At 61.4% G+C, this 45,354-nt stretch carries 37 protein-coding genes and 4 pseudogenes (2 of these 41 cut by a window edge); 25 read left to right on the top strand and 16 right to left on the bottom strand.

Annotated features, from left to right (window positions below):
- The 7 genes and pseudogenes from H2O14_RS22905 to H2O14_RS22935 form a co-directional block, all read left to right on the top strand.
- Window positions 1-1,641, top strand: partial view of an ABC transporter ATP-binding protein gene (locus H2O14_RS22905; RefSeq protein ID WP_182829706.1) — the 3' portion only. Its footprint begins 255 nt before the window's first position; 1,641 of the gene's 1,896 nt are visible here — the last part of the coding sequence; its start codon lies off the left edge, out of view; its stop codon occupies window positions 1,639-1,641.
- Window positions 1,638-3,537: pseudogene (locus H2O14_RS22910) on the top strand (ABC transporter substrate-binding protein). Before H2O14_RS22905 ends, H2O14_RS22910 begins: the two are co-directional and overlap by 4 nt.
- 2 nt (window positions 3,538-3,539) lie before the next feature.
- Window positions 3,540-4,538 (top strand): ABC transporter permease, encoded by a 999-nt coding sequence (locus H2O14_RS22915; protein WP_182829707.1) that lies wholly within the window; start codon window positions 3,540-3,542, stop codon window positions 4,536-4,538.
- Window positions 4,535-5,710, top strand: a complete 1,176-nt coding sequence (locus H2O14_RS22920; protein ID WP_182829708.1) for an ABC transporter permease — start codon at window positions 4,535-4,537, stop codon at window positions 5,708-5,710. Before H2O14_RS22915 ends, H2O14_RS22920 begins: the two co-directional genes overlap by 4 nt.
- A gap of 68 nt (window positions 5,711-5,778) precedes the next feature.
- Window positions 5,779-6,990, top strand: coding sequence for a glycosyltransferase family protein (locus H2O14_RS22925; RefSeq protein ID WP_182829709.1), 1,212 nt, complete (start codon window positions 5,779-5,781; stop codon window positions 6,988-6,990).
- Between the two features lie 58 nt (window positions 6,991-7,048).
- Window positions 7,049-8,293 (top strand): glycosyltransferase family 4 protein, encoded by a 1,245-nt coding sequence (locus H2O14_RS22930; RefSeq protein WP_182829710.1) that lies wholly within the window; start codon window positions 7,049-7,051, stop codon window positions 8,291-8,293.
- A complete protein-coding gene (locus H2O14_RS22935) occupies window positions 8,290-9,453 on the top strand; it encodes a glycosyltransferase family protein (protein WP_182829711.1) in 1,164 nt (387 codons plus the stop codon). The genes H2O14_RS22930 and H2O14_RS22935 overlap by 4 nt, the downstream gene beginning before the upstream one ends.
- A gap of 9 nt (window positions 9,454-9,462) precedes the next feature.
- On the opposite strand, the gene H2O14_RS22940 is transcribed toward H2O14_RS22935, so the two are convergent.
- Window positions 9,463-10,128: a class I SAM-dependent methyltransferase gene (locus tag H2O14_RS22940; RefSeq protein ID WP_182829712.1), complete on the bottom strand. Its 666-nt coding sequence runs from the start codon at window positions 10,126-10,128 to the stop codon at window positions 9,463-9,465.
- Window positions 10,129-10,430: 302 nt separating this feature from the next.
- Here H2O14_RS22940 and H2O14_RS22945 point away from each other — a divergent pair, with 302 nt between their 5' ends.
- From H2O14_RS22945 to H2O14_RS22955, 3 genes are all read left to right on the top strand, one after another.
- The gene (locus tag H2O14_RS22945) at window positions 10,431-13,145 is read left to right on the top strand and encodes an ABC transporter ATP-binding protein (RefSeq protein ID WP_182829713.1); all 2,715 of its coding nucleotides are present in this window, start codon (window positions 10,431-10,433) and stop codon (window positions 13,143-13,145) included.
- A 45-nt stretch (window positions 13,146-13,190) separates the two neighbouring features.
- Window positions 13,191-13,652, top strand: coding sequence for a cyclic nucleotide-binding domain-containing protein (locus H2O14_RS22950; RefSeq protein ID WP_182829714.1), 462 nt, complete (start codon window positions 13,191-13,193; stop codon window positions 13,650-13,652).
- 105 nt (window positions 13,653-13,757) lie between these two features.
- A complete protein-coding gene (locus H2O14_RS22955) occupies window positions 13,758-14,663 on the top strand; it encodes an MBL fold metallo-hydrolase (RefSeq protein ID WP_182829715.1) in 906 nt (301 codons plus the stop codon).
- 12 nt (window positions 14,664-14,675) lie between these two features.
- On the opposite strand, the gene H2O14_RS22960 is transcribed toward H2O14_RS22955, so the two are convergent.
- From H2O14_RS22960 to H2O14_RS22970, 3 genes are read right to left on the bottom strand one after another with little or no spacing between them, the layout of a single operon-like run.
- Entirely contained in the window at window positions 14,676-15,404 is a 729-nt protein-coding gene (locus H2O14_RS22960; RefSeq protein WP_182829716.1) for a polysaccharide deacetylase family protein, read from the bottom strand.
- A 3-nt stretch (window positions 15,405-15,407) separates the two neighbouring features.
- On the bottom strand, window positions 15,408-16,499 hold the full coding sequence (locus H2O14_RS22965; protein WP_182829717.1) for a glycosyltransferase family 4 protein: 1,092 nt from the start codon (window positions 16,497-16,499) through the stop codon (window positions 15,408-15,410).
- Window positions 16,500-16,548: 49 nt separating this feature from the next.
- Window positions 16,549-16,929, bottom strand: a complete 381-nt coding sequence (locus tag H2O14_RS22970; RefSeq protein ID WP_182829718.1) for a helix-turn-helix domain-containing protein — start codon at window positions 16,927-16,929, stop codon at window positions 16,549-16,551.
- A 102-nt stretch (window positions 16,930-17,031) separates the two neighbouring features.
- On the opposite strand from H2O14_RS22970, the gene H2O14_RS22975 reads away from it, so the two are divergent.
- Window positions 17,032-18,045, top strand: coding sequence for a zinc-binding alcohol dehydrogenase family protein (locus H2O14_RS22975; protein ID WP_182829719.1), 1,014 nt, complete (start codon window positions 17,032-17,034; stop codon window positions 18,043-18,045).
- Between the two features lie 43 nt (window positions 18,046-18,088).
- Here the strand turns inward: H2O14_RS22975 and H2O14_RS22980 are convergent, their stop codons facing one another.
- Window positions 18,089-18,637, bottom strand: a complete 549-nt coding sequence (locus tag H2O14_RS22980) for a cysteine hydrolase family protein (RefSeq protein ID WP_182829720.1) — start codon at window positions 18,635-18,637, stop codon at window positions 18,089-18,091.
- 112 nt (window positions 18,638-18,749) lie between these two features.
- Here H2O14_RS22980 and H2O14_RS22985 point away from each other — a divergent pair, with 112 nt between their 5' ends.
- Window positions 18,750-19,709, top strand: coding sequence for a GlxA family transcriptional regulator (locus tag H2O14_RS22985; RefSeq protein WP_312858701.1), 960 nt, complete (start codon window positions 18,750-18,752; stop codon window positions 19,707-19,709).
- Window positions 19,710-19,743: 34 nt separating this feature from the next.
- Here H2O14_RS22985 and H2O14_RS22990 read toward each other — a convergent pair whose 3' ends face one another.
- On the bottom strand, window positions 19,744-20,817 hold the full coding sequence (locus H2O14_RS22990) for an extracellular solute-binding protein (protein WP_182829722.1): 1,074 nt from the start codon (window positions 20,815-20,817) through the stop codon (window positions 19,744-19,746).
- Window positions 20,818-20,844: 27 nt separating this feature from the next.
- Window positions 20,845-21,498 carry a TetR family transcriptional regulator C-terminal domain-containing protein gene (locus H2O14_RS22995; RefSeq protein ID WP_182829723.1) on the bottom strand — a complete coding sequence of 218 codons (654 nt, stop codon included), beginning with the start codon at window positions 21,496-21,498 and terminating at the stop codon, window positions 20,845-20,847.
- A gap of 331 nt (window positions 21,499-21,829) precedes the next feature.
- Between H2O14_RS22995 and H2O14_RS23000 the strand changes: the two genes are divergently transcribed.
- The 5 genes from H2O14_RS23000 to H2O14_RS23015 all read left to right on the top strand — a co-directional run bounded on the left by H2O14_RS23000 (window position 21,830) and on the right by H2O14_RS23015 (window position 26,479).
- Window positions 21,830-23,449 (top strand): phytoene desaturase family protein, encoded by a 1,620-nt coding sequence (locus H2O14_RS23000; RefSeq protein WP_182829724.1) that lies wholly within the window; start codon window positions 21,830-21,832, stop codon window positions 23,447-23,449.
- Entirely contained in the window at window positions 23,436-24,560 is a 1,125-nt protein-coding gene (locus H2O14_RS23005; RefSeq protein WP_246697728.1) for a phytoene desaturase family protein, read from the top strand. Before H2O14_RS23000 ends, H2O14_RS23005 begins: the two co-directional genes overlap by 14 nt.
- Window positions 24,560-24,997: a phytoene desaturase family protein gene (locus tag H2O14_RS27975; RefSeq protein WP_246697729.1), complete on the top strand. Its 438-nt coding sequence runs from the start codon at window positions 24,560-24,562 to the stop codon at window positions 24,995-24,997. Before H2O14_RS23005 ends, H2O14_RS27975 begins: the two co-directional genes overlap by 1 nt.
- 97 nt (window positions 24,998-25,094) lie before the next feature.
- Window positions 25,095-26,219, top strand: coding sequence for an aminomethyltransferase family protein (locus H2O14_RS23010; protein ID WP_182829725.1), 1,125 nt, complete (start codon window positions 25,095-25,097; stop codon window positions 26,217-26,219).
- A gap of 8 nt (window positions 26,220-26,227) precedes the next feature.
- Window positions 26,228-26,479 carry a hypothetical protein gene (locus H2O14_RS23015; RefSeq protein WP_182829726.1) on the top strand — a complete coding sequence of 84 codons (252 nt, stop codon included), beginning with the start codon at window positions 26,228-26,230 and terminating at the stop codon, window positions 26,477-26,479.
- A 15-nt stretch (window positions 26,480-26,494) separates the two neighbouring features.
- Here the strand turns inward: H2O14_RS23015 and H2O14_RS23020 are convergent, their stop codons facing one another.
- The 3 genes from H2O14_RS23020 to H2O14_RS23030 are packed head-to-tail and all read right to left on the bottom strand — an operon-like array spanning window position 26,495 to window position 29,300.
- A complete protein-coding gene (locus H2O14_RS23020) occupies window positions 26,495-27,586 on the bottom strand; it encodes an ABC transporter ATP-binding protein (protein ID WP_182829936.1) in 1,092 nt (363 codons plus the stop codon).
- Between the two features lie 11 nt (window positions 27,587-27,597).
- Complete coding sequence (locus H2O14_RS23025) at window positions 27,598-28,404, bottom strand: ABC transporter permease (RefSeq protein WP_182829727.1); 807 nt, start codon at window positions 28,402-28,404, stop codon at window positions 27,598-27,600.
- The gene (locus H2O14_RS23030) at window positions 28,401-29,300 is read right to left on the bottom strand and encodes an ABC transporter permease (protein WP_182829728.1); all 900 of its coding nucleotides are present in this window, start codon (window positions 29,298-29,300) and stop codon (window positions 28,401-28,403) included. Before H2O14_RS23030 ends, H2O14_RS23025 begins: the two co-directional genes overlap by 4 nt.
- 200 nt (window positions 29,301-29,500) lie before the next feature.
- On the opposite strand from H2O14_RS23030, the gene H2O14_RS23035 reads away from it, so the two are divergent.
- Window positions 29,501-30,904 (top strand): aminotransferase, encoded by a 1,404-nt coding sequence (locus tag H2O14_RS23035; RefSeq protein ID WP_182829729.1) that lies wholly within the window; start codon window positions 29,501-29,503, stop codon window positions 30,902-30,904.
- Between the two features lie 64 nt (window positions 30,905-30,968).
- On the opposite strand, the gene H2O14_RS23040 is transcribed toward H2O14_RS23035, so the two are convergent.
- Window positions 30,969-32,030, bottom strand: coding sequence for a hypothetical protein (locus H2O14_RS23040; protein WP_182829730.1), 1,062 nt, complete (start codon window positions 32,028-32,030; stop codon window positions 30,969-30,971).
- A gap of 122 nt (window positions 32,031-32,152) precedes the next feature.
- Window positions 32,153-32,284, bottom strand: a pseudogene (locus tag H2O14_RS23045) (IS630 family transposase); the annotation flags it as partial.
- A 112-nt stretch (window positions 32,285-32,396) separates the two neighbouring features.
- On the opposite strand from H2O14_RS23045, the gene H2O14_RS27980 reads away from it, so the two are divergent.
- Window positions 32,397-32,789 (top strand): helix-turn-helix domain-containing protein, encoded by a 393-nt coding sequence (locus H2O14_RS27980; protein WP_246697730.1) that lies wholly within the window; start codon window positions 32,397-32,399, stop codon window positions 32,787-32,789.
- A 49-nt stretch (window positions 32,790-32,838) separates the two neighbouring features.
- Entirely contained in the window at window positions 32,839-33,348 is a 510-nt protein-coding gene (locus H2O14_RS27985; RefSeq protein ID WP_246697731.1) for an IS630 family transposase, read from the top strand.
- A 757-nt stretch (window positions 33,349-34,105) separates the two neighbouring features.
- Here H2O14_RS27985 and H2O14_RS23055 read toward each other — a convergent pair.
- Together H2O14_RS23055 and H2O14_RS23060 are read right to left on the bottom strand one after the other, a co-directional pair.
- Window positions 34,106-34,351, bottom strand: a complete 246-nt coding sequence (locus tag H2O14_RS23055; RefSeq protein WP_182829731.1) for a DUF982 domain-containing protein — start codon at window positions 34,349-34,351, stop codon at window positions 34,106-34,108.
- Window positions 34,348-35,661, bottom strand: coding sequence for an aromatic ring-hydroxylating oxygenase subunit alpha (locus tag H2O14_RS23060; protein ID WP_246697732.1), 1,314 nt, complete (start codon window positions 35,659-35,661; stop codon window positions 34,348-34,350). The genes H2O14_RS23055 and H2O14_RS23060 overlap by 4 nt, the downstream gene beginning before the upstream one ends.
- Before the next feature lie 208 nt (window positions 35,662-35,869).
- On the opposite strand from H2O14_RS23060, the pseudogene H2O14_RS23065 reads away from it, so the two are divergent.
- Window positions 35,870-38,192 (top strand): annotated as a pseudogene (locus tag H2O14_RS23065) (membrane-bound PQQ-dependent dehydrogenase, glucose/quinate/shikimate family).
- Here the strand turns inward: H2O14_RS23065 and H2O14_RS23070 are convergent.
- Window positions 38,189-39,199, bottom strand: coding sequence for a LacI family DNA-binding transcriptional regulator (locus tag H2O14_RS23070; protein WP_182829732.1), 1,011 nt, complete (start codon window positions 39,197-39,199; stop codon window positions 38,189-38,191). The pseudogene H2O14_RS23065 and the gene H2O14_RS23070 overlap by 4 nt on opposite strands.
- A gap of 272 nt (window positions 39,200-39,471) precedes the next feature.
- Between H2O14_RS23070 and H2O14_RS23075 the strand changes: the two genes are divergently transcribed.
- Entirely contained in the window at window positions 39,472-39,618 is a 147-nt protein-coding gene (locus H2O14_RS23075) for a DUF1127 domain-containing protein (RefSeq protein WP_182829733.1), read from the top strand.
- Window positions 39,619-40,177: 559 nt separating this feature from the next.
- Window positions 40,178-41,427: pseudogene (locus H2O14_RS23080) on the top strand (class I SAM-dependent methyltransferase).
- 33 nt (window positions 41,428-41,460) lie between these two features.
- On the opposite strand, the gene H2O14_RS23085 reads toward H2O14_RS23080, so the two are convergent.
- Window positions 41,461-42,432, bottom strand: coding sequence for a sugar-binding transcriptional regulator (locus tag H2O14_RS23085; protein ID WP_409526969.1), 972 nt, complete (start codon window positions 42,430-42,432; stop codon window positions 41,461-41,463).
- Window positions 42,433-42,677: 245 nt separating this feature from the next.
- Here H2O14_RS23085 and tal point away from each other — a divergent pair, with 245 nt between their 5' ends.
- Window positions 42,678-43,637, top strand: coding sequence for a transaldolase (gene tal, locus H2O14_RS23090; RefSeq protein WP_182829734.1), 960 nt, complete (start codon window positions 42,678-42,680; stop codon window positions 43,635-43,637).
- A gap of 465 nt (window positions 43,638-44,102) precedes the next feature.
- On the top strand, window positions 44,103-45,354 hold the 5' portion of the coding sequence (locus H2O14_RS23095) for a GumC family protein (RefSeq protein WP_182829735.1). It continues 776 nt past the right edge of the window; only the first 1,252 of its 2,028 coding nucleotides appear in the window; the start codon lies at window positions 44,103-44,105; its stop codon lies off the right edge, out of view.

The following is a 45,354-nucleotide window of genomic DNA, read 5'->3' on the forward strand; positions in this document are numbered from 1 at the left end:
GTCGGCCTGCCGCGCGACGGTCGCGACATCCGGGCGCTGCGCGGTAATCGCATGGCGATGATTTTTCAGGAGCCGATGACCTCGCTCTCGCCGTTGCATACGATCGGCAACCAGATATCCGAAGTGCTCGCCATCCACGAAGACATCGACGCCGAAGAGCGCCGCCGGCGCACCGAAGAGATGCTGGGTCTCGTCGGTTTTCACGATCCCGCCCGCGCCTTCGGCATGTATCCGTTTGAATTGTCGGGCGGCATGCGCCAGCGCGCGATGATCGCCATGGCGCTGATCTGCCGTCCCTCGCTGTTGATCGCCGACGAGCCGACCACCGCGCTCGACGTGACCATCCAGGCGCAGATCCTGAAATTGCTCAAGGACCTCCAGGCCAAGCTAGGAATGGCGATCCTGCTGATCACCCACGACCTCGGCGTGGTCGCCAATGTCGCCGATGAAGTGGTGGTGATCTATCACGGCGAGATCATGGAAGCAGGCCCGGTCGAGGACATCTTCCGCGCGCCGTCGCATCCCTATCTCAAGGCCTTGCTCGCGGCCGTGCCTCATTTCGACATGGCGCCCGGCGAGCGGCTGAAGTCGCTGCGGGAAGCCAAGGTGAATGTGCATTCTCTGGTCGGTCGCGGCGACGCGGTGTCCGCGAAGGCGTCCGACGTCATCCTCAGCGTGCGCAACGTCTCGAAGACCTTCAGCAAAGGCCGCTCGATCTGGTCGCGCAAGGCGGAAACCAGCAAGACGCCGGCGGTTCGCGACGTCAGCTTCGACGTGCGACGGGGCGAATGCCTCGGTCTCGTCGGCGAAAGCGGCTGTGGCAAGACCACGCTCAGCAAAATCCTGATGCGCGCGGTGACGCCGGACGCCGGTTCGGTGACCTTCAACGGGGCCGACGGGCGCGATATCGACGTGCTGGCCGCAGAGGGCGCCGGCCTCAAAAATCTGCGCACGAAGATCCAGATGGTGTTCCAGGATCCGGTGTCGTCGCTGTCGCCGCGCACGACCATCCAGAACGTGGTAGCGGAACCGCTGGAAATACATGGGCGGGGCGACGCGGCGACGCGTGCTGAAAAAGTGGCGGCGCTGATCGAAGCGGTCGGTCTCGAAAGACGCCACCTCAATCGCTATCCGCATGGCCTTTCCGGCGGCCAGCGGCAGCGCGTGGGCATCGCCCGCGCCTTGGCTTTGAGGCCGGAACTGGTGATCTGCGACGAACCGGTCTCGGCTCTCGACGTGTCGGTCCAGGCGCAGATCCTCAATCTTCTCAAGGATCTGCAGTCGGAGCTCTCGCTCACCTACATCTTCATCTCGCACAATCTCGCGGTGATCGATTACATGGCCGATCGGATCGCCGTGATGTGCCGTGGGCGTCTCGTCGAGATCGCCCCGCGGCATACATTGATGCGCGCGCCGGTGCATCCCTACACCAAGTCGCTTCTGGCCGCCGTCCCCTTTCCCGACCTGGACCGCCCGCTGGATTTCAACACGCTTCTCGCCAACGGCGCCTCCGACCAGAAGAGCTGGAGCCCGCAATTCCGGGAAGAGACGGAGGAGCAGGCGCTCGCGCCGGCGGATCTTGGCGACGGTCATTTCGTTCTGGCGAGACAGACGGTCGATGCGCGGGAGTTGCGCCCATGATGAACAGGCGGACGTTTTTGGGCGCGATGGCCGCGACCCTGCTTCCCGGCGCGGCGGGCGCAGCGGGCGAGAGCCGAAATTCTTCGAAGAGCGCCTGCTCGCAGGCTCGCTCGATCCGATCGAGATGCGGCTTCCCCGCCATCCCCGTGTGATCAATCTCGGCGCCATCGGCCGCAAGCCCGGGGTCTATGGCGGCACGGTGCGCAGCATCATCGGCAGCCAGAAAGATATCCGCCTGATGACGATCAACGGCTATTCCCGTCTGGTCGGCTATGACGAGAACCTCGCGCTGCAGCCGGACATTCTCGAAAGCTTCGAATCGATCGAAGATCGCATCTTCACCTTCCGAATTCGCGAGGGCACCGCTGGTCGGACGGGGCTTTGCTGACTTCGGAGGATTTCCGCTACACCTGGGAAGACGTCTACATGGACAAGGATCTCAAACGCGGCGGCCTGCCGCGCGAGTTGCTTGTCGATGGCGAAGGCCCGGGATTCGAAGTTCTCGACGCCTATACCGTCCGCTACACCTGGAAATCGCCCAATCCGGATTTCCTGCCGCGAATCGCCGCGCCTCAACCTTTGGTGATGGTCATGCCGGCGACCTATATGAAACAGTTCCATAAGCGCTATCAGGACGAATTCCGCCTGAGTTCGCTGATGAAGGAATACAAGGCCAAGAAGTGGGTCGATCTCCACATCAAGATGTCGCGCAGCTATCGACCCGAAAATCCCGATCTTCCGACGCTCGATCCCTGGCGCAACACCACGGCGCCGCCATCCGAACAATTCGTGTTCGAGCGCAACCCTTTCTTCCATCGCGTCGATGAGAACGGATTGCAGCTGCCCTATATCGACAGGATCTTGCTGAGCGTCAGCGCCAACGACATCATCGCCGCCAAGACCGGAGCGGGCGAGGCGGATCTGCAGTTCCGCGGCCTTGATTTCACCGATTACGCCTTCATGAAGGACGCGGAGAAACGCTATCCCGTGAAAGTGTCTTTGTGGAAGCGAACGACGGGATCGCAGGCGGCGCTGCTGCCCAATCTCAACACCGCCGATCCGGTGTGGCAGAAGCTGATGCGCGATGTCCGGTTCCGACGGGCGCTGTCGCTCGCCATCGATCGCAGCGAGATCAACAAGGTGGTGTTCTACGGGCTCGCCGCCGAAAGCGCCGATACCGTGCTGCCGGACAGCCCCTTGTTCAAGCCCGAACTCAAGACCGCTTGGGCGACGTTCGATCCCGCCGGCGCCAACCGGCTGCTCGACGAGATCGGCCTGACGGCGCGCGACGACGACGGCTTGCGCCTGTTGCCCGATGGACGTCCGCTGCAGATCATCGTCGAGACCGCGGGCGAAAGCACGCTCGAAACCGACCTTCTGGAGCTGATCACCGATCACTGGCGCGAGATCGGCGTATCGCTGTTCATCAAGACGTCGCAACGCGACGTATTCCGCAGCCGCGCCATCAGCGGCACGATCATGATGTCGATGTGGACCGGGCTCGACAACGGCGTCCCGACGCCCGACATGAACCCCGGCCAGCTTGCGCCGACCTCCGATGAGCAGTTGCAGTGGCCGCTTTGGGGCAGCCATTACCTGTCGAACGGGATGGAAGGCAAACCGCCCGAGATGCCCGAGGCGCAAAAACTCGTCGATCTCCTCGGCCAGTGGCGGCGTGCGAGCGGTACGGAGGAGCGGCGGCGGATCTGGGACGAGATGCTGTCGATCTATTCCGAGCACGTGTTTTCCATCGGCATCGTCAATTCCGCCCTGCAGCCGATGATGCGCGCCTCCCGCTTGCAGAACATGCCGGAGAAGGGTCTCTTCGGCTTCGATCCGACCTGCTATCTCGGCGTCTATATGCCCGATACATTCTGGTACGGGGAGGAAGCCTGACCATGCTGCGTTACATCGCCTGGCGCTTCCTCGTAATGATCCCGACGCTGGTGATCATCTCCGCGCTGATCTTCACCATCATCGAATTGCCTCCCGGCGACTATTTCGAAAGTTATGTGGCCGAGATCCAGGCCCAGGGCGAAGCCGTCGACATGCAGGAGATCGAGGAGCTAAGGGCTGAATACGGCTTCGACCAGCCGCCCGTGCTGCGTTACTTCCACTGGGTCGCCGGCATGTTGCAGGGTGATTTCGGCTATTCCTTCGAGTACCAGCTGCCGGTCTCCGATGTGGTCGGCGACCGCCTGTGGCTCACCGTGCTGGTGTCGTTCTGCACCATCCTCTTGACCTGGCTGATCGCCTTTCCGATCGGCATCTATTCGGCGACGCATCAATATAGCTGGTCCGACTACGGTCTGACGTTTCTCGGACTGCTCGGGCTGGCGATCCCCAATTTCATGCTGGCGTTGATCCTGATGTATTTCGCCAATATCTGGTTCGGCACGTCCGTCGGTCATCTGATGGACCAGAAATATTTCGGCGAGCCGATGAGCTGGGCCAAGTTCACCTCCGTTCTCGAGCATCTCTGGATCCCCGTCCTGATCATCGGCACGGCCGGCACGGCGAGCATGATCCGCAAACTGCGCGCCAATCTGCTCGACGAGTTGCAGAAGCAATATGTGGTGACGGCGCGCGCCAAGGGCATGCATCCGTTCCGCGCGCTGGTGAAATATCCGCTGCGTATGGCGCTCAACTTCTTCATTTCCGACATCGGCTCGATCCTGCCGGCGATCATTTCCGGCGCCGAGATCACGGCGATCGTGCTGTCTCTCGAAACCACCGGCCCGATGCTGATCAAGGCGCTGCAGAGCCAGGACATGTATCTCGCCGGCTCCTTCCTGATGTTTCTCGCTTTCCTCACGGTGGTCGGCGTGCTGATCTCGGACATCGCGCTGGCCTTCCTCGATCCCCGCATTCGTCTTCAGGGCGGGAGCACAAAATGAGTTCCTACCTGCCCGAACCCGGCGCGCCGCTTGGCCACTATGTGTCTGAAGCTCCCTTCGATCCCTATTCGATCGAACAGGATACGGCGGAACAGAGCCGTTACAACAAAGCCTCGCAACTGCAGCTGATGTGGTGGAAATTCCGCCGCCATCGCCTGGCGGTGATCTCCGGGGTATTTCTCGCCCTTCTCTATTTCATCATCATGATTGCGGAGTTTTTGGCGCCGTACAATCTCCATTCCCGCCATCCCGACTTCATTCACGCGCCGCCCCAGGCCGTGCACCTGTTCGACAACGGCAAATTCGTCGGACCTTTCGTCTACGGACGCGAGATGAGGCTTGACATGGATACGTTGAGGCGGGTCTACACCGAGCGCGCCGATCAGGTTCAGCCTCTGCGGTTCTTTTGCCGGTCCGATTCCTATCGGTTCTGGGGGCTCTTCGACAGCAATGTGCATCTCGTCTGCCCTGCCCAGGGCGGACAATTGTTCCTGCTGGGCACGGACCGGCTGGGGCGCGACGTGCTGTCGCGCATCATCTATGGCGCGAGAATTTCGCTCACCATCGGCCTCATCGGCATCGCCATCAGCTTCAGCCTCGGCGTCATCATCGGCGGCTGGGCGGGTTATCTCGGCGGTATTTTCGATCTCGTGGTGCAGCGCATCATAGAAGTGTTGCAATCCATCCCTAGCATACCCTTGTGGATGGCGCTCGCGGCCATCATGCCGGTGACTTGGAGCCCCATGTTGATCTATCTCGGCATAACCGCCATATTGGGCCTGCTGGACTGGACGGGCCTGGCCCGCGCGGTGCGCTCGAAGCTTCTGTCGCTGCGCGAGGAAGACTATGTCCTGGCCGCGCAGCTGATGGGCGCGAAGAGCAGTCGCATCATCGGTCGCCATCTGGTTCCAGGGTTCATGTCGCATCTGATCGCCACCGCCACGATGTCGGTGCCTGGCATGATTCTCGGAGAGACGGCGTTGAGTTTTCTCGGCCTGGGCTTGCGTCCTCCGATCACAAGTTGGGGAATTCTGCTCACAGAAGCGAAAAGTGTGAGTGTCATAGCCTTTTATCCGTGGCTGCTATTTCCTATTATCCCTGTCATGCTGGTGATACTGGCGTTCAACTTCCTTGGCGACGGTCTGCGAGACGCCGCCGATCCCTATAAATGAGGTGAGTTCGACATGTGGAAGAGTGACGCCCGCAGAATAGTCGCGTTTGCCGGATTGGGCGCCGCAGCATGACCCGCCGCCTCGAAGACGCTCGTATCCTGATGTACAGCCACGACACGTTCGGCCTCGGTCATCTCAGACGTTGCCGGACGATCGCCCATTCGCTGGTCGAAGACTATCGAGGCCTACAGGTGCTGATCATTTCCGGAGCCACGATCGCCGGCGCCTTCGATTATCGCGCCCGCGTCGACTTCGTCAAAATTCCGAGCGTGATCAAGCTGCGCAACGGCCAATATGAGTCCATGGATCAGCACATGGACCTGCACGACACGCTGCAGATGCGCAAGTCGATCATCCGCCACACTGCCGAAACCTTCCAGCCGGACATCTTCATCGTCGACAAGGAACCGATGGGGCTCGAAGGCGAGGTGGAGGAAACCCTCGCGCTTCTGAAGGCGCGCGGGACGACATTGGTGCTGGGTCTGCGCGAGGTCATGGATTCGCCGCGGCTCCTCCAGGCGGAGTGGGAGCGCAAGGGCGCAATCCCCAAGATCGCCCGATATTACGACGAGATCTGGGTGTACGGCCCGCCGGATTTTTACGATCCGCTCGTCGAACTGGACGTGCCCGAATCCGTTCGGAAGCGAATGAATTTCGTCGGGTTCCTGCAGCGCAACGTGCCCAGGGAGGAGCTGCCGGGTCACAAGCCCGAGGGGGACTATATCCTGGTGACCACCGGCGGCGGCGGCGACGGCGCCGAACTCGTGCACAACGTGATTCACGCCTACCAGCAGGATCCCGAGCTTACCCATCGCGCGCTGATGGTGCTCGGCCCCTATATGCCTGCCAAGAAACGCCGCAAGCTGATCCGCAAGGGCCGTTCCGTTCCCTATCTCGAAGTCATCGAGTTCGACAATCGCATGGAAGAGCTGGTGGCCGGCGCCAAGGCGGTCGTCGCCATGGGCGGCTACAACACCTATTGCGAGATCCTGTCCTTCGACAAGCCGGCGCTGATCGTGCCGCGCGTCCAGCCGCGCGAGGAACAGTTGATCCGCGCTCAAAGGGCCTCCGAGCTCGGGCTCGTAGACATGCTTTTGCCCGAGCAGGCGGAGGATCCGCTGCTGCTCGCCGCCAAGCTCAAATCGCTGCCGACCCAGCCTGCGCCCTCCAAGCGCGCTCAGGCCGGATTGCGCCTCGAAGGTCTGCCGCGTATTTCCGAGCTGGTCGGCCGGATTTACGATCGCAGGCAGCCGAACCGGCTGATGCTGGTCAAAGGGTGACGTGGAGGCCGCGATGGTTTAATCCCTCCGGCCGGGCTTGCGAAAACATCGAGGCGTCATGAACCGTCGGAGAATCGTCGTCATTCTGAAAGGCTATCCGCGCCTTTCGGAAACATTCATCGCACAGGAGCTTCTCGGCCTCGAACAGGCTGGCTTCGAGTTGGCGCTGGTGGCCATGCGCCGACCGACCGACAAGAAGCGGCATCCGGTGCATGACGAGATCCGCGCGCCGGTTTTCTATCTGCCTGAATATCTGCATGAAGAGCCCGTCCGGGTCGCCAAGGGCCTGTTGAAGAGCCTTGGCAAGCCGGGCTTTCGGACAGCGCTCGGCGCATTTCTGCGCGATCTGCCCCGCGACATCAGCCGCAACCGCTTCCGGCGCTTCGGCCAGGCCGCAGTTCTCGCCGCCGAATGGCCGGAGGGATTTACCTGGCTGCACGCGCATTTCATCCACACGCCCGCATCCGTCGCCCATTACGCCAGCCTGATCACCGGCACCCCCTGGACCTGTTCGGCCCACGCCAAGGATATCTGGACGTCTCCGGACTGGGAACTCACGGAAAAGCTGATCGCCAATCGCTGGACGGTGACCTGCACCGAGAGCGGACATGCTCATCTGAGCCGGCTCGGCGGGCCGCAAGGCGATGTGCATCTCAGCTATCACGGGCTGGATCTGGCCCGCTTCGGCCCCAATGACACGCTGCGGTCTTCGAGGAACGGCTCCGATCCCGCCGATCCCGTGCGAATCCTCAGCGTCGGCCGGGCGGTCGAGAAAAAGGGCTTCGATATCCTGATCGAGGCGTTGAGCCGCTTGCCGAAAGATCTGCAATGGCGTTTCGATCACATCGGCGACGGCGAGAAGCTCGCCGGCCTGAAAGCCCATGCGGAACGGGTTGGCGTCGCCGACCGCATCCATTGGCGCGGCGCGCTGGACCAGACCGACGTTCTCTCGGCTTACAGGACGTCCGACATTTTCGCGCTGGCCTGCCGCATCACCAGTGACGGGGATCGCGACGGGCTTCCCAATGTGCTCGTCGAGGCGTCGAGCCAGGGTCTCGTCTGCGTGTCGACCTCGATATCGGGCGTGCCGGAATTGCTGACCGACGGCGAAAACGGCTTCATGACGCCGCCGGAGGATCCTGGCGCGCTGGCGAAAGTTCTGGAGCGCGCCATTCGCGATCCCTCCCTTCGCCATAGGCTCGGCGCGGCCGCGGAGCATAAAGTGCGCAGTCGTTTCGATTTTCACACCAGCATCGCCCAGCTTTCGGCTCTGTTCGAGCGCGCCTGGAAGGCTCCGTCATGACCGAGACGCCGTTTCGTGGTGATCGCCCCCGCGTAATGTTCTATGTTCAGCACCTGCTGGGCATCGGCCATCTCGCGCGGGCGAGTCGAATCGCCAGCGCTCTGGCGGACGATGATTTCGATGTCGCCATCGTCACCGGCGGTTTGCCCGTGCCGGGTTTTCCGCCTCCGGATATCACGCATATCGCGCTGCCCGCGATCGCCACTGGCGACAAGGGCTTTTCCGGGCTGGTCGACATCGATGGACGCCCCGTCGACGATGACTTCAAGGCTGCTCGCCGCGACCTCTTGCTGGCAGCCTATCGCGATTTCGCGCCCGATGTGCTGGTGACGGAAGCTTTTCCGTTTGGGCGACGTCAGGTCCGGTTCGAGCTTCTGCCTCTGCTGGACGAGGCCGCCGCCTCGGCCAGGCGACCGCTGATCCTGGCGTCGATCCGCGATCTTCTGCAGGAGCGGGCCAAACCGGGGGCCAATGAAGACACGGTGGCGTTGATCGGGACCTATTTCGATGCTGTGATGGTCCATGGCGACCCGCGCTTCGCCAGACTCGAGGACAGTTTTCCGCTGCAGAGCGAAATTGCCGACAAGGTCGCCTACACCGGTCTCGTCGCCGCGCCGCCGCCGGCGCCCGCAACGGAGATCTACGACATCATTGTCTCCGCGGGCGGGGGCGCTGTCGGATCGGAACTCGTCAGGGCGGCCGTCGGCGCCAGCGCATTGCTGCCGAAGGATCTCCGCTGGTGCGTCATTGCCGGGCCGAACCTGCCCGAAGTCGATTTTTCCGAACTGTCTCGCAGCGCTTCGGCGAATGTCGGGATATTCCGGTTTCGCAAGGATTTTCCCAGCCTGTTGACGGGGGCGCAACTGTCGGTGTCCCAGGCCGGCTACAACACGGTCTGCGATGTGCTGCGCGCAGGGGTTCGCTCGCTGCTCATCCCCTTCACCGCAGGCGGCGAGACCGAGCAGACCGCACGGGCCCAACGCCTTTGGGAGCGAGGCCGCGCGTTGATGCTGACCGAAGCCGAGTTGAGCGTCGAGACGATGCGCGCCTCGATCGAAAAGGCCTTGGCCGCGCCGGCCGGCGACTTGCCGGATCTCGATCTGGACGGCGCGCGCGGCACAGGAGCCATCATTCGTCATCTGCTCGAGAAGCGTCGTTGACCGGAGCGTTTACACCTCGCCGATCAGCATGAAGCGCGTGTATTTCTTCTGCGGCAAAGATCCGGCATAGAATACCGTCGAAAGCCCCGCCTGCGCCTCGAACGCTTCGAGCGAGGCGACGCAACTGATATGGGTCGGTTCGCTGAAATAATCGTTGGACTGAAGCAGCACGCGCGCGCCCTTCGGCAGCAAGTCGAGCCAGGCCCTGAGATCGGCGATATGTTCGCAACTCGTATTGACCACGAGGTCCGCTCTATGATCGCTATAGGGAAGGGCGTACATATCCTCGGTCACGGCGTCGAAACGGTCGGCCCATGCCCCGTTCAGAGTGCGGGCCACAGGTCCGACGGTCTCGTCTATATCGACGCTGACGATTTTGCCGATCGTGAAGCGCGGATCATCGAACAAGATCCCCGCAAACACCCCGTACCAACCGCCGAGAACGAGAATAGAACCGATGTCGCCGCCAAGCGTGTCATAGACGGCGTCGCGGGCCCAGGTCTTGCAGGCGACCTGTTTGTGGTTGAACGCCACGTCGATCTCGGCTTCCGGATGGCGGGCTGCGACCTCGGCCAGCCCCTGCATGAGAGTGCTTCGCGTATAGGCGTTTACGCCGCGCAAGAGATCGAAAGCGGCTTCGCGCGAAAACGAAGCGGTGTGCTGCTGACTTGTCATGGGACCTGTAATTTTGGTGGTGCAAGTTGATGTTTTGCGTCTTATGAATAGATAGGCGGCGGGCATGGCTTCGCTAGAGGCCGGGCGGGATTTAATGGAGGGGCGACGTTGAGACCATGCAGCGACACCGGTCCTGCGCGTTGTGGACCAACGGCCAGAAGCGTCACATCGGGAAATGAGATGGCGCTGAAGCCTCGACTTTGCGCGGCCGTCGGCCAGATCGTGAGAACGCTCACGCGGCGATTCGTTGCGTAGGGGACTCACGCGATACGTTGTCGGCCGTGTCGCACTAAGGAGCATTCGTGGAAAAAGGTCTGCTCTCCTACATCTGGAACAACACCCGAAAACAACAGCTGTGGATTCTGCTGGTCGTCGCAGTGTCCATGGTGCCTTACTTCCTCTCCTTCGACCTGCCGAAGCAGATCGTCAACGGCCCGATTCAGGGCGACGGTTTCGAAGGCGCCGGGGCCAGGCAGATGTTCATGCACATCGCCTTCGATCTTCCCTATTTCGGAGAAGTCACGCTGTTTCCGGGAGTCGAGCTCGACCGTATGTCGATGCTGTTCGCGCTCAGCCTGGTCTTTCTGCTCCTCGTGGTGATCAACGGTCTCTTCAAGCTTTACATCAATACCTATAAAGGCCGGCTCGGCGAACGATTGCTGCGCCGCATTCGCTTCGACCTCATCGACAAGGTGCTCAGATTTCCGCCCGGCCAGTTCAAGCGTGTCAAAGGCGCGGAAGTCGCCAGCATGATCAAGGACGAAGTGGAGCCGCTGGGCGGTTTCACCGGGGACGCCTTCGTATCTCCCGCCATGCTCGGCGGCCAGGCGCTGACCGCGCTGATCTTCATTCTGGTGCAGAATCTCTGGCTCGGCATCGTTGCGGCGCTGATGGTCGGCATTCAGGGCTTCATCATTCCGCGCATGCGCCGCCGGCTTCTCGTTCTCGGCCGGGAGCGGCAATTGACGGCGCGCGAACTGTCCGGCCGCGTCAGTGAAATCTTCGACGGCATCCATACGATCCGGACATACGACACGTCGAACTACGAACGCGCCGACGTCGCCGAGCGGCTCGGCAAGATCTTCAAGATCCGTTACGACCTCTACCAGTGGAAATTCCTGGTCAAGTTCATCAACAACTTTCTCGCGTCCGTCACGCCGTTCCTATTCTATTCGATCGGCGGCTATCTGGCCCTGAAAGGCCAGTTGGACGTCGGCCAGCTCGTCGCCGTCATCAGCGCATACAAGGATCTTCCCGGACCGCTGAAGGATCTCATCGACTGGGACCAGACTCGCCAGGACGTCCAGGTCAAATATGTGCAGGTCGTCGAACAGTTTTCGGTGGACGACATGCTCGAGCCCGATATCCAGAAGCTGGCGCTCACCACTCAGCCGCTTGCCGACGCCTCGATCGCGGCCGCGAATCTCTCGCTCGCCGACGACAGCGGCGCTCAATTGCTCACCGGGGTGTCGACGACGATACACGCCGGCGAAACGGTGGCGCTGGTCGGCTCGGCTGCGGCGGGCGGCGAGGCTCTGGCCGAAGCGCTCGGACGCATTCTCTGGCCGGCGACGGGGCGAATCCTGTTCGGCGGCGAAGATATCCGTCTCCTGCCGGAATCGGTCACCGGTCGTCACATCACCTACGCCGCCTCCGACGCCTACATGTTCCAGGGCACGCTGAGGGACAATCTGCTCTACGGGCTCAAACATGCGCCACTGGCCGAGGCCGTCTACGATGAGGAGGCGGCCAAATACAGGAAATGGGCGCTCGCCGAAGCCAAACAGGCCGGCAACCCACTCTATGACATCAATGGCGACTGGGTCGACTACCGCGCCGCCGGCGCGAGCAGCCCGGAAGATCTGGCCGAGCAAGTCGCCGAGATTCTCGACGCCGTGCAACTATCGAAAGATATTCTCGACCTCGCGATCCGCACGACGGTGGATCCGGCGCGCTATCCCGACGTCGCCGAGCGCATCGTCGACATCCGCCGGGCCTTGCGCCAGGAACTCGAACACAACGGTCTCAAGGATCTCGTCGTCTACTTCGAACCGAACAGCTACAATACCGAAGCGACCGTCGGCGAGAACCTGCTGTTCGGCACGGCCGTCGGTCCCGAAATGACCGGCGCATCGCTCAGAAAGAACAAATACTTCCTGTCCTTCATGCGCAGCACCGGACTGGATCTGACCTTCTACAAGATCGGCTTCGCGATCGCGGAGAACGCGGTCGATCTGTTCGGAGATCTGCCGCCCGACCATCCCTTCTTCCAGCAGCTGACCTTCATGGCCGCAGACGAGGTGCCGGAATACCAGCAGCTCCTACAGAGGCTGCGTGGCAAGCGCTTCGAAGACATCGCCGATGACGACCGCGTCCAAATCATTCGGCTGACCTTCTCCTATATCGAGCCGCGGCACCGCTTTGGTCTGCTGACCCGCGAACTGATGGCGCGTATCGTTGAGGCGCGGCACGAATTCTACGCCGGTCTGCCGAAAGAGCTTACAGGCGCCCTGGAGCGCTACGACCCCCATAAATTCATGCTCGCCGCCAATCTGATGGACAATGTTCTCGTCGGCCGCATCAGCCACCAACATCCCGACGGGGCCGAGCGTATCCGCAAGATCCTGGCGGAACTCCTGCATTCGCTCGGGCTCTATGAGCGGGTTCTTTCGATCGGCCTGGACTACAATGTCGGGGCTGGCGGACGGAGACTGACGATGGTCCAGCGCCAGAAGCTCAATCTGGCGCGCGCCGTAATCCGTCGCTCGACTTGCTATGTGCTGAATGCGCCGATCGCCAGCCTCGATGCGCGATTGAAGAACCAGATCTTGCGCAGCGTGCTGCAACTGTTCGAAAGGCGAGGAGACAAGCCCACGGTGATCTGGGTCCTGTCCGACGCGTCGATGGCGGAGTTGTTCGACCGGATTCTGGTTTTTGACAGAGGAAAGCTCGTGGAGGAGGGATCACATGAGGCGCTCTTGGAAAATAACGGCATTTTTAAGGAGCTTGTGTCATAAAAGCGTTCATGCTCTGATGCTAACCGCGCGTCCGTGAAGGGAGCCATGATGTTACAGGACGAAGTACAGAGTTTGAGGCAGGTTCCATTGTTTTCGCGGGTAGCGCCGTCGAAGCTGAAACTGTTGGCCTTCGCGTCCGACCGGGTGAATTATCGTTCGGGCGAGGAGTTGTTCCATCAGGGCGACGCAGGAGACGCCGCCTATGTCATTCTGTCGGGACGGGCCGACATCCTGACGGATTCCCCCAATGGGGAGATCAAGGTGGCCGAACTGGCCTACAACACCATCGTCGGCGAAATCGCAATTCTGTGCGATATCACCCGCACCGCGACCGTTCGCGCTTCTGCGCCCATGGAGGCGCTGCGCATCCGCAAAGACGTGTTCCTCAAGCTGATCGCCGACTATCCCGACATGGCCATCGAGATAATGCGCGTGCTGGCCGATCGTCTCAACAGGACGACGACGGAATTAACGGAAGCGCGCAGCCAGATCAAAAGCGTTCATTAACCGCATGAAATTATCGTAAGGCGGGCGGAACAAGATGATCTTTGCTCGCATTCGCCTATTTTATGCGCTAGCCTTCCAAAACTTGGGAAAAGGGAATGCTTACGAATGGCAGTAGCGAATTTCGTTGGCAGGAAACTGGATTGTCGGCCGGGCGGTAGCCTCGACGACGTCCGGCGCGGAGCCACAGAAACAAAATTCAGACTGCGCGCCTGGGGCGTTCGCGGCAGCCTGCCGGTGTCGGGTCCCGAATTCCAGCACTATGGCGGCAACACGATCTGTATCGAACTGCAGTGCGGCGACCACAGACTGATGTTCGACGCCGGCTCGGGCATTCTGCCAGCGGGCAAGGCTCTTCTGGCCGAGGGCGCCTCGGAATGCCAGTTGTTCTTCAGCCACTGCCATTACGATCACATCATCGGGCTGCCCTACTTTTCTCCCATCTATGACCCTCGCTCTTCCGTCACGGTATGGTCGGGCCATAGCAGCGGTAAGATGACGACGCGGGACATGATCACCGAGTTCATCCGGCCGCCTTGGTTTCCGATCGAGGTCAAGGCCTGCCGCGCCAATCTCACCTGTCGGGATTTCATGCCGCAGGATGTGCTGCAGCCCTATCCCGGCGTCACGATTCGCACCGGCATGCTCAATCATCCCGGCGGGTCGATCGGCTACCGGGTCGAATGGCAGGGACGGGTGGTGGCGATCATCACCGACACCGAGCATGTTCCCGGCGTGCTGGACCCGGAAGTCCTGGCCCTGATCGAGGGCGCGGACCTGTTCCTCTACGACACCAGCTATACCGACGAAGAAATGCCGACCTATGTCGGCTACGGTCATTCGTCCTGGCAGCATGGCATCCGCCTGGCGCGCGCCGCCGGCGCCCAGCGCGTCGGCTTCATCCACCACTCGCCGCTGCGCACGGACAAGGCGTTGCGAGCGATCGATCACATGGCGGCGGAAAATTTTCAGGGCGCCTTTTCGGTCTGGGAAGGCCAAGTCATCGACGTTTGACGCCGACGCCCCTTATGACACGGGCGGATCGACCCAGGCTGCGCCCGCGTGGTTTTCGACGGTGTCGATCAGACGCGCCAGGAATGTCCAGGCCTTCTCGTCATGCACGAGATGATGGGTCAGGAAGCCCATCACGCCGTTTCCCTCGCGCAACGCTCTCAATCGGGCAGTGATTTCAGTCAGGAGGGGCTCGTCATCACGGCCGCCCCGCGTCCCATGCCAGTCCATGAGATCGACATGAGTGTTGAACATACGGATCGGCCCCGCCTTTTCCGAACCGAACGTGCTCAGAGATGCATAGCCCAGTCTGGGAAGCTCTGCGGCAATTTCCGGCGCGATACGGTTCCAAGGCGGCACGAGCATCGACACCCGGCGATCCGGATAAAGAGAGCGCAGTTTGTCGAGCCCCGCCGACAGCTCGTCCAGAACATCCCTGATCGGTCGATGCAGGCCCAATTCCTGCTTCTTCTCGCCAGGTCCGGAATAGCTGCGATGCGACCAGCCATGGACAGCGACGGATAAACCCGGCGCGGACGAGAGACGTTGCGCCAGCGCCTCGCCGGTATGTTCGGGGATGACGGCGAGCGTGGCGGGAATGGCTTGATCCGCGGTGAGACTGATCAGTCGCTCCAGCACCGGCGTCGGCTCGACGGCGTCGTCATCGCGCAGCCAGAACGGCGCGGTGCGGCCCTCATCTGCCCAAACCGTGAGTTCATCTTTCAGCGTAGCCCAGGTGCTCATCAGTCAGTCCCTCTGGACATGGGTTTCGAGAATGCGGCCCAGCAGCACGGTAGCGGCCTCGAAGGAGCGTTTTTCGCGGGCGAAGCGGCTTGCGGCTTTCGCCAGCGCCGCGCGTCTGGTCTCGTCATTGAGAAGTATGCGGATCGCAGCCGCATAGGCGGTGATATCGCCCGGCGCCGTCAGCAGGCCCGTCTCGTCGGCGATCACGACCTCCGGCACGCCGCCGTCATTCTGGGCCACGACCGGAAGACCTGCGGCTTGCGCCTCGAGATAGGTCAGGCCGTAAGCCTCGCGGCAGCCGGGCCAGAGGAAAATGGATGCGCGCGCCATCATCTCGGCGAGCTCGTCTCGCGTCTTCAGTCCGTGAAAAATCACCCGGTTCGCCGGGAAATGCGCGAAGGCCGCCTCAACCGTCTGCCGCATCGGTCCGTCGCCGACAATGTCGAAGCGCCATTCGATATCCTCGACCCGGTCGAGGGCGGAGGCCAGCATCAGATAGCTTTCCAGCTTGTTGCCGTCGCGCATCATCGCCGCGGTGATCAGCCTTCCGCGCTCCGGTGCCGCCGTTGAAAGGACCCGCGGTTGCGGATCGAGAAAAGGCGGCAGCATGGCCGTTATGGCCGAGGGCGAAATGTCGTGCACGCCCAGTCGATCGCGTTCGGTGAAACAGATATTGACCGCGGCGAGATCGAGGCCCTTTTTCACCAGCGCCTGGCTGTCGGCCCAGACGCCGATATTGCGGCGCTCGGAATAGGAGCTTTCCGCTGTCGCATAGGCCAAGCCGAACTCCTGGCAAAGCGGTGGGCCGAGCAGGTCGGGCGACTTGTAATAGGGATGATAGCAGAAGAACAAATCGGGCGTTCCCTGGTCGCGCCAGAGTTTTGCGATTCGGGCTTGCTCCGCTGACGCCTGCCGGAGGAGATCGGCATGGCGTCCAGCGTCGGGCTCCTTCATAAAGGTCCGCAGGCCGGAGATGACGGAAACCTGATGACCAAGGGCCTCCAACGCCGATAGCAGCAGGCGCGCCATCAGCCGGTCGCCGGAGGGGACAGGATGATCGATGGGCTTGAGGGGCGCATAGAAGGCGATGTTCATGGTTCGGGTCTAGGGTCGCGCCGGGGATGGTCAAGCGAGGCCTTGGGGCTCAAGCCGCGCGCTTTTCGTCGGCGTCATCGATCTCTGGCTTTCCAAAGCGGCCGATATTGGCGTCTCCCCAGGCTTTGAGCGCCGTGAGGATGGGGATCATGCTCTCGCCGAGCGGCGACAGCGAATATTCCACTTTCGGCGGCACGACGGCATAGACGGTGCGAATGATGAGGCCGTCCTCTTCCAATTCACGCAGCTGATTGGTCAGCATCCGCTGCGTGACGCCGGGAATGTGACGCCTGAGAGCGTTGAAGCGCAGCGTCCCGCTCATCAGGTGGAACAGAATGACCGATTTCCACTTTCCGTCGATCAGCGCGATCGCCGCCTCGACCGAACATCCGGGGCTGCAGTCGAAACGCGAATGGCGAGCCTTGGCCATGACAGTATCCTTTCCGACACTATAGGCGGTTTTTGTGCGTATTTGCATTTGATGTAGTTAAGCGCACATAGTTCGTCATTCAACCACGTTCAGGAGCAGATCATGAAAGCCATCGGATATCAGCAGGCCGGCCCCATCGATCGAGAGAATGCGCTGGTCGATATCGACCTGCCCAAGCCCGCGCCGCAGGGCCGAGACCTACTGATCGAAGTCGCGGCGGTGTCCGTCAATCCCGTCGACGCCAAGGTGCGGCGGTCGTCCATGCCGGCGCCGGGTGACTGGAAGGTGCTGGGCTGGGACGCCGTCGGGCGCGTTGCGGCCAAAGGGGAGGCAGCGACGGGTTTCGAGATCGGCGACGCCGTCTATTACGCAGGATCCATCGCCAGAGCGGGCTCGAACAGCGAATTTCACCTCGTCGATGAACGCATCGTCGGCCGCAAGCCTGAGAGGCTCGGCAATGCCGAAGCCGCCGCCTTGCCGCTGACGGCCATCACCGCCTGGGAAATGCTGTTCGACCGGCTCGATATTCGCAAGACGGTTCCGGGCGGGGCGCCCGCCATCTTGATCATCGGCGGCGCCGGCGGCGTGGGATCGATCGCGATCCAACTCGTCCGCGCCTTGACCGATCTCACCGTCATCGCCACGGCGTCGAGACCGGAGACGAGGGCCTGGACGCAGGAGCTCGGCGCGCATCATGTCGTCGATCACAGCCGGCCGCTCGCGCCGCAGATCGCCGAACTGGGACTTGGCGCGCCGTCCTATGTCTTCTCGACCACGGAGACGCATCGCCATGTAAAGGATGTCGTCGAACTCATCGCGCCGCAGGGCCGCTTCGGACTGATCGACGATCCCGAGGCGCTCGATGTCATGGGCTTCAAGCGGAAGTCAGTGTCCGTTCACTGGGAGCTGATGTTCACCCGCTCGCTGTTCGAGACGCCCGACATGGCGCGGCAGGGCGAGTTGCTGTCGGAGGTGGCGCGCCTCGTCGATGAAGGACACGTCCGCACCACGTTGACCGAGGTGCTGTCGCCGATCAATGCGGCCAATCTCAAAACCGCCCATGAACGGATCGAGAGCGGCCGGTCCAAGGGCAAAATCGTGCTCGAAGGCTTCTGAGGGCGCTGCGGCCCGGAGTTTGTCCGGGCCGCATTCCCCGGTGTCACGCGGCCAGGTAGTCGTCTGTCGACACGACGCGGGCGTAAGCAAAAGCGAGCGCCGACATCATCGCCGTCTGCACCTGTTCGGCCGGCGTCGTCTCGCCTACGAATTCCAGGTCGAGCGTGGCGGTGGCGTCGTGGACGACCGTGACCGTATAGCCGTAGTCGGAGGCGGCGCGGGTGGCGGCGTCGACGCACATATGGCTCATCGCGCCCGTGATGGTTACCGACTCGATACCGGCTTCGTCGAGCTTGGCCTTCAGGTCGGTGCCCAGAAAGGCGTTGATCTGCTGCTTGACGATCTTGAGCTCGCCGTCCTTGGGCGCAACGGACGGATGGATTTCGACGCCCTCGGTGCCGGGCGCAAAGAATGGCGCGTCGGCTTCGGCCGAGACATGCTGGACATGCACCACGAGATCGCCCTTTCTGCGCGCGGCTTCCAGCAGACGGGCGGCGTTGGCGGCGGCGGCTTCGGTCTTGTGCAGCGGGAACTTGCCGCCCTCGAAGTAGTCGTTCTGAAGATCGATCACGATCAACGCGGTCTTGCTCATGGAAATCTCCTCATGCTGTTCCGCTTGCGAAACTAGCCGCGCCGGCGCAGATTGCCATTGGCGGAAGTGACAATCTGAGAGGCAAATCGGACAGATGTTCAGGCAGGGGACAGTGAATATCGGTATCCTGACCTATCCCGGCGCCCAGATGTCGGCGGCACTTGGTCTTGCCGACCTGTTCATGGTCGCAGAAGAATTGCAGGCGGAGCGCCGACCCGAGGCATCGCCGCGGATGATCGTCAGCCGTCTCGTCTTCGACGTCGAAACCGGCGTCGTCGATGGTCTCTCTTGTGCGAAAGATCCGCTGACTGCGATTCTGTTGCCGCCCAGTCTCGGCGAGCCCCCGATTGGCGCCGACCTCGACCCGCTTCTGCCCTGGCTGAGGGCCAGGCGGGAGGAGGGGGCGATATTGGCGTCGGTTTGCGCCGGGGCGTTCCTTCTGGCGCGGGCAGGCTTGCTGCAGGGTAAGCCCGCCACTACACATTGGGCGCTTGTCGACGACTTCCGTTCCATGTTTCCCGAGGTCGATCTTCAGCCGGACAGGCTGTTGGTCACGGCGGGCGACATCATCACGGCGGGCGGGGTCATGGCATGGACCGATCTCGGTCTGCTCATCGTCGAGCGGTTGTTCGGCGCCGAGGCGATGATCGAAACGGCGCGTTTCCTGCTGATCGATCCGCCGGGACGCGAGCAACGCTATTACAGCGACTTCAAGCCCAATCGCAGCCATGGCGATCCGCAGATCCTGAGGGCGCAGCAGTGGTTTGAAGCCCGCCTGTCTGCCGATGTTTCTGTAGAGGATATGGCCGGCGCCGCAGGCTTGGAGCCGCGCACATTCCTGCGCCGCTTCCAGAAAGCTGTCGGCATGAAGCCGATCGAATATTGTCAGCAGATACGGGTTGCAGAGGCGCGGCGACGCCTGGAGACAAGCGCCGCACGCGTCGACCAGATCGGTTGGGAATGCGGTTATCGGGACCCGGCTTCCTTCCGCAAGATTTTCCTGAGAGTCGTCGGCCTGACGCCCGCCGATTATCGCCGCCGCTTTCACGGCGGCGATAGGATACATACGTGACGTCGCGGCCGCGCGAATCGAGCGCCCTGACGGGTCAGTAGCCCGCTTTGATCTTTTCGAATTCGGCGATCATCTTTTCGCGCAGCACGATCGGTAGTGGCGACTGGAACAAAGTGTTCGAAACAAAATTGCCGACATCGGCATAACCCTTCGCCTTGAGAATAGCGGGATCGACCACGGCCATGCCCTTGGCGTTGGAATGACCATAGCCCCAGGAATCGACGAGATAGGCGGCGATGTCGGGGTTGCTGACGGCATTGAGGAAGTCATAGGCGTTCTCAACCGGCGCCTCGCCGCCCTTCAGCTTCACATAGCCGCAGACCCACGTCGAATGGCCTTCTGCAGGATTGGCGTTGGTCGCCACCGGCTGGCCGTCCTTCTCCAGCGTCGTGGCGGTCTCGTTCCAGCCCCATGCGAGATCGACTTCGCCGCTCGCCATCGCCTGGCTGAGATCGGTGTTTTCCGTCCAGTAAAGACGGACATTCTTATGAACCTCACGCAGGAAGGCGGAAGCCTGTGTGAACTGCGCGTCGGTCATCTTCGACCAGTCCTTGAGGCCGATGGCGAGGCTGGCCAGCGCATAGGCGTCGTCGACATTGTCGCCGATCGACACGCGATCCTTGAACTTGGGATCGGCGAAAGCTTTGAGCGTTGCCACCTCCTCGGGTTTGACCGTGTCGGTGCGGTAGATCATCAGCGAATTGCCCCATTCGAAGGGCAGGAACCAGGCCTTGCCGTCGGCAGACGTCATCAGGTCCTTCATCGCCGCGATGCCGGGCAGGACATCGTTCCAATTGGCGAGCTTGGATGTGTCCAGAGGCTCGATCAGGCCCGCATCGCGCCATTTCACTACGCTTTGCGAACAGGGATGGGCGAGATCGGCCTTGAAGCCAGAACGCAGCTTTTTGAAAGCTTCTTCTTCGTCGCCGAAAAAGGTGAAATCCGGTTCGTCGCCATGCTTGGCGGTATAGGCTGGATGAAATGCGGGGTCCTCGTAGCCCGACCAGTCGAAGACGGTGAGATCGGCGGCGAAGGCCGGGATGGCGACGCTCGCGGCGATCGTCGATGCGAGGGTTGATAGTCCGATCCTGCGAAGCGTTTTCAACATGCTCTTCCGCCTTTCCTTTGTTTGAAACTATGTCTTGATGGGGCCTTCTCTGCCGATGTGCTTCGGGAAGAAGCCGACGAGGCACTCGATCGCCGCCTTGTGCGCCGCCTCGCGGGTGAGTCCGTCGCTCATCATCAGACGCAGCCACAGGCCCTCCATCGACGAGCAGATGGCCAGCGCCGCAGAGTCCGCGTCATAGGCGTAGCCGCCTTCGGCCTTCATCTCCGCGCAGAGATCCTCGAAGGTGCGCTGGTATTTGAGATCGCGGGCGCCGCAAAGCGCCTGGTAAGTGGGCCTCGACTTGGCCTCGCCCCAGAAGGCGCACCAGGCGGCGAGCTTACGCTTGGTGGTCATCCGCCGGTCGAAATCCGCCGCGACCAGCGCCCACATCCGCTCGGCGGCGCTGGGACCGGCCTTTTCGAGGGCGTTCGACCAATGCTGGGCATATTCGTCCGCCATGAATTGCAGCGTGGCGATCAGCAGGTTTTCCTTGCTCTCGAAATGGAAGTTGACGATGCCGCGCGACAGTTTTGCCCCGTCGGCGACATTGGCGAGCGTCGTCTCGGCATAGCCGCGCTTGGCGAGCGAATCGATCGTCGCTTCGATCAGTTGCTGCTTGCGTATTTCCTTGGAAGCCTTGCGGCTCTTCTTTTCGCCCGCCATCGGCTCGGCAGTATCCATCGTAATCGTCCGCGTTGCGCCCGCCGGGCGCATGGCGCGCCCCGCTCTTTCGTATCTCTGCATCTGAGGCGCATAAGCGAGGCTCCTGTCAAGCCGATGCGCGAAGGCGGCGCGGATCGAAAGCCGCCGCAGTATGGGCGCTTCGCCAAAGCTTGAATGTTGCGCATGCGCGGAGCGGCTCATTCCTTGGTCCCATCGCCGTTCTGTCTTCTGTCAAAAATCTTAGCGCGATTTCATGGCTTTGCAAGATGCTTGCTGAATGATCATTCAAAATATATGGACAAGTCTATGGCGTTCATGCATCTTTTTGGTCACTTCGGTGGGGATGCTGATGAAGAAATATGATGTCGTGGTGATCGGCGGCGGCCATAACGGGCTTGTCGCGGCCTGCTATCTGCAGCGGGCGGGGCTTCAGGTCGCGGTGGTCGAGAAGAATGACTGGGTGGGCGGTGCCGCCACCTCGCGCAAGCTGGCCGACGAGGTGTTCTACTCGAATTGTTCCTATGTCTGCTCACTGTTCCGGCCCGAGATCATGCGCGATCTGGAACTGCCGCGCTTCGGCCTGCAGATCGTCGCCTATGAAGGCGGCGCCGTTCTGACGCGGGACGGCGGCTATCTGTCCTCCTATCGCGATCATCACCGCCACCGGCGGGAATTCGCCCGCTATTCCGCCCGCGACGCCGAAGCCTATGACCGCTATGCCCGTGACGTGACCAGGCAATGCCGTTTCATCCAGCCGTTGTTGATGCGGACGGCGCCCGATCCCTTTTCCTTGCGGCCACGCGACATCGGCGAATTGCTGTTTCTCGCCCGCAAGGTCGGCGATATGAGCGCCGCCGAATTTTCCCGGACGACGCGTTTCTGGACCATGTCGATCTCCGATTTTCTCGACGAATATTTCGAGACCGAGGTCATCAAGGCCTATCTGGCGATCTCAGGCATCATCGGCACGGCGCTCGGGCCGATGTCGCCGGGCACGGCCTATGTGCTGCTGCATCACTATATGGGCGAAGTCGACGGCTCCGTCGGCGCCTGGGGCTATGCGCGCGGCGGCATGGGCGCGATCACGCAGGCGCTGTCCGCCTCTTTCCAGGCTGCCGGCGGCGACATCCGGACAGGCGCGGAGGTCGACAGTGTCATCATCCGCAATGGCGAGGCCGAAGGCGTGGCGCTCGCCAATGGCGACGAGGTGAGGGGCCGACTGGTTCTCTCCAACGCCGACGTCAAGCGGACATTCCTGAAGCTTGTGGACGAGAAGCAGCTTCCGGAGCGCTTTGTCCATCGCGTCAAGCATTTCAAGATGCGCGGCTCGTCGGGCAAGGTGAATATCGCGCTCGATGGCCTGCCGGACTTTCCCGCGCTGCCGCCGGGCTGCCATTCCATCAAGGGCGATCTTCATTTCACCGACACGGTCGAGCGGATCGAACGCGCCTATGACGATTGGAAAGACGGGCGCTGGTCGGCTGATCCGTTCCTCGACGCGATGATCCCGACCACGCTCGATCCGACCATGGCGCCGCCCGGCAAGCATTTCATGAGCTGTTTCGTTCAATATTGTCCGCCCAAAGTGGAAGGGCGCGACTGGACCGACGCCGACCGCGACGCTTTCGCCGAAACCGTGATCTCGCAGATCGCCGATTATTCGCCCGGATTCCGCGACCGCATCCTGCATATGGAGGTGCGGACGCCGAGGGAACTGGAGGCGGAAGTCGGCCTCACGGAAGGCAATATCTTCCAAGGCGAACTGACCTTCGATCAGTTGCTGTTCAACCGCCCGGTGCCGGGCTACGCCCAATATCGAAGCCCGGTGAAAGGGCTTTATCTCTGCGGCTCCTCCACCCATCCCGGCGGCGGCGTGATGGGCGCGCCCGGCTACAATGCCGCGGCCGAAGTGCTGCGCGATCTCAAACTGCCCCGCACCCATATGAGCCCGGCCCATGACATCCTATGACGCAATCATTATCGGCGGCGGCCATAACGGCCTGGTCGCTGCGGCCATGCTGGCGAAATCAGGGCGCAGCACCGTCTGCATTGAGGCCTCCGACCGGTTCGGTGGCGGCGCCGTGACCCGCGAGTTCCATCCGGGCTTCCGGGTCAGCGGCCTCGCCCATCTTCTCAACCGGCTTGCGCCCGAAGTCGAGCGGGCGCTGGGTCTCGATCTCTCGCGGCTAGGCGGTCGGCTGGCGTCGACGGTCGTCTTGGGCGCCGATGGCGAGGCTGTCATGCTCGACGGCGCCTATGGCGAGCGGTTGCGAGGCGTCAGTGACGCAGAGGCAGGCAAGTTCGCGGAATTGCGGACGCTGTTGCTGTCGCAGGCGGGAGTTCTCAAGCGCTTTCAGTCGCGCCGTCCGCCGATGCCAGGAAAGTTCGCGGTCGCCGACATCGTCGATTTTGGATTGGCGGGACTGTCGCTCATCCGGCATGGCCGCGATTTCGGCCGCGACTTCGCCCGGATGCTGCTGATGAATGTCGCCGATGTCCTCGACGAGCATCTGACCGACGACAGGCTGAAAGGGTTGCTGGCTTTCGACGCCACGCTCGGCGTTCATCTCGGCCCGAGATCGCCGACCTCGCTGATGGGGCTCTATTATCGGCTGGCCGGCGAAAGCCTGGGCGCGGCCGGCGGACAGATCGTGCCGAAGGGCGGGATGGGCGCGGTGACGGATCTGCTCGTCGGGGCAGCGAAGTCTCACGGAGCGGACCTGCGCAGTGGGGCGCAGGTCAGTCGTATTCTGACCAGTTCGGACGGCGTGAACGGCGTCGAACTTGCCGACGGCGCCAGGCTTGTCGCGCCAGTCGTGGTCTCGGCCATTCATCCCGGCGTGACGTTGGGCGGCCTGCTGTCGCCCGGAGAGGTCGATACCGGCCTTTCCACTGCGATCCGCAAGATCCGCAGCAAGGGCGATGCGGCCAAATTGCATCTCGCGCTCGATCGCATTCCGGATTTCACCGGCGTGGCGCGACAGGATCTCTCAGGGCGGCTGGTGATCGCGCCATCGATCAGTCAGGTGGAGCGGGCGTTCAATCCGGCCAAATATGGCGAGTTCTCCCCGAGCCCGTGATGGAAATCGTGCTGCCCAGTGTCAGCGATCCCTCCATGGCGCCGGAGGGCAAGGCGAGTTTATCGGCCGTCATCCAGTTCGCGCCCTATGCGCTCAAGCAGGGATGGGAAACAGGGCGCGCAGCGTTTCTCGATCGCGTCCTCGACCGGCTTGAGGCCCATGCGCCGGGGCTGAAATCCTCCGTGCTCGCCGCGGAGCTTCTCGTTCCGCCCGACATCGAACAGATCTATGCGATGCCCGGCGGGCATTGGCATCATGGGGAATTGCAGGTGGATCAGATGCTGTTCAACCGACCGGCTTACGGCGCTTCCGGTTACGATACGCCCGTTTCGGGCCTGTTCCTGGCCAGCGCGGGATCGCATCCCGGCGGCGGGATTTCCGGCCTTCCGGGTTACAACGCCGCCCGGCATATCCTGTTCAAAGGAGGCGCGCAATGACACAGGCGCTTTCGCAGAACGCTCTGGCGCGCAGCCGCGGCCACGCGCTCGTCAATCTGGAGCCGACGCCTTTCCTCCCCGGCTCGAAGCCCTGTCGATGGAAAACGACTGGTACTCCTGGTCCGGCTTCAAGGCGCCCGGGTCGATCGACGACGAAGAACTCGAATATTTTGCAATCCGTTCGACGTCCGCTTTGTTCGACATTTCGCCGATGACCAAATACCGCATTCGCGGGCGGGACGCCGAAGCCTATCTCAACCGTCTGACCCTGCGCGACGTGCGCAAGCTCAAGCCGGGGCGGGTGCACTACACCGCCTGGTGCGACGATTTCGGCCATGTGCTGGATGACGGCACGCTGTTTCGACTGGGAGACCATGATTTCCGCCTGTGTTCGCAGGAACGGCATCTTCCCTGGCTGCTCGACAGCGCCGTCGGCTTCGATGTCGTGATCGAGGATGAAACCACTGCTGTGGCGGGTCTTGCCCTGCAGGGACCGACGTCGTTCGCGCTGCTGTCCGACGCCGGTTTTTCAGGCGTCAAGCGGTTGAAGCCCTTCGAGATCGGCAGTTTCGCCCATGCTGGCCGCGATGTACTCGTCTCACGCACCGGCTTCACCGGCGATCTCGGCTATGAATTGTTCTGCGCTGCAGACCTTGCTCTGTCGCTCTGGGATCGGCTCTGGGAACAAGCTGATCGCCACCGGTTGCGCGCCATCGGCTACCATGCGCTCAACCGCACCCGCATCGAGGCGGGCTTCATCGTCGCCAACGCCGATTTCGTGACGGCGGAGACGGCGTTGCGCGAGAGCCGACTGCGCCTGCCCGACGAGATCGGCCTGGACTGGATGGTCGATCTGGACAAGCCCAATTTCAACGGACGCCGCGCCATTCTCGCCGCGCGGCGCGACAAAACGCTGAAACATGTGCTGGTGGGACTCGAAATCGACGGCAATACGCCCGCGCCGCTGGCGCTGCTCTATCACCGCAAGAAGAAGGAAGCGGGCCTGATCACCGCCTCGGTCTGGTCGCCGCTCCTCAAGAAGACGATTGCGATCGCCAGTCTCCGCCGCCCCTATGGAACGGCGATCACCGGCGATCTCTGGGCGGAAATCTATGCGTTGAATGAACTCGGCTACACCAAGATGATGAAGAGCGTGAAGATCGCGCCGCGTCCCTTCATCAAACTGCCCCGCCGCACCGCCACCCCGCCCATGCGGACTTAGGATCAGTGATGGCTGAGGACGATCTGGACTTCTGGCGTCAGATTCTGACCCCGACCGGCGTGGAATGGTCGGGGCGGGCGCGTTATGCGGCGGCGATGCATTTTCATCTTCAAGGCGACGTGTCGGCTGGGGTCTTGGAGATCTACAGGATCTGCTCGCGGCTCGATGATGAAGACCCGCTCGACGCTCTCCGTGCCTATCATCTGGGCGCGGATTGGATCGCAACCGCAGAGGCAATGCGAAAGCGGTTGGAACGCTGATCTTTCAAGATCTACTCAGCGTCGCTGCGCCGCCTCATCGCCCAACAGCACAAAGCCCTCGGGGTCGTAAGCGACCCGCACCTCTGCGCCGACAGGCAGATCGTCGGCGCCGAAAGCATTCGTCTCGATCAGCGTGACGCTGTGCTCCAAGCCCTCGATCGCGACGTCGAGATGGGTGACCTCCCCGAAATAGGCGCGATTAATCACCTGCGCCGAAAGGCTATGGGCGTCCGTATCGCCCTCCCACAGGATGCGCAGCCGTTCCGGACGAATGCCGATCGTGGCCTGTCCGCCTTCGGCCTGAAAGCCACGGGGCTTTTCCAATCGGGCCTCGCCGAATTTGCCTGTGCGCACCAGGAGGTCCGCGCCCTGATCGGCGACGATCTCGGCGGCGAGAAAATTCATGCCGCCGAGAAAGGCGGCGATGCGGCGGGTGAGGGGGCGCTGGTAGATTTCCTTGGGCGTGGCGACCTGGGCGATGCGGCCGTCGAACATCACCGCGATGCGGTCCGACATCGCCAAAGCCTCATACTGGTCATGGGTGACCAGCACGAAGGTGATGCCGACGGTTTTCTGCAATTGCCGGAGTTCGAACTGCATTTCCTCGCGCAGCTTCTTGTCGAGCGCGGACAGCGGCTCGTCGAGCAGCAGCACCTTGGGGCGCAGCACCAGCGCCCGGGCGAGCGCCACGCGCTGGCGCTGGCCGCCGGAGAGTTCATGCGATTTTCGCTTGCCGAGCGGGCCGAGCCGGACCTGTTCCAGCGCCTCGCCAATCCGCCGCTTTTCTTCTGTGGGATCGAGCCGCAGACGCTTGAGGCCATAGGCGACATTGTCGGCGACATCGAGATGCGGAAAGATCGCGTAATTCTGGAACACCATATTGACCGGGCGGTGATTGGGCGGACGCGCGCTCACCTCCTCGCCGTCGATGCGGATCTCGCCGGATGAGGGATGCTCGAAACCGGCGATGGAGCGCAGGAGTGTGGTTTTGCCGCAGCCGGACGGGCCGAGCAGCGAAAAGAACTCGCCGCTGGCGATGGTGAGATCGATATCAGTCAACGCCTTGTAGATGCCATAGCTTTTGTTGACCTGCCGGATCTCGATCATGTCGTTCTGCATCAGGGCGCTCCCATGGCGGTCAGTCGGTCTTCGGCCCGCTTGCGCAGGATTTCGGCGATCGCAAGCAACGCGATCGACAGGACGAGAATGAGCGAGCCCAGCGCGAGCACCGAGGGCAGCTTTGCCGCAAACCGCAACTGACCCCAGATATAGACGGGCAAGGTCGGCTCGGAGCCGGACAGGAAGAAGGCCAGGATGAATTCGTCGAAGGAAATGGTGAAGGACACCAGCAGGCTGGAGACGATCGCCGGCGACACCACCGGCAGGATCACCCGCCGGAAGGTGCCGAACGCCGTTTCGCCGAGATCGCGCGACGCTTCTTCGAGCGACGGATCGAGATTCTGGAACCCGGCCGTCAGCACCGACATGGCGTAGGGTAGACAGAAGACGGTGTGGCCGAGGATTACCGCGATCAGCGAGGCGGAAAAGCCGAGCGACAGGATGATCGTCAGCAGCGACACCGCAACGATGATCTCCGGCAGAAACAGCGGCGCCATGATCAGTCCGCTCGCCGCCTGCTGGCCCGGAAAGCGATGGCGGCTGAGCGCGCGGGCGGCGAGAACGCCGAGCGTGGTGGTCAGCAGCGATACGGACAGGCCGACGATCAGGCTGTTGAGGGCGGCGCGCAGCATCTGCGCGTTCCCCCAGACCATTTCGTGCCATTTCAGCGTGAAGCCGCTCAGCGGCAGGGTCGGAGCCGCCGCTGTATTGAAGGAAAAGACGGGGATGACCAGGATCGGCGCATAGAGAAAGACGAGATAGACAACCAGATAGATCGACAGAAACGGCAGCCGCACGCTCTTCATCGGATCCTCCGGGCGATGAGCTTCAGGCAGAGCACGACGATCGCGGCGCTCAGCGATACCGCGATCATGGTGGTGACCGACAGCGCCGCGCCGAGCGGCCAGTTGTTGCCCTTGCCGAATTGCGCCTCGATCGCGGCGGCGATCATCACGCCTTCCTTGCCGCCCACCAGTTTTGGCGTCACGTAATCGCCGACAGTCGGGATCATCACGATCAGGAAGGCCGAGATCACGCCGGGCATAGAGAGCGGCAGCGCGACGCGCAGGAAACTCTTGAAGCGGCTGTCGCCGAGATCGCGCGAGGCTTCGAGCAGCGACCTGTCGATCTTTTCCAGCGACACGAAGATCGGGATGATGGCGAAAGCGGCCCAGGAATGCACGAGCGCGATCAGCACCGAATTGGCGTTGTAGAGCAGCGAGGTCAGCGGCTGGTCGATCAGGCCCAGGCTGAGCAGCCCGCCATTCAGCACGCCCTTATAGCCGAGGATCACCTTCCAGGCCATGACGCGCAGCAGATAGCTGGTCCAGCAGGGGATGGTGACGAGAAACAGCAGCAGATTCTTGCGATGACCGCCATGGAAGGAGATGTACCAGGCGATCGGATAGGACATCATCACAGTAACGGCGCTGGTGGCGAGCGAAATCACTAGCGAGCGGGAAAGCAGGTCGCGATAGATCGGATCGGTCAGCGCCGTCGTGTAGTTGGCGAGCGTGAAGGTCCTGTCGATGGTCAGGTAATTCTGGCTCCAGACGCTGTAGATGAGCACGATCAGGATCGGCAGCGCCAAGAGCGCCAGCGCGTAGAGAACGGTCGGCGAGATCAGCAACAGGCCGGCGGCGCGGCTCGACAATTGCCAGTCTCCGCCGGTTGCGGAGGGTGCGCGCGGTTCAGCCGGCATCGTCCGCGTTCCCGCGGCGGAGATGTGTCATTCCCATTCCCAGTTCCCCTATGCCTTTTGTGTCGCGTGGCATGTTGTCGTCAACAATGCCGGAATCAGGATTGAAATCAAGCGGAAAATCTGAAATATTGATTGAACGGACATTCAATATAATCCGAATTGCGCCGTGCTCAAAGAGGCTTAACCCGGGAGGTGCTGATATGGCGGCGGTCGTGAAAGATGCGTATGCGGCGGAAGAAACGGCCGATCGCCTGGCTAGGGATCATCTCGTGCAGCCCTGGCCGGTGTCCGGTTCGATCGGCGCGGAGGCGCGCGGGCGCATTCTCGAAGGCGACGGCATCTATGTGACGGATCATGCCGGTCGCCGCCTGATCGACGGGCCTGCCGGCATGTGGTGCGTCAATGTCGGCCATCGCCGCCGCGAGATCGTCGACGCCATGGCGGAACAGGCCATGGCGCTGTCCTACAATTCGCCCTGGTACACCACCAACGATCCCTCGGCGGAGCTCGCCGCGCGGCTCGCGGGTCATGCGCCGGAGGGCCTGCAGCATGTCTTCTACACCACCGGCGGCTCGTCTGCGGTGGAGACGGCGCTGCGCTTCATGCAGTTCCGCAACAATGTGCTGGGCCGGCCGGCCAAGAAACGGATCGTGTCCAGAGAGGGCTCCTATCACGGCTCGACCTATCTCTCGGCCTCGCTCAATGGCCGTCCGCGCGATCATGACTGGATGGACAGCGCCAGCGAGCAGGTGTTGAAGCTCTCCTGCCCCAATCCCTTTCGCCGTCCCGCCGGCATGACGGTCGAGGCGTTCTGCGCGCATCTGCTGCAGGAATTCCGCGATCTCATCGCGCGGGAGGGCGCAGACACGATCGGCGCCTTCATCGCCGAGCCGATCATGGCCTCGGGCGGGGTGATCGTGCCGCCGGTCGGCTATCTCACTGGAATGCGCGCCTTGTGCGCCGAGCATGACATCCTGTTCATCGCCGACGAGGTGGTCACCGCCTTCGGCCGGCTTGGCCATGTCTTCGCCTCGGAACAGGTGTTCGGCATAACACCCGACATGATCACTTTCGCCAAAGGCGTCACCTCAGGTTATTTCCCGCTCGGCGGCGTGATGATCGCCGAGCGCTTGTTCGAAGACCTGCGTCGCTCCAACCATTCGGACGCCATGTTCGCCCATGGCCTGACCTATTCCAGCCACCCGATCGGCTGCGCCGTCGCCAACACCAATCTCGACCTGCTCGAAGGCGGCATTCTCGATCACGCCCGCGCAGTGGCGCCCTATTTCCAGCAGAGCCTGAAGACTTTGGAAGCGCTGCCGCTGGTGGGCGAAGTGCGCGGGCTCGGCCTGATGGCCTGCGTCGAATGCGTGGCTGATCACGTCAGCAACAACCCGCTGGCGCTGGATCTCGAAGTCGGCAAACGCATCGACCGCCACTGCCAGGACCTCGGCCTGCTGGTGCGGCCGCTGATCCATATGTGCGTGATGAGCCCGCCGCTGGTGATCGAGCGCGGCGAGATCGACCGGATGCGGGAGATTTTGGAGCTGGCGATCCGGCTGACGCAGGATGAGTTGGTCAGGGAAGGGCTTTGGCGGGGGTGAGTTTCGAACATAAGCGGACAACAAAGTGAGGGGTGCTTATCGATCAATGTCTGAAGACAAAGCTTCAGTTTTGCGTTTTTCCATCAACGGGAGAAGAAGTCGATGTACGTCGCCGTTTTCTAAGAGGCTGTTTCGTCGCATTACTTCCAGTTAATTCTTTTACTGTCTCTAATATATTTCCGTGGACCGAGAGTTTTTCGAAGGTCTCTAGCGCTTCATCAGACGCGATCGCCGCGCGGAAAGTGTCGCCTCTATATTTTACCATGTTGAATATTTTGTCTATCGTATCCTTGTTCTCTATGCCAAAATTTCCCTGAGTTGCCAATTGAAGACCCTCTGCCATCAAATCAATGTCGTTGAGCTCGATCTGAAAATATCTAATCTCTCTCAGATTTGCCCTATACATGCTGAGAAAAAAGTAAGCAAATATTTGAATCAATATAACAATTGATATCCTTGGAAGAAAAAGAATTAAAATAAAAGCCATATAGTCAGTTTCGCGTATAGACGAAATATCTCCCCCGTGTATGTCAAGCACTCCGGAAAAAAGACTAAATATAACACCAATGCCTGCGGCGGCGATCAAGCTTCCAATAATAATGTTGGCGAATGCAAAACCTCGAAGTCTGTCAAGGTGCTCTTTGAGGCGATCATGAATTCGATGCAACGGTGCAGGCGCCGTCTTCCTCATTTCTGAAAGCCTTGATTCTGAGGCGTTAGATGAAGTGCTATTTGCAACGTTAGATCGGTCGAGCAACTCAGCGCGAACGGATCTGTCAGTGGAATTCTGGCGCTGAACTATAACCAAGGATGATATGATTATGGCAAAACCGGCACCCAATATTAGGGCTGCGAAAATAAAACTATCCCCGTCAGCCCTCATTATAGGAAAGCCAAAAAGCTGCTGAAAAACGCTAAGGATTGATATTAACACGCCAAAAGAAAATGTAACAATCTGAATTCTATTGGATTTACTGTTTCCATTTGTAAGTGTTTCAAGTAACATAATATGAGATTTCTCGAAATCAATTTTATTAGAATTATCTTCTGGATCGTCTTTAGCGTTAGCATTGTTTTCACGTTCTACCTCCGCGTCACCAATTCGGTTTTTGCCTTTTTCAGTCATGGACCATCCTCTTAATGTCCAAAATTTTACTATTCACGTAAGCGCGTACTCTATGTCAATATCTCGTACATATATCCTGCTTCGCGAAAACGGCTCATACGTCCGTGGCTGGCGCGAGAGAGCACCGACTGTCGTCGCATTTGTCCCTGTTTTGAAGGCGTCAACCGACCAGCACGCGCACTCGCAGTCCAAGCGATGGCTGTTGAAATCCCAATCCCAATCCCAAATCGGGCTGCCGCTGAACGCGCCGACATGCCATCCTGTGACGCAGCCAGAACGCAGCTAAAGCGGGTTGCGTTTTTTTGGATTCGGGATTCCCGTTGAAAGGAATGTGTGGTTTCCTTCGTGCGTGGAAGGAGAACCGCCATGGGCGAGCCGCATCCGATCGAATTGCGTTTGCGTGTTGTTGGGTTTGTGAAAGAAGGCAATAGCCACCGTGAGGCTGCGCGGCATTTCAGGGTTTCGCCGCGTTTCGTCAACAATATGATCATCCTGCACCGATCGACGGGCTCGCTTTCGCCGGCGCGCCAGGGCCATGGACCAGGCGGCAAGCTGACCGCCCATGGCCAGTGGATCGGCGAACGTATCGCCCGCAACGGCGAGGTGACGCTGGATGAGTTGTGTGTGGAACTGGCCGGTCGCGGCGTCGACGTCCATCGTTCGACGCTCAGCCGCTTTCTCAACGGGCTGGGGTTCAGCAATAAAAAAAAGCCTCAAGGCAAGCGAGCAACTGAGGCCCGACATCGCTCAAGCGCGTGATCTGTGGGTCAATCGTCGCAAGCGCTTCTTCAACAAGGCATTGGCGCGATTGATCTTTGTCGATGAGACATCGACCAACACCCAGCTGACAAAGCGCACCGGATGGTCGCCCCGGGGCGCGCGCTTCAACGCTCATGCGCCCTTCGGCAAATGGCAGACGCAGACCTTTATTGCAGGCCTCCGATGCCATGGTCTGACCGCGCCCTGGATCGTCAATGCGCCGATGAACAGCCGCAGTTTCGAAACCTGGATCGAAACCCAACTCGCGCCGACCCTGCAGAAAGGCGATGTCGTCATTCTCGACAATGTCCGCTTCCATAAAAGCGAACGCGCCGAGCAACTGGTGAAGGCGCGCGGCGCATGGATGCTGTTCTTGCCTGCTTATTCCCCCGACCTGAACCCGATCGAGATGGCCTTCTCGAAACTCAAGACGCTGCTGCGGAAGCGAGCGGCGCGAACATTCGACGACATAACCAAAGCCCTCGGCGACATTGTCGGCCTATTCTCCGTGACAGATTGTCAAAACTTCTTCAGGGCAGCTGGATATGAGGCAGAATAGATGCGACACGTTTTAAGCAAATCACAAGTCGGAGCGATGGAATCAGAATTCGGCATCCAAGGGAATCCTTAACGCTATTCCGCGTTCATCGGATGCGCTCTGAAACTCAATTTTTTCCGAAATTGTGATAGTATCGTCTATCTCGAAGCCCATTATATTTTCAGAAGTCTTGTTGGTAGGGGTTATTTCAGTGCTTTTGTACAGCCGTAATTGCGGGAGTTTACGTGGTAGTAATATCAGGCGGTATCGTTTATATAACAGGATTTCTAGAATAATAACGCTGTACTTATATCAACAGTCCAGAGAAGCCATAAAAGCTTTATATCTATTTGGGCGATGTTTCATCAAAAGTACCCGCCCCCGGAATTTCCAATGCGGTATGACGCTAAGTTCGGTTCAAGTGGAAAACGGTGACGTCGCAAAAATCCGGAGTAAAGCGACGCTTATTTTCTTGACTCTTGCAACGTCGTAATAAGGGAGTTTTCGGCAGCAGCAATTTCCGCTACTGGCGCAAAGCCGGCAAACAGCCAGCTTCTTTCCTCCGTCCTCTACCGCTTCCTATCCTGATCGCGATGCCATTTGATCGCATAGAACATGCCAACCCCCAGCACGGCGATCTTGAGCGGGAAAAACACGATGGGGAACCAATCCCAGATGTCGGACGACTGCATATCATTTTGACCCTTGTTAAGTGAGGGAGCCCTACGCCCAAATGGGGTCTCGCGACAGCGGCCATGTTGACGCAGAGAGGCGCCCGTCACTCCCGCATCTCGATTTGCGCCTCGCGCGCCGCTGCAATGAAGGCCATGCGGGCGTCTTCGGGCTTTTTCTTGCCCTTGATGGCGGCTTCGATCACCGTCAGCGCCCGGTCGAGCGCCGGGCCGTCTTCGAGCGGCCAGTCCTCGATCAGCGCCCAGGAGGCTTCCCGGAGATTGCGGATCGTGGTGAATGTGCCAGGGCCTTCGAGCGCCAGGGTCACGGGTTTGGTCCAGTCTTCGCTCACAGAAGAATCTCCAGCTTGATGATGCCCCCTCCTAGCATCGATCCGTGCGGATGATGAGAGGGGGCGTGATTTTGCTGAAGCGGCTGGCGCGCGCCGTCAGGGCAGGGGCGCAGGCGGCGCAAGGCGGAGCGCGGCGTTGACGGCGTCCATGTCGCTCTCGGCGGGGCGGCGTCGAGCGTCATCACCGGCAGCGCTCGGCGGAGATGATCGTGATGGGTGCGCACGCCATATTCGAGATCGGAGAGAAAGAAGCTCGAAAAATTCTTCGACGCCATCGCCTCGTTCGACCAGACGGTCAGTTGCACGTCCTCCGCCATCGTGTCGCGGTCGATGCGGGCGGCGAGATAGCGGGCGAGCCGCTGGCGGCGGTCTTCCTCGGGATAGCGATAGACCGCGCCGCGCAGCAGCGTCTCGCCGGTCGAAAGCGGAAATTCCTGGTAGAACTGAATGGCCTCAGGGGTGACGGCGATAACAGTGTTGGGAAACAGGCCGTAATATATCCAGGCCTTTTCCAGCGTCTCCGGCAGGCCGATCGAGTTTTTCGACAGTTTCACATAGTTGCGCACGCTCCAGCGCCTGCCGGCATGGGGATTGTAGGTGGCGAAGGACCGGCAGACGCCATCGACGAAGGGCTCGTCGTAATAGTTCGAGCCATAGAGATCCTGCAGCGCCGGATGCGCCATGGCGACGTGATAGCCCTCATTGTCGACGTCGCGCACCGACTTCCAATTGACCGGCGAGGTCTGCGTCCAGAGCTTGCCGACAGGCACGGCCGTATCCGTCCGGTAATGGGCGAGCTGCTCGTGATAGGGGGCCATGAGATCAGCGATGGCGGGCTGATCGCCGGCGGCGACGCGGATGAAGACGAAACCGAGCCAGACCTCGCAATCGATTTCGCTGAGGCCGAATTCGCGCTTGTCGAGCGGCGGAAAGGTGTCCGGCCGCGCCGGCCCGCGCAGCGTGCCGTCGAGATTATACACCCAGCCATGAAACGGACAGACCAGCGCATTGCGGCAGACGCCTTTCTCGTCGGCGACGAGCCGGGAGCCGCGATGCTTGCAGATATTGTGAAACGCCCTGATTGCGCCATCCTGCCCGCGCAGCACCAGCGCCCGCTCTCCGACGATGTCCAGCGTGATGTAGCTGCCGGGCGTGGGCAGGTCGGAGACATGGCAGGCGAGCTGCCACATACGCCTGAACACATGCTCCTTTTCGAGCTCCAGCAGAGCGGGGCTGTGATAGGTCCAGCCAGGCAGTCCGCGTCGATCCCAGCCCTGGGGCGGTGCGGCAATCTTGGTCTGCATCGTCATCGACCTGATCCTTATTTGCTGAACGTCCATTCAATATAATTGAAAAGTGGGAATGAAGTCAATTCGGTAAGAGGATTAGAAATCCGTGGTCGAAGGCGGTTGTCCGGTCACGGGATTTTTGTGAATGTTCAAGGGGATGGGCGTATTGCGCGCCTTTCGGCCGCTGCAGCCATCTGCTAGAGGTCGACGCCATGGGAGGAAGGGCCTCTTGATCGAGAAAATTACATCCATCGCCTGCGCGGCGATCGGGCTCATGCTGGCGCGGCAGGGATGGACGCTTGTGTCGCTGGGCGGCAGCCCGCCTATGTTTCGATCGGCGTCGCCTATCTCGTGACGTCCCTGCTGCTATGGCGGCGCGATCCCGTCGCGCTGCCGGTTTTCGGTCTGGTGGTCGTGGGGGTGCTGGCATGGGCGATCGCCGAGACCGGGTTGGACTGGTGGGGGCTGTCGCCCCGTATCGGTCTCGTCGTTTTGACGGGTCTGTGGCTGTCGGCCCCGTGGTTGCGGAAGCGGCTCGACCGGCGCACATTCGTGACGCCGCGCATCGGCTATATCGGTTATCCCCTGGCCCTGGTCGCCGTCGTCGTGGCGATCGGTGAATTCTCGAGTTACGACCTCGCGCCGCAGGCGGCGCTCGCGAAGGCCCCGGCGCCGGCTGCGGATGCGCCCGGCGCCGATTGGCCGCAATATGGCGGCTCGCTGGCGGGGCAACGCTTTTCCACGCTCGACCGGATCACGCCCGACAATATCGGTTTGCTGGAGGAAGCGTGGCGTTACCGGACCGGAGACAAGAAGCGCGGCAAGGAAGTCGTGGAAGCCAGCTACCAGGCGACGCCGCTCAAAATCGGCAACCGGCTCTATCTCTGCACCCCGCATAGCCAGGTCATCGCGCTCGATGCGACGACGGGGCGGGAGATCTGGCGCTTCGACGCGGTCAAACACGTCAAGGCGGCCCCTCGCAGTCAGAGCTGCCGCGGCGTTTCTTATTTTCACGACGCTGGGCAGCCTGACGGGCCATGCAGCCAGAGGATTTTCCTGCCCGCAGCCGGCGGCCGCCTGACTGCGATCGACGCGGAAACCGGCGCGCTATGCCGAAGCTTCGCAGACAATGGCGTCGTCGATCTGCTGCGCGGCCTGCCGCATGCGGAAACCGGCTTCTTCTACAATACATCCCCGCCGGTAATCGCCAAGGGCAGGATCATCATCGGCGGCGCGGTCAGCGACAGCGCTGGACTGAACGCTCCCTCCGGCGTGATCCGCGCCTATGACGCAGTCACGGGCCGGCTTCTGTGGAACTGGGACTCCGGCAATCCCGACGCCACCCAGCCGCTCGGCGATGGCGAATTCTACACGGCGGGTTCGCCCAACAGCTGGTCGATTTCCTCGGCCGACGAGGACCTCGGACTGGTCTATGCGCCGATGGGCAATCGCCCTCCGGATCAGATGGGACAAGGGCGCAGCGCGTCGATGGAGAAGTTCTCCTCAGCCATCGTGGCGCTCGACGTCGAAACGGGCAGGGCGCGCTGGTCCTTCCAGACGGTGCGGCATGACCTCTGGGACATGGACGTTCCGGCGCAGCCCTCGCTCTTCTCCTTCCGCGCCGCCTCCGGCGAAATGGTCCCGGCGCTCGCCGCGCCCACCAAGCAGGGCGACATCTATGTGCTGGACCGGCGGACCGGCGCGCCCCTGCTGCCCGTCGGCGAGGCGGAGGCGCCGGCGAGCCTGATTGCGGGAGAACAGACCGCGCCTCGGCAGCCTTTTTCGACCCTGTCCTTCTCGCCGCCGCCGTTGACCGAGGCGGATATGTGGGGTGTGACGCTGTTCGACCAGCTCTCCTGCCGCATCCGGTTTCACTCCCGCCGCTACCAAGGGCGCTATACGCCGCCCTCGCAGCAGGGAACGATCGTCTATCCCGGAAATTTCGGCGTCTTCAACTGGGGCGGGATCGCGGTCGACCCCGAACGCCGCATCCTGTTCGGCATGCCGACCTATCTGGCTTATGTGGCGCGGCTGGTGCCGCATGAGAAGCCGAAGGAGACCCCGCCGAAGCGCATGAAGAGCGTGCTGATCGACAATGCCGGGCTGCGTTACAGCGTGCGTCTCGGACCCTTCGTGGGACCGCTCGGCCTACCCTGCCAGGCGCCGCCATGGGGCTACGTCGCCAGCGCCGATCTCGATACGGGGGCGCTGCGCTACAAACGCGTCAACGGCACCGTGCGCGATCTGGCGCCGGTTCCGCTGCGTTTCGAAATGGGCGTTCCCGGCATCGGCGGGCCGATCGTCACGCGCGGAGGCGTGGCTTTTCTGGCTGCGACGCTTGACGATTACATCCGCGGCTACGATGTCGCCAGCGGCGAGGAGCTGTGGCGCGCCAGGCTGCCCGCGGGGGACAGGCGACGCCGATGACCTATCTCGACGCGAATGGCGATCAGATCGTGGTGATCGTCGCCGGTGGCCATGCGGCGCTCGAAACCACGCCTGGCGACTACGTCATCGCCTATCGACTTCCAAAAAATCTGCAGGAACCCTAACGGCTGCTCTCGCGCACGATCAGGGCCGGGGCGATTTCGACGTTGTCGCCCGGACGGCCATCGAGGATGTCGAGGATCAGTGCTGCGGTGCGTTCACCGATCAGCCGCGACGAGGGATCGATGGTGGTGAGCCGGGGATTGGACACCGCGCCGATCTCGAAATTGCCGAAGCCGCCGACGCCGATATCCGTGGGCGGCGTAAGGCCGCGCCGCTGGCACTCGGTCAAGGCGCCGAAGGCGGATTGGTCGGAGACGCAGATTACCGCCTCTGTGTCGGGATAGGCTTCCAACAGCCGCGCCATCGCCGCGGCGCCCTCCAGAGCCGAAATCGGCGGCGGGCCGGCGGCGATCAGTCGCGACGCATCGAGTCCGTGCGCGGCCATCGCGGCAACGAACCCCATGCGCCGGTCGCTGCCGCGCGTGTCGCGTCCGACATCGCCGCCGATGAAGGCGATGCGACGATAGCCGACAGCCACGAAATGATCGACCATCTGCCGCACGGCGCCGGCATTGGAAAAGCCGACGTAATTGCCGATCGGCTCGCTCGGGGAATCCCAGGTTTCGATCACAGGCATATGGGCGTTCTGCAGCAGCTTGCGGGCCCGCTCGGTATGCCTGCCGCCGGTGACCACGATCGCCTGAGGTTTGCGCCGGAGAAACTGCTCGATCAGCCGCTCCTCATCCTGCATGTGGTAATTGGTGTAGCCGAGCAGGATCTGCAGGCCGCGCGACGCCAGACGATCCGCCAGCCCGCCGATCGTGTCGGCGAAATTGGGGCTGCTGATCGCCGGAATGGTGACGGCGACGAAATCGGATTTCTGCGATCGAAAATTGGAAGCGGTGGAATCGAAGACATAGCCGATGTTCTCGGCGGTCGTCAGGACGGTTTCGCGCGTCTCCCGGCTGATCAAACTGTCTGGTTTAAAGGCTCGGGACACCGTCATCAGGGAGACGCCCGCGATGCGGGCGATATCGGCCATGGTCGGCGGCTTGCGATTGTCGGCCATCCCGGGCGGGGCTCCTGTTAACGGTATCATCGGGGCTTAGCCCCGGGGCGAAACTTGGCAAGACGATCGACGAGAATACCACCGAAGAGGGGCCCGAAGCCTGCGCTTCCAGTGTTTCCGGCGAAGATATGCGCTGGAAGCATGGGTGCAGTGAGAGCTTTGCGCTGTTAGAAAACTCTCGCAGCGCCTATATTCCAATCATCGAAACGACGCCGGGGCAAAGCGGAAACGCATAGCAGCTGACGTCACAAAGACCCGGGAAAGGGATCATCATGAACGTCGCACGCAGCATCAACGCTTGGCGCAAATATCGTCAGACCGTCAACGAACTCGGTCGCATGAGCAACCGCGAACTGAACGACCTCGGCATCGCCCGCGACGATATCCGTCGCATCGCACGCGCCTCGGCCGCGGCTTAATCGCTCTCGCCGATAAAAATCAGAAATCTCAAGCGCCCGCCTTCACCATGAAGGCGGGCGCTTTTTTGCGCTCGGGCTGCCTCAATCCTGTCATATTTGAACATGGATGTTCGCCCGCCCAAGTTGAGCGCATTCCCGATAAATCATATTTTTCATGAGCTTGCGGACAAGGCGGGATGACCTATCGAAAAATTGCATGGCTGCGCTGCGAAATTCAGACTTTTTGCGCACGATCGTCCAGGCTATCTATTTCCCCACGAGAGCGGCGCATCCTCCTCCCAGCGCAGCTCTTCACCGAAGCAGCTACTCCTCCTCCCAGGCTGCTTCGCAGGGTTGGCGACACTCCTCCTCCCGTCGCCAAGCCGACTTTCGAAGGCCTGCCGTATCCTCCTCCCACGGCAGGCCTTTTCGATTCTCAGCTTCCCCGATAGCCATTCGGCGATCCTGACAGCGCCCGAGATTGCCGGCTTCGGCGATTTCGACTTGCGGTCGCTGTCGCTCCGACGCATTCTCTTATTTAGATTCCAGTAATCATTTGCCCTGGGGCAGGGAGGATCGTATGGCGGACGTCGCCCAAATGATTGGCAAGATCGTGCAGACAGGGTCGCTCAAGCTCGTCTTGGCCTCGGGCGACACGAGGACCTTCGGCGACGGCTCGGAAGACACCATCGTCGTTCGCATTGCCGACGCCGAAGCAGAGCGGGCTATCGTCGATGATCCTGCGCTCAAACTCGCCGAAATGTATATGGACGGCAGGCTGATCCTCGAAGCCGGCAATATTTTCGATCTCCTGTCGCTGCTCAGGCGCAACGGCGTCCGCAAGGCGGGCAATGTCAAGCTCGCCGCCAGGACATTTGCCCGAGCTCTGTCGACACAGCTTTGGAGCCGGTTTCCCATCAACCGAAACCTGCAGAACGTCTCGCATCATTACGATCTCAGCGCCAAGCTGTTCGACCTCTTTCTCGACGAGGACTGGCAATATTCCTGCGCCTATTTCGAGCCTCCGGGCATCTCACTCGATGAGGCGCAATTGGCCAAGAAACGGCATATCGCCGCCAAACTGCTGCTCGAGGACGGCAACCGCGTGCTCGAAATCGGCTCTGGCTGGGGCGGGATGGCGATGTATCTCGCCGAAGCGGAGAATGTCGACGTCACGGGCGTAACACTGAGCGAAGAGCAATTGAAGGTCTCGCGAGATCGAGTGCAGCGCCGTGGGCTGTCCAATCGCGTGCGCTTCGAACTCACCGATTATCGGGATGTCCAGGGCAAGTTCGATCGCATCGTCTCCGTCGGCATGTTCGAACATGTCGGCGTCGGCAATTACCGCCGGTTTTTTCGCAAGGTCTCCAGCTGCCTCGATAAAAGGGCGTGATGGTTCTGCACTCGATCTGCAGGACCAAGCCCAATTTCGCCACCAACCCTTTCATTGAAAAGTATATATTCCCTGGCGGATACATGCCCTCGATCGCGGAGGTTCTCCCCGCCGTCGAAAGCGCCGGCCTGTTGATCAAGGATATCGAGATCCTGCCGATCCATTATGCGCACACGCTCCGGGCGTGGCGCGAGCGCTTCGTCGCGCGCAAGGCCGAAGCGATCGCGCTGTATGATGAGCGGTTTTTCCGTATGTGGGAGTTCTATCTCGCCGTGTCGGAGACCGCATTCCGCCACGACCGGCTCTTCATCATGCAGTTGCAATTGGCCAGACACCAGGATGCGGTGCCCTATGACCGCAATTATATCGCAGCGCGCGAAGCGACCTTGCGAGAGTTCGAGGCCGGACGCAGGCCTCTCGAAAAAGTCGTGTTCTGAGACGCGACCGGAGAGATCCCGCGCGTCGCGGCGTCAGTCCAGGCCGAGCAAGCCCCGCGCGGCCGCCTCGTCGGTCACGAGCGTATGGCAGCCGGTGCGTTTGATGGTGGCCTTGATCGCCGGAACCCGCCGTCTGCCGCCCGAGGCGAGCACGATGTGCTTCGCCTGCGATATCGCATCGAGCCCGACGGTCATCACGCGATCCTGGATCGGATGGCTGACGTCGCGTCCGTCCGCGTCCAAGAAATGACAAAGCGTGTCGCAGACCGCGCCTGTCTTGAGCAGCGACGCATGGTCCTCCGCAGAAATGAAATTGTGCGACATAGACGTGCCGGTCGGGCTGAAATCGCCGCAGCTGATCACGGCGAGGTCGAGGTTCTTGGCGCGCTCGAAAAGTTTGCCGAGGCCGCAGCGCTCTATCAGTCTCTGCTTGGTCTCGGCCGAATCAACGATCAGCGGCGCCAGCAGAAGCAGGCAATCGGCGTCGAGCTGGCTCGCGAGCCGCCAGGAGTAGTCGATCGGATTGATGACCGCATTGGTTTCCACGATGCCGCCGAGCAAGGATACGATCTGCACGTTTTCGCGCCGTGGAGGGCGGAAGGATTGCAGTGATGCGTTCAGCGTGCGACCCCATCCGACGCCGACGGCATGTCCATCCGCGATCACTTCCGAGAGAAAGCGACCCAGCGCCGCGCCGACATCGCGCGCGGTCTCGTCCGTGTTTCCTTCTCCCGGCACCACGACGGCCTCGTCGAGCCCCAGCATCTCCTCGAGGCGCAGGGCGAGCGCGGTGCAATCGCCCGGCTGTTCGTTGATCCAGATCTGCACTTCGGCGCGCTTCAGCGCTTCATCCAGCATGCGAATGACGGTGGAGCGGCTGACGCCGAGATGTTCGGCGATGTCCTTCTGCGTCAGGCCACGGTTGTAATAGAGCCAGGCGGCCCTGAGCCGCAGCGCGCGCGAATCCATCAGATGTGTATGATTGTTTCGCTCGAGTTTCGCCAACTGTCTTCGTTCTCCCAGTCATTTCTCGTCCGGCCCTCCGCTGGGCAGGGGCGATGCAACCTTGCGCGCCGCGCCACGTTGACATCGAAGCCGCAGCTTGGCGCTCCGAAACCCAGCGCATTTTTTCTGAAACATTTGCGCTCTTTGTTTGACATAAGTCGCATAATCCGGCAATAGACAAGCCATATATTTCTCTCGCGGATTCTCCGGCGCGCCGGGTCCGAGTAGCTCGAACGGAGGACAATGTGACATCCAAACTGGAACAACTTCGCGCCATGACCACCGTCGTGGCCGACACTGGCGATATCGAAGCCGTGGCGAAACTCAAGCCGATCGACTGCACGACCAATCCGACCATCGTGCTCAAGGCTCTCGGAACCCCGATGTTCAAGGATCAGGTCGCTGAAGCCATTGCCTGGGGCAAGAAACAGGGCGGGGCGGAAGAGGCGGTTATCGCCTCGGTGGCCGATCGTCTGGCCATTTCGGTCGGCGTCGAGCTCTCCAAGCTCGTTCCCGGCCGCGTCTCGACCGAAGTCGACGCCGACCTCTCCTTCGATATCGAGGGCTCGGTCAACAAGGCGCGCGGCGTCATCGCCGCCTATAAAGAGCGCGGTATCGAGCGCGACCGCATCCTGGTGAAGCTCGCCTCGACCTGGGAAGGCATCCGCGCCGCCGAGATCCTGCAGAAAGAAGGCATCGACTGCAATCTGACTCTGTTGTTCAGCATGGCCCAGGCCGTGGCTTGCGCCGACGCCAAGGTCTTTCTCATTTCGCCCTTCGTCGGCCGCATCCTCGACTGGTACGCCAAGTCGACGGGCCAGACCTACACGTCGGAAACCGATCCGGGCGTGGTGTCGGTGCGCGAGATCTACAATTACTACAAGACGCATGGCATCGACACCGTGGTCATGGGCGCATCCTTCCGCAACACCGGCGAGATCGAGGCGTTGGCGGGCTGCGATCGGCTGACGATCAGCCCGGCGCTGCTGGAACAACTCGACGCCGATCAGGGAACGCTCGAAAGGAAGTTGTCGCCGGAACGGTCCACGCCCGTCGACAGGATTGCCGTCGATGAAAAGACTTTCCGCTGGATGATGAACGAAGACGCCATGGCGACGGAGAAAGTTGCCGAGGGCATCCGCGCCTTCGCCAAGGATCTGGTCGCGCTGCGCGCCATGGTGAAGAAGGAATTGGCGGCCGCCTGATCCTGTGCCGAATTAATTGCGAGAACCCGCCGAGGCGCAGCCCGGCGGGTTTTCCATGCGCGCCGTGCGGAAATCGCATAGCTGCACTGCAGCAATTTTGCTGGCGCTTTTTCGCGGTCGCGGCTATACCTATCTTCAACAAGGCGATGCATCCTCCTCCCGCAAAGCCTTGTAGATCGCAGGATCCACTCCTCCTCCCAAGGGTTCTGCATCGTAGGATGACGACGCTCCTCCTCCCAAGTCGTCATCGAGTTTACCGAAAGCCCGTCGCACCTCCTCCCGCGGCGGGCTTTCGTGTTTTCCGGCTCTGGCCGATCCGGGATCACCTTGGTGGCTGCCTTGAATGCCTCCTTCGATGGCGGCGAACCCCTTTGAATTTATCTTCCGTTAACCATAAGCCGCGATACTTGCGGACCAATGGGCGGCTCGATTCCAGCCATTTAAAGGCCGCTTCAGAACCAAGGCATGAGCATGGACATCTTCGAACTCCCGGGCATTCTGTTGCGGCGGTGGCTCTATGTCGTCGTCACGGCGGCGATTTGCCTGGTCCTTGCCGGCGCCTATGCGGTTGTGGTCAAGACGCCGACCCAGGCTATCGCCCAGATTTTGATCGATCCGGAGGGGCTCTCGACGGTCCAGACGGAACTCTCGCCGCAGATCGCGGGACCCGCGCAGGATGCGGCGATGCTGGAGAGCCAGATCTACCTGATTCAATCCGCCGAGATTCTCGGCGAGGTGGTCGACAAGCTCGATTTGACCAACGACCCATTCCTGGTCAGGAAAGCGCCACCGGACAAAGACCTGGCCCGCTCGGCGGCGATCGCCGTGATGCAGAAGAATCTCTTCGTGACGCAGCAGGGCCAGTCCTTCGTCGTCGCCGTCGCGTTCAAGCACCAGGATCCCGTCAAGGCTGCGGAAATCGCCAATGCGATTTCCAGCGTTTATCTGAAGAAGATCCACGAAGCCAAGAGCGAAGCGTCAGAGCGCGCTTCGGACGCGTTCCAGCTGCAGGCCCAGGCGCTCGCACAGCGCCTGCGCAAGGCCGAGAACGAGCTTGAGGCCTTCAAGGCGGCCAACCAGATCGTGTCGACCGGCCAGCAGGGGCTGGTGATCGACCAGCAGGTCGAGGGCGTCAACCGACAACTTCTGGCGGCCCGGGCCGATCTCGGCGCAAAGCGCGCCAGCTATGACCAGGCCAAGTCTCTGACGGTCGGCTCGGTGCAGGACGGGGCCATCCCAGAGGCCATCGCTTCGGTGCCGCTCGGGACCATGCGCGCCCGCTATGCCGATCTCGTGGCGCAAATGAACGAAAGGTCGTCGTCGCTCGGCGCCAATCACCCGCAGATGCGCGCCATCCAGAGCCAGGTCGCCGGCATGCGTCAGGCGATCGAACAGGAACTCGAGCGCATCAAAGTGTCGCTCAAAAGCGCGGTCGATCGTGGCGAAGCCAATGTCGCGGCGCTCGAACGGCGCCTGAACGACCTGACCGGCGTGAGCTTCGACGCCGGTGCCGCCGCCATTCAGGCGCGTGAGCTGCAGAGTCAGGTCGATACGCTGCGAACGCTCTACAAGACCTTCCTGTCGCGCTCGCAGGAGCTCGGCCAGCGTGACCTCGCCGACACCAACAATTCACGGATCATTTCCAAAGCGGTCGGCGTGGCGTCCTCGTCCATGCTCGCCAAGATCATGATCGTCATCGCCGGCGGTCTGTTCGGCG

It is taken from the genome of Rhizobium sp. G21 (assembly GCF_014158035.1).
Taxonomy (GTDB): Bacteria; Pseudomonadota; Alphaproteobacteria; order Rhizobiales; family Rhizobiaceae; genus Rhizobium_E.

Excerpts from the sequence above, each read along its gene's own strand:
- H2O14_RS23005 (WP_246697728.1), top strand. The coding sequence starts at position 23,436 with ATGACATCCTATGACGCAATCATTATCGGCGGCGGCCATAACGGCCTG.
- H2O14_RS22920 (WP_182829708.1), top strand. The coding sequence starts at position 4,535 with ATGAGTTCCTACCTGCCCGAACCCGGCGCGCCGCTTGGCCACTATGTG.
- H2O14_RS22995 (WP_182829723.1), bottom strand. The coding sequence starts at position 21,498 with ATGGATACTGCCGAGCCGATGGCGGGCGAAAAGAAGAGCCGCAAGGCT.
- H2O14_RS22925 (WP_182829709.1), top strand. The coding sequence starts at position 5,779 with ATGACCCGCCGCCTCGAAGACGCTCGTATCCTGATGTACAGCCACGAC.
- H2O14_RS23060 (WP_246697732.1), bottom strand. The coding sequence starts at position 35,661 with ATGACGATGCAGACCAAGATTGCCGCACCGCCCCAGGGCTGGGATCGA.
- H2O14_RS27975 (WP_246697729.1), top strand. The coding sequence starts at position 24,560 with ATGGAAATCGTGCTGCCCAGTGTCAGCGATCCCTCCATGGCGCCGGAG.
- H2O14_RS23035 (WP_182829729.1), top strand. The coding sequence starts at position 29,501 with ATGGCGGCGGTCGTGAAAGATGCGTATGCGGCGGAAGAAACGGCCGAT.
- H2O14_RS23070 (WP_182829732.1), bottom strand. The coding sequence starts at position 39,199 with ATGGCCGACAATCGCAAGCCGCCGACCATGGCCGATATCGCCCGCATC.
- H2O14_RS23030 (WP_182829728.1), bottom strand. The coding sequence starts at position 29,300 with ATGCCGGCTGAACCGCGCGCACCCTCCGCAACCGGCGGAGACTGGCAA.
- H2O14_RS22990 (WP_182829722.1), bottom strand. The coding sequence starts at position 20,817 with ATGTTGAAAACGCTTCGCAGGATCGGACTATCAACCCTCGCATCGACG.
- H2O14_RS22940 (WP_182829712.1), bottom strand. The coding sequence starts at position 10,128 with ATGACAAGTCAGCAGCACACCGCTTCGTTTTCGCGCGAAGCCGCTTTC.
- H2O14_RS23020 (WP_182829936.1), bottom strand. The coding sequence starts at position 27,586 with ATGATCGAGATCCGGCAGGTCAACAAAAGCTATGGCATCTACAAGGCG.
- H2O14_RS22965 (WP_182829717.1), bottom strand. The coding sequence starts at position 16,499 with ATGAACATCGCCTTCTATGCGCCCCTCAAGCCCATCGATCATCCTGTC.
- H2O14_RS22930 (WP_182829710.1), top strand. The coding sequence starts at position 7,049 with ATGAACCGTCGGAGAATCGTCGTCATTCTGAAAGGCTATCCGCGCCTT.
- H2O14_RS22935 (WP_182829711.1), top strand. The coding sequence starts at position 8,290 with ATGACCGAGACGCCGTTTCGTGGTGATCGCCCCCGCGTAATGTTCTAT.
- H2O14_RS22970 (WP_182829718.1), bottom strand. The coding sequence starts at position 16,929 with ATGGCCAAGGCTCGCCATTCGCGTTTCGACTGCAGCCCCGGATGTTCG.
- H2O14_RS22955 (WP_182829715.1), top strand. The coding sequence starts at position 13,758 with ATGGCAGTAGCGAATTTCGTTGGCAGGAAACTGGATTGTCGGCCGGGC.
- H2O14_RS23040 (WP_182829730.1), bottom strand. The coding sequence starts at position 32,030 with ATGACTGAAAAAGGCAAAAACCGAATTGGTGACGCGGAGGTAGAACGT.
- H2O14_RS22960 (WP_182829716.1), bottom strand. The coding sequence starts at position 15,404 with ATGAGCACCTGGGCTACGCTGAAAGATGAACTCACGGTTTGGGCAGAT.
- H2O14_RS23075 (WP_182829733.1), top strand. The coding sequence starts at position 39,472 with ATGAACGTCGCACGCAGCATCAACGCTTGGCGCAAATATCGTCAGACC.
- H2O14_RS23010 (WP_182829725.1), top strand. The coding sequence starts at position 25,095 with ATGGAAAACGACTGGTACTCCTGGTCCGGCTTCAAGGCGCCCGGGTCG.
- H2O14_RS27980 (WP_246697730.1), top strand. The coding sequence starts at position 32,397 with ATGGGCGAGCCGCATCCGATCGAATTGCGTTTGCGTGTTGTTGGGTTT.
- H2O14_RS22950 (WP_182829714.1), top strand. The coding sequence starts at position 13,191 with ATGATGTTACAGGACGAAGTACAGAGTTTGAGGCAGGTTCCATTGTTT.
- H2O14_RS23015 (WP_182829726.1), top strand. The coding sequence starts at position 26,228 with ATGGCTGAGGACGATCTGGACTTCTGGCGTCAGATTCTGACCCCGACC.
- H2O14_RS23025 (WP_182829727.1), bottom strand. The coding sequence starts at position 28,404 with ATGAAGAGCGTGCGGCTGCCGTTTCTGTCGATCTATCTGGTTGTCTAT.
- H2O14_RS22980 (WP_182829720.1), bottom strand. The coding sequence starts at position 18,637 with ATGAGCAAGACCGCGTTGATCGTGATCGATCTTCAGAACGACTACTTC.
- H2O14_RS23000 (WP_182829724.1), top strand. The coding sequence starts at position 21,830 with ATGAAGAAATATGATGTCGTGGTGATCGGCGGCGGCCATAACGGGCTT.
- H2O14_RS22915 (WP_182829707.1), top strand. The coding sequence starts at position 3,540 with ATGCTGCGTTACATCGCCTGGCGCTTCCTCGTAATGATCCCGACGCTG.
- H2O14_RS22975 (WP_182829719.1), top strand. The coding sequence starts at position 17,032 with ATGAAAGCCATCGGATATCAGCAGGCCGGCCCCATCGATCGAGAGAAT.